The sequence below is a fragment of the Pseudocoprococcus catus genome (assembly GCF_019734885.1).
Classification (GTDB): Bacteria; Bacillota; Clostridia; order Lachnospirales; family Lachnospiraceae; genus Coprococcus_A; species Coprococcus_A catus.
Window position 1 is genome coordinate 115,344 of record NZ_JAAXCM010000034.1, and the last position, 45,009, is coordinate 160,352.

The 45,009-nt window shown below is 42.5% G+C and carries 49 protein-coding genes, 2 pseudogenes and 1 riboswitch (1 of these 52 cut by a window edge); of the genes and pseudogenes, 24 read left to right on the forward strand and 27 right to left on the reverse strand.

Annotation, left to right across the window (positions count from 1 at the left end; genetic code table 11):
* Together HED67_RS10245 and HED67_RS10250 are read left to right on the forward strand one after the other, a co-directional pair.
* Window positions 1-524: the 3' portion of an alpha/beta fold hydrolase gene (locus tag HED67_RS10245; protein WP_221718240.1), read on the forward strand. The gene continues 283 nt to the left of window position 1, outside the view; the window shows 524 of its 807 coding nt (coding positions 284-807); the start codon falls outside the window, past its left edge; it ends in the stop codon at window positions 522-524.
* A gap of 118 nt (window positions 525-642) precedes the next feature.
* Window positions 643-1,224 carry a TetR/AcrR family transcriptional regulator C-terminal domain-containing protein gene (locus HED67_RS10250; RefSeq protein WP_221718241.1) on the forward strand — a complete coding sequence of 194 codons (582 nt, stop codon included), beginning with the start codon at window positions 643-645 and terminating at the stop codon, window positions 1,222-1,224.
* Window positions 1,225-1,350: 126 nt separating this feature from the next.
* Here the strand turns inward: HED67_RS10250 and HED67_RS10255 are convergent, their stop codons facing one another.
* Entirely contained in the window at window positions 1,351-2,448 is a 1,098-nt protein-coding gene (locus HED67_RS10255) for a prephenate dehydrogenase (RefSeq protein WP_178437993.1), read from the reverse strand.
* A gap of 391 nt (window positions 2,449-2,839) precedes the next feature.
* Here HED67_RS10255 and fusA point away from each other — a divergent pair, with 391 nt between their 5' ends.
* Window positions 2,840-4,945: an elongation factor G gene (gene fusA / locus HED67_RS10260; RefSeq protein WP_178437991.1), complete on the forward strand. Its 2,106-nt coding sequence runs from the start codon at window positions 2,840-2,842 to the stop codon at window positions 4,943-4,945.
* 177 nt (window positions 4,946-5,122) lie between these two features.
* Here the strand turns inward: fusA and HED67_RS10265 are convergent, their stop codons facing one another.
* Entirely contained in the window at window positions 5,123-6,340 is a 1,218-nt protein-coding gene (locus HED67_RS10265) for a nucleotidyltransferase family protein (RefSeq protein WP_221718242.1), read from the reverse strand.
* A gap of 110 nt (window positions 6,341-6,450) precedes the next feature.
* Between HED67_RS10265 and HED67_RS10270 the strand changes: the two genes are divergently transcribed.
* Entirely contained in the window at window positions 6,451-6,723 is a 273-nt protein-coding gene (locus tag HED67_RS10270) for a PqqD family protein (protein WP_221718243.1), read from the forward strand.
* Here HED67_RS10270 and HED67_RS10275 read toward each other — a convergent pair.
* Window positions 6,707-7,147 (reverse strand): S24/S26 family peptidase, encoded by a 441-nt coding sequence (locus HED67_RS10275; RefSeq protein ID WP_221718244.1) that lies wholly within the window; start codon window positions 7,145-7,147, stop codon window positions 6,707-6,709. The genes HED67_RS10270 and HED67_RS10275 overlap by 17 nt on opposite strands.
* A gap of 203 nt (window positions 7,148-7,350) precedes the next feature.
* Here HED67_RS10275 and HED67_RS10280 point away from each other — a divergent pair, with 203 nt between their 5' ends.
* Both HED67_RS10280 and leuS read left to right on the forward strand, forming a co-directional pair.
* Window positions 7,351-7,872, forward strand: coding sequence for a hypothetical protein (locus HED67_RS10280; RefSeq protein WP_221718245.1), 522 nt, complete (start codon window positions 7,351-7,353; stop codon window positions 7,870-7,872).
* Window positions 7,873-7,965: 93 nt separating this feature from the next.
* Window positions 7,966-10,365, forward strand: a complete 2,400-nt coding sequence (gene leuS, locus HED67_RS10285; RefSeq protein WP_178437982.1) for a leucine--tRNA ligase — start codon at window positions 7,966-7,968, stop codon at window positions 10,363-10,365.
* A gap of 113 nt (window positions 10,366-10,478) precedes the next feature.
* Here leuS and HED67_RS10290 read toward each other — a convergent pair whose 3' ends face one another.
* Both HED67_RS10290 and HED67_RS10295 read right to left on the reverse strand, forming a co-directional pair.
* On the reverse strand, window positions 10,479-10,760 hold the full coding sequence (locus tag HED67_RS10290) for a hypothetical protein (protein ID WP_178437980.1): 282 nt from the start codon (window positions 10,758-10,760) through the stop codon (window positions 10,479-10,481).
* 16 nt (window positions 10,761-10,776) lie between these two features.
* On the reverse strand, window positions 10,777-11,289 hold the full coding sequence (locus HED67_RS10295; RefSeq protein ID WP_221718246.1) for a hypothetical protein: 513 nt from the start codon (window positions 11,287-11,289) through the stop codon (window positions 10,777-10,779).
* A gap of 165 nt (window positions 11,290-11,454) precedes the next feature.
* Here HED67_RS10295 and HED67_RS10300 point away from each other — a divergent pair, with 165 nt between their 5' ends.
* The gene (locus HED67_RS10300; RefSeq protein WP_178437976.1) at window positions 11,455-11,649 is read left to right on the forward strand and encodes a hypothetical protein; all 195 of its coding nucleotides are present in this window, start codon (window positions 11,455-11,457) and stop codon (window positions 11,647-11,649) included.
* Between the two features lie 119 nt (window positions 11,650-11,768).
* Here HED67_RS10300 and HED67_RS10305 read toward each other — a convergent pair whose 3' ends face one another.
* The gene (locus tag HED67_RS10305; protein WP_178437974.1) at window positions 11,769-12,005 is read right to left on the reverse strand and encodes a hypothetical protein; all 237 of its coding nucleotides are present in this window, start codon (window positions 12,003-12,005) and stop codon (window positions 11,769-11,771) included.
* A gap of 74 nt (window positions 12,006-12,079) precedes the next feature.
* On the opposite strand from HED67_RS10305, the gene HED67_RS10310 reads away from it, so the two are divergent.
* From HED67_RS10310 to HED67_RS10330, 5 genes are all read left to right on the forward strand, one after another.
* Window positions 12,080-12,661, forward strand: a complete 582-nt coding sequence (locus tag HED67_RS10310) for a class I SAM-dependent methyltransferase (RefSeq protein WP_221718247.1) — start codon at window positions 12,080-12,082, stop codon at window positions 12,659-12,661.
* Window positions 12,662-12,798: 137 nt separating this feature from the next.
* The gene (locus tag HED67_RS10315; protein WP_178437970.1) at window positions 12,799-13,032 is read left to right on the forward strand and encodes a helix-turn-helix transcriptional regulator; all 234 of its coding nucleotides are present in this window, start codon (window positions 12,799-12,801) and stop codon (window positions 13,030-13,032) included.
* 149 nt (window positions 13,033-13,181) lie between these two features.
* Window positions 13,182-14,090, forward strand: a complete 909-nt coding sequence (locus HED67_RS10320) for a sugar phosphate nucleotidyltransferase (RefSeq protein WP_215633140.1) — start codon at window positions 13,182-13,184, stop codon at window positions 14,088-14,090.
* Between the two features lie 70 nt (window positions 14,091-14,160).
* Window positions 14,161-15,906: a pyruvate kinase gene (gene pyk, locus HED67_RS10325; RefSeq protein ID WP_178437966.1), complete on the forward strand. Its 1,746-nt coding sequence runs from the start codon at window positions 14,161-14,163 to the stop codon at window positions 15,904-15,906.
* 96 nt (window positions 15,907-16,002) lie between these two features.
* On the forward strand, window positions 16,003-16,920 hold the full coding sequence (locus HED67_RS10330) for a S8 family peptidase (protein WP_221718248.1): 918 nt from the start codon (window positions 16,003-16,005) through the stop codon (window positions 16,918-16,920).
* Here HED67_RS10330 and HED67_RS10335 read toward each other — a convergent pair.
* Window positions 16,917-18,854: an ABC-F family ATP-binding cassette domain-containing protein gene (locus HED67_RS10335; RefSeq protein WP_221718249.1), complete on the reverse strand. Its 1,938-nt coding sequence runs from the start codon at window positions 18,852-18,854 to the stop codon at window positions 16,917-16,919. The two genes, HED67_RS10330 and HED67_RS10335, sit on opposite strands and share 4 nt — an antisense overlap.
* Window positions 18,855-19,142: 288 nt before the next feature.
* Here HED67_RS10335 and HED67_RS10340 point away from each other — a divergent pair, with 288 nt between their 5' ends.
* From HED67_RS10340 to xerD, 8 genes are all read left to right on the forward strand, one after another.
* Window positions 19,143-19,805, forward strand: coding sequence for a redox-sensing transcriptional repressor Rex (locus HED67_RS10340; RefSeq protein ID WP_178437960.1), 663 nt, complete (start codon window positions 19,143-19,145; stop codon window positions 19,803-19,805).
* 83 nt (window positions 19,806-19,888) lie between these two features.
* Complete coding sequence (locus HED67_RS10345) at window positions 19,889-21,412, forward strand: NAD(P)H-hydrate dehydratase (RefSeq protein WP_221718250.1); 1,524 nt, start codon at window positions 19,889-19,891, stop codon at window positions 21,410-21,412.
* Between the two features lie 27 nt (window positions 21,413-21,439).
* Complete coding sequence (gene alr / locus HED67_RS10350; RefSeq protein WP_221718251.1) at window positions 21,440-22,621, forward strand: alanine racemase; 1,182 nt, start codon at window positions 21,440-21,442, stop codon at window positions 22,619-22,621.
* 82 nt (window positions 22,622-22,703) lie between these two features.
* A complete protein-coding gene (locus HED67_RS10355) occupies window positions 22,704-23,051 on the forward strand; it encodes a type II toxin-antitoxin system PemK/MazF family toxin (protein WP_178440703.1) in 348 nt (115 codons plus the stop codon).
* A gap of 138 nt (window positions 23,052-23,189) precedes the next feature.
* Window positions 23,190-24,494, forward strand: a complete 1,305-nt coding sequence (locus HED67_RS10360) for a hemolysin family protein (protein ID WP_178440705.1) — start codon at window positions 23,190-23,192, stop codon at window positions 24,492-24,494.
* Between the two features lie 65 nt (window positions 24,495-24,559).
* Complete coding sequence (locus HED67_RS10365) at window positions 24,560-25,288, forward strand: YebC/PmpR family DNA-binding transcriptional regulator (protein ID WP_178440713.1); 729 nt, start codon at window positions 24,560-24,562, stop codon at window positions 25,286-25,288.
* A gap of 15 nt (window positions 25,289-25,303) precedes the next feature.
* Complete coding sequence (proC, locus tag HED67_RS10370; protein WP_178440715.1) at window positions 25,304-26,098, forward strand: pyrroline-5-carboxylate reductase; 795 nt, start codon at window positions 25,304-25,306, stop codon at window positions 26,096-26,098.
* Window positions 26,099-26,805: 707 nt separating this feature from the next.
* Window positions 26,806-27,690, forward strand: coding sequence for a site-specific tyrosine recombinase XerD (gene xerD, locus HED67_RS10375; protein ID WP_215633149.1), 885 nt, complete (start codon window positions 26,806-26,808; stop codon window positions 27,688-27,690).
* An 18-nt stretch (window positions 27,691-27,708) separates the two neighbouring features.
* Here the strand turns inward: xerD and HED67_RS17075 are convergent, their stop codons facing one another.
* The 4 genes and pseudogenes from HED67_RS17075 to HED67_RS10395 all read right to left on the reverse strand — a co-directional run bounded on the left by HED67_RS17075 (window position 27,709) and on the right by HED67_RS10395 (window position 31,159).
* Window positions 27,709-28,338, reverse strand: a complete 630-nt coding sequence (locus HED67_RS17075; RefSeq protein ID WP_408639819.1) for a carbohydrate-binding domain-containing protein — start codon at window positions 28,336-28,338, stop codon at window positions 27,709-27,711.
* Window positions 28,324-29,523, reverse strand: a pseudogene (locus HED67_RS17080) (carbohydrate-binding domain-containing protein); the annotation flags it as partial. The pseudogene HED67_RS17080 and the gene HED67_RS17075, both read right to left, overlap by 15 nt.
* A gap of 57 nt (window positions 29,524-29,580) precedes the next feature.
* Entirely contained in the window at window positions 29,581-29,922 is a 342-nt protein-coding gene (locus HED67_RS17655; protein ID WP_330656548.1) for a hypothetical protein, read from the reverse strand.
* A 184-nt stretch (window positions 29,923-30,106) separates the two neighbouring features.
* Window positions 30,107-31,159 (reverse strand): tyrosine-type recombinase/integrase, encoded by a 1,053-nt coding sequence (locus HED67_RS10395; RefSeq protein WP_221718254.1) that lies wholly within the window; start codon window positions 31,157-31,159, stop codon window positions 30,107-30,109.
* Between the two features lie 417 nt (window positions 31,160-31,576).
* Between HED67_RS10395 and HED67_RS10400 the strand changes: the two genes are divergently transcribed.
* On the forward strand, window positions 31,577-32,332 hold the full coding sequence (locus HED67_RS10400) for a tRNA lysidine(34) synthetase (protein WP_221718255.1): 756 nt from the start codon (window positions 31,577-31,579) through the stop codon (window positions 32,330-32,332).
* A gap of 157 nt (window positions 32,333-32,489) precedes the next feature.
* Here the strand turns inward: HED67_RS10400 and HED67_RS10405 are convergent, their stop codons facing one another.
* Window positions 32,490-32,843: a LysM peptidoglycan-binding domain-containing protein gene (locus HED67_RS10405; protein WP_221718256.1), complete on the reverse strand. Its 354-nt coding sequence runs from the start codon at window positions 32,841-32,843 to the stop codon at window positions 32,490-32,492.
* A gap of 223 nt (window positions 32,844-33,066) precedes the next feature.
* Between HED67_RS10405 and lexA the strand changes: the two genes are divergently transcribed.
* The gene (gene lexA / locus HED67_RS10410) at window positions 33,067-33,684 is read left to right on the forward strand and encodes a transcriptional repressor LexA (RefSeq protein WP_221718257.1); all 618 of its coding nucleotides are present in this window, start codon (window positions 33,067-33,069) and stop codon (window positions 33,682-33,684) included.
* 222 nt (window positions 33,685-33,906) lie between these two features.
* Here lexA and HED67_RS17400 read toward each other — a convergent pair whose 3' ends face one another.
* The 9 genes from HED67_RS17400 to HED67_RS10450 all read right to left on the reverse strand — a co-directional run bounded on the left by HED67_RS17400 (window position 33,907) and on the right by HED67_RS10450 (window position 39,057).
* Complete coding sequence (locus tag HED67_RS17400; protein WP_330656549.1) at window positions 33,907-34,332, reverse strand: AAA family ATPase; 426 nt, start codon at window positions 34,330-34,332, stop codon at window positions 33,907-33,909.
* Window positions 34,333-34,467: 135 nt separating this feature from the next.
* Window positions 34,468-34,695 (reverse strand): hypothetical protein, encoded by a 228-nt coding sequence (locus HED67_RS17405; protein WP_330656550.1) that lies wholly within the window; start codon window positions 34,693-34,695, stop codon window positions 34,468-34,470.
* Between the two features lie 30 nt (window positions 34,696-34,725).
* Window positions 34,726-35,313: a metallophosphoesterase gene (locus HED67_RS10420; RefSeq protein ID WP_221718258.1), complete on the reverse strand. Its 588-nt coding sequence runs from the start codon at window positions 35,311-35,313 to the stop codon at window positions 34,726-34,728.
* A gap of 278 nt (window positions 35,314-35,591) precedes the next feature.
* A complete protein-coding gene (locus HED67_RS10425; RefSeq protein WP_221718259.1) occupies window positions 35,592-35,882 on the reverse strand; it encodes an RtcB family protein in 291 nt (96 codons plus the stop codon).
* A 20-nt stretch (window positions 35,883-35,902) separates the two neighbouring features.
* Window positions 35,903-36,277 (reverse strand): hypothetical protein, encoded by a 375-nt coding sequence (locus tag HED67_RS10430; protein ID WP_221718260.1) that lies wholly within the window; start codon window positions 36,275-36,277, stop codon window positions 35,903-35,905.
* A 4-nt stretch (window positions 36,278-36,281) separates the two neighbouring features.
* Window positions 36,282-37,040, reverse strand: a complete 759-nt coding sequence (locus tag HED67_RS10435; protein WP_221718261.1) for a hypothetical protein — start codon at window positions 37,038-37,040, stop codon at window positions 36,282-36,284.
* A gap of 49 nt (window positions 37,041-37,089) precedes the next feature.
* Entirely contained in the window at window positions 37,090-38,274 is a 1,185-nt protein-coding gene (locus HED67_RS10440) for a metallophosphoesterase (protein WP_221718262.1), read from the reverse strand.
* Window positions 38,275-38,335: 61 nt separating this feature from the next.
* Window positions 38,336-38,599: a hypothetical protein gene (locus HED67_RS10445; protein ID WP_221718263.1), complete on the reverse strand. Its 264-nt coding sequence runs from the start codon at window positions 38,597-38,599 to the stop codon at window positions 38,336-38,338.
* Window positions 38,600-38,676: 77 nt separating this feature from the next.
* On the reverse strand, window positions 38,677-39,057 hold the full coding sequence (locus HED67_RS10450; protein ID WP_221718264.1) for a hypothetical protein: 381 nt from the start codon (window positions 39,055-39,057) through the stop codon (window positions 38,677-38,679).
* 189 nt (window positions 39,058-39,246) lie between these two features.
* On the opposite strand from HED67_RS10450, the gene HED67_RS10455 reads away from it, so the two are divergent.
* Window positions 39,247-40,089, forward strand: coding sequence for a helix-turn-helix domain-containing protein (locus tag HED67_RS10455; RefSeq protein ID WP_221718265.1), 843 nt, complete (start codon window positions 39,247-39,249; stop codon window positions 40,087-40,089).
* A 110-nt stretch (window positions 40,090-40,199) separates the two neighbouring features.
* On the opposite strand, the gene HED67_RS17240 is transcribed toward HED67_RS10455, so the two are convergent.
* On the reverse strand, window positions 40,200-40,418 hold the full coding sequence (locus HED67_RS17240) for a DUF4368 domain-containing protein (protein ID WP_221718275.1): 219 nt from the start codon (window positions 40,416-40,418) through the stop codon (window positions 40,200-40,202).
* A 208-nt stretch (window positions 40,419-40,626) separates the two neighbouring features.
* Between HED67_RS17240 and HED67_RS10465 the strand changes: the two are divergent.
* Window positions 40,627-41,073: pseudogene (locus HED67_RS10465) on the forward strand (IS1634 family transposase); the annotation flags it as partial.
* A gap of 215 nt (window positions 41,074-41,288) precedes the next feature.
* On the opposite strand, the gene HED67_RS10470 reads toward HED67_RS10465, so the two are convergent.
* From HED67_RS10470 to HED67_RS10490, 5 genes are all read right to left on the reverse strand, one after another.
* A complete protein-coding gene (locus tag HED67_RS10470) occupies window positions 41,289-41,471 on the reverse strand; it encodes a hypothetical protein (RefSeq protein ID WP_221718267.1) in 183 nt (60 codons plus the stop codon).
* A gap of 193 nt (window positions 41,472-41,664) precedes the next feature.
* Window positions 41,665-41,871, reverse strand: a complete 207-nt coding sequence (locus HED67_RS17555) for a hypothetical protein (protein WP_221718276.1) — start codon at window positions 41,869-41,871, stop codon at window positions 41,665-41,667.
* A gap of 46 nt (window positions 41,872-41,917) precedes the next feature.
* A complete protein-coding gene (thiC, locus tag HED67_RS10480) occupies window positions 41,918-43,222 on the reverse strand; it encodes a phosphomethylpyrimidine synthase ThiC (protein WP_221718268.1) in 1,305 nt (434 codons plus the stop codon).
* 14 nt (window positions 43,223-43,236) lie between these two features.
* Window positions 43,237-44,049: a bifunctional hydroxymethylpyrimidine kinase/phosphomethylpyrimidine kinase gene (gene thiD, locus HED67_RS10485; protein WP_221718277.1), complete on the reverse strand. Its 813-nt coding sequence runs from the start codon at window positions 44,047-44,049 to the stop codon at window positions 43,237-43,239.
* An 88-nt stretch (window positions 44,050-44,137) separates the two neighbouring features.
* Window positions 44,138-44,389 (reverse strand): HAD family hydrolase, encoded by a 252-nt coding sequence (locus HED67_RS10490; RefSeq protein WP_221718269.1) that lies wholly within the window; start codon window positions 44,387-44,389, stop codon window positions 44,138-44,140.
* Window positions 44,390-44,660: 271 nt separating this feature from the next.
* Window positions 44,661-44,766, reverse strand: a riboswitch (TPP riboswitch).
* Window positions 44,767-45,009 lie beyond the last annotated feature (243 nt).

Sequence of the window (45,009 nt, forward strand, 5' to 3'; positions counted from 1 at the left end):
CAGGATCCCTGATTGCCATGGAACTGGCTCTGACCCATCCCGAACTTATCAGAGGTATTTTTCTTTATGAACCTGTAAAGAATGATCTGTTAGATGGAGAACATTCCGATGCCATCGATGCCTACAAGCAAGCAATGGAAGAGGTGACGGCAAAAGCTGAAAACAGAAAATACGCAAAAGCCGTGACTCTGTTTCTGCCTCTGATGGGAGAAAAGGACAGCCGAGCACGTGCCGCCTCCGATAGTGAATTAGAACATATGTTTAAAAACTGCTTTTGTTTTGTCAAACATGAACTGTCTGAACTTCATGATTATCAACCGGATTACGACCGCCTCTCAAGACTAGGCATTCCCATCACCCTTGGCCTTGGAGAGAACAGCAGAGGAAGTGCCAGAGAACCAATGGTTCAGATCCTTGTTGAAAAACTGAAAGCAGATCTGCTTTATTTCCCTGGCGGACACAATTGTCCTTATGATCTCCCCCGGGAATTCACCTGCCTTCTGGAAGGGAATATCACATATTAAAGTAAGTATTACTTTTTTATATTCTCAGATATATGATAATTGTATTTGCATTTTCTTCTTTTTGTGATATACTTTCTAATATTGTTGCAATCGACATGCAACTTGGAGGAATTATTGGATGGAAAGAAAGAAGATGACCAAGGCGCTGATCGGTGAAAGCTTAAAAGTGCTTATGCACGATCATCCCTTTGAGAAAATTACAATCAAAATGATCACAGACGAGGCCGGCGTCATCAGGCCGACTTTTTATAATTACTTTTGTGACAAATATGAAGTTGTTGAATGGATCTTCAATGAGAATATTATAGAAAAAGTTCGTTCCATGTTCGAACAGAAGATGTATACCGAAGGCCTGAAGCTATTGTTTGTATGCATGAAGAATGATTGCACCTTCTACAAGAAAGCTTTTGAAATCACAGGGCAGAATGCATTTAAAGATATTGTCAAGAATTCACTGTATCAGCTTTTTATCACTGAGGTCAATTTCTCTTACATAGAAAGTCAATCCACTAACCCTTTGCTGACACCTGAGATGGTTGCCGCTTTTTATTCGATTTCACTGGCCAATCTTCTTCAGCTCTGGATCCGGAGCAATAACCAGGAGTATACCGCCGAGAATATGGTGGAGGCCTACGCTTTTCTTGTCAGTCACAGAATACAGGATTTTATTATTCCAACAGAAAAACCTGCCGGAAACTAAATGTTTCGACAGGTTTTCTTTTTATCTGCTTATCTACACGAATAATTCGGCAAAGTCCATTCCTGCATGTGGCCTTGCCGAATATTGAGACAACGAGTGAACTTCGCAAAGCGTATTTCATCTTGTTTAACGCGTATGAATGATGTATGAATACTTGGACAAAAGGGCAGTGGCTTTTTCTACTGCATCTCTCTCATAAAACTCAATTCTCAGCACGCCTTCCTGAAATTCACGATTATGCAGGATACCGATATTCTTGATACTGATGCGATTCGATGCCAGAATCGTCGCAATTGTTGCAATGGCACCGGATTCATCAATCAAATCCACATAAATCTCATATGCCGGCTCAATACTGCCTTTCATCTTCATCGGCATACTGTCACGGTAATCCTTGGCTTCCTCAAAAAAGTGATGCAGTTTCTCCCCTTGATCCCGGCAGATAGCTTCCGCAATATCATCCAATGAAGATTTATACGCATTGATCACTTTCAAAAGCTGGTCTTTATTCTCAAGACAAATAGATTCCCACATATCCGGTGAAGAAGAAGCAATACGCGTAATATCCTTAAAGCCGCCTGCTGCCAGCTGGCGCATCAATCCCTTCGGATTGTCGGATGTTCTCACAAGATTAACTAATGTGTAGGCGATCACATGGGGAAGATGGCTGATGGCTGCCGTAGCGTAATCATGCTCATCATAATCCAGCACAATTGAAACAGCCCCCGTATCTGTCACAAGCTGCCGCATCTCTTCAACCTTGTCAGGGTTGGAGAGGGGTGTCGGTGTTATAATATAGTAAGCATTCTCAAGCAGCCGGTCGCTGGCACTGGCATAACCTGTTTTCTCAGAACCCGCCATGGGATGCCCGCCGATAAAACGTGCTTCCATTCCAAGTTCTCTGACAGCCTCGTGGATCGTGGACTTCACACTGCCTACATCTGTAATCACACATGTATCCGGTACCAGATCCTTCAGTTTCTTCAGGCACTGGATATTCACAGAAACAGGCATACACAGAAAAATAAAATCACATTCTGCAAAAGAACTATCTATAACATCTGTCGCCTGATTGATCGTTCCGTCTGACATCGCCTCTACAAGGCTGCTTCTGGAACGGTTATATGCAATTAATCTATATTCCGGATGGACACGGCGAAGAGCCTTTGCAATAGAACCGCCGATCAGCCCAAGGCCAATAAATCCGATTGTTTTCTCAGACATAATATTTCCCCTTTTGTATCATAAATTCAAATAACTGTCAGACAGTTAAGCTTTTATCAGTCTAACACTTACCGTCTTAAAAGTCAACGGTTTACGGCTTTAAAGTATTAAATTCCCCTCTTTTTCTCAGATTGCAGGGTTCATTTTTATTCTGCTGCGTAAACACAGCCCCTAAAAACCAAAAATAGACACTCACAAATGCCTGATTTGATCTGTTAGTTAAAATATTTCGAATATTCGAAAATAATTTTCAGAATTTATTGTCAAATATCAATAAAATACTTGAAAAATCGTTATCTTTTTAGTAAAATATAGACATGGGTTTTCTTCAATAGATAATGTCAGCATTAGAAGTTTAACCTATGTATCAAATCGTATTGGAGGACTGGACATGAAGGTTTATAAGACACAGGATATTCGTAACGTAGCAGTTCTGGGGCACGGCGGCTGCGGTAAGACAACACTCGTTGAAGCAATGGCGAATGTAACAGGTGTTACGTCGCGTATGGGCAAAGTGGTTGATGGCAATACTATCAGCGATTATGATAAAGAAGAAATCAAGAGAAAGTTTTCAATCAGTACATCCATCGTTCCAATTGAATGGCGATTCTGGAAGATCAATCTTCTTGATACTCCGGGTTATCTCGATTTTGTCGGCGAAGTTGAAGAAGCATTATCTGTTGCTGACGGCGCGATCATTGTTATCTCCGGTAAAGCCGGTGTTGAAGCCGGTACAGAACGTGCATGGGAATTCTGTGAGAAGTACGATATTCCTAGAGTATTCTTTGTAACAGATATCGATGATGACAATGCTGATTATGCCAGGATCGTAGAAGATCTCCGTGCTTTATACGGCAAGAAGATCGCACCTTTCCATCTCCCTGTCAAAGAAGACAACAAGTTCACAGGTTACGTGAATGTTGTTAAGATGATGGGACGCAAGTGTACAGATGACGGCAACAAATTTGAAGATGTTGCCATTGAAGATATGCATCTGACAGATGAACTTCAGGCAGAATTAGAGCCTTGTCGTGAAGCACTCCTTGAAGCTGTTGCTGAAACAAGTGAAGAATTTATGGATCGTTATTTTGATGGCGGCGAATTTACAATCGATGAGATTATTGATGCCCTGAGACAGAATGTCAATGACGGCAATGTTGTTCCGGTTCAATGCGGATCCGGTCTTTACAATATCAGTATCGAAAACCTTGTTAAGACATGCGTCGAATTCCTTCCGTCACCAATCCGTGATACAGTTAAGATTTTTGGTAAAGATCCTAGAACTGACAAAGAATACAATGTGGACTATGACTCCAGACGTCCGTTCTCCGCATATGTATTTAAGACCATTGTGGATCCATTCATCGGTCGTTATTCATTAGTGAAAGTCTGCTCCGGTGAATTGAAAGCAGATTCTGTGATCTACAATTATGAACGAGAGACAGAAGAGAAACTGAGTCGTCTCTATGTCCTCCGCGGCAAAGAAGCGATTGAAGTACCTGAGCTTAAAGCCGGTGATATCGGTGCCATTGCCAAACTGACGAATACAGAAACCGGTGATACACTTTCGCTGAAGAGTGATCCGCTTGTATTTGAGAAGTTTGAACTCAGTGCACCTTATACATACAAACGCTATGCAGCAAAGAACAAAGCTGATGTTGACAAGATTTCCCAGGCTTTGCAGAAGATGATGGAAGAAGATTGTACATTGAAGACATTCAATGACAAGGAAAACCGTCAGCTCCTGATGTATGGTATGGGTGATCAGCATCTAGATGTTGTTGTCAGCAAGCTAGCTGCTAAGTATAAAGTAGAAATTACACTGTCCAAACCACGTGTACCATATCGTGAGACGATCCGCAAGAAAGTAGACGTCCGCGAGAAATACAAGAAACAGTCCGGCGGTCATGGCCAGTATGGTGATGTTGCCATGGAATTTGAACCATCCGGTGATCTTGAAACACCTTATGTATTCGCTGAACGTGTTGTAGGCGGTGCTGTACCTAGAAACTATTTCCCTGCAGTTGAAAAGGGTATACAGGAATCTGTTGTGAAAGGCCCTATGGCAGGTTATCCTGTTGTAGGTGTCAAAGCAACTTTGTTTGATGGTTCTTATCATCCGGTTGACTCCTCAGAAATGGCTTTCAAGACAGCTGCTAAACAGGCCTTTAAGTCTGCTTTCATGAAAGCAACTCCTGTTCTTCTTGAGCCAATCGCTTCCTTAAGTGTTGTTGTTCCTGATAATTACACAGGTGACATCATGGGCGATCTGAACAAACGCAGAGGTCGTGTTCTTGGCATGAACCCTGTTGGAGACGGCAAGACAGAAGTCGTAGCCGACATTCCATTATCCGAATTATATGGCTACTCCACAAATCTTCGTTCTATGACAGGCGGCAGAGGTACCTATTCCTACATGTTCGATCGTTATGAACAGGCACCATCCGATGTTCAGGAGCGTGTCATTGCAGATAATGCCCGTGAAGCAGAAGAGTAATCTCTAATCATCTTTATAACAAACGAGTGAAACACGCTCCGCGAGTTTCACTCGCCATCGCGATATTCCTCAAAGTCACATGCAAGCATGGGCTTTGACTCATTATTCGCGTAAATCAAAGGCAGTTCCATTCGGAGCTGCCTTTTTGTACACTTTATTCTGAGGATGTTCGCTGCTTTAATCCTTTTTTTCAAATAGATGCAGATTTTCTGCCCGTTGGTTGTCCGTCTTGAAATCTTTGATGGTCTGCCGAAGCGTCGTGTTTCTTACCCTGTATGTATTCTTTACAAAGTGATAAAAAGTAAATCCCCACAACACCGGCCATATGGGCACAATTCTGCCAAGTTTCGGAAAACGGACTTTCATCTGCGTATGTCCTTCTTTAAAACAGGCAAGCAGATTTGCCCTGCGGTAAGTCCCGCTGTACACAAGGGAAGACTGCTTTTCATTGCCCACTTCGTGCCCGCCGAGAATTTGAGTCATGAACTGATCACATTCATTTTCAGGAATTGAAAGCATTCCCGGTATCATTTTTGAAAGTCCCAGATATTTTTTGCAGCAGTCCATAATGGTTGCAAAAAAATATGCCATACCTGATTTGCTGCACCATTCATTCAATTGGGTAAAATCAATATCCTTACCGTTTTTCTCCACATATAATGAAAAATCACACAACAATCGGATGCCAAAACCATCATACAGATAGTGCTTCAACATATGATGCAACATATAAAATGTATATTCCGTAGGGGGAAGCACCGGATAATTCCGTCCTTCTATACGCTGTATCACCGGCTTCAGATGCTGCCCGGAAAATACCTGATCAATCACATGATTTGTCGGTGCATAATGATAAACACCGACAATACGATAATGGACTTCTATGATATGCCTGCGCCCATTGGAAAATTTATAAAAATAAGTCAGATGATGATCGCTTTCTTCTTCTTCCTCCTCATACTGATTGTCTTTCAACACCTTTTTTGTTAATTCAAGTTTTTCCTGATCCAAAATCAAAAGATCCAGATCTCCAAGCTTTCTATACTCCGGAACAGGATAGCAGGCCGCCAAGCTGATTCCCTTTAATAAAATATACGGAATATGCTCAGCTTCAAGCAGCTGTGTCGTTTTGATGGTCAATTCTTCAATCTGATAATAATTAAACATCATCATTTTTGCCTGCCGCTTAACGTATTCAAAGCAGGCGGTCCCTTTCAGATCCTGCAGAAGAAAAGGTGCCATGTACTGCTTTTTGGCCAACTCCACCAATTGATGTGCCGTCTGCTCCGATACTGTCTCCCTTTGAGGATTTTCTTTATCCCCATCGCTATTCTGTTCATTTAAATGACAGCTTCTGCAGATCATCTGCAAATAGTTCTTTTCTATCGATGTCATTTATAACTCCCTCTCAATATCCATTGAAATTATGATATGAAAATATTATACTAGTATTAAATCAGCACTGGCAAGTCAGTGCATTATTTATCAGGAAGGAAACTCCCCCTATGAAAAAGATCAAACAATTTGCTATGAAAAAAATCGCTGATGATTATATCCTGATTCCCCGCTATGAGACAGCAGAAGAGATGAGTGATGTCATCACCCTCAGCGAAACTGCCGCCTATATCTATCAGCTGGTGGATCAATGTGAGACAATTGCCGAACTGACCGAACAGGTCAGCAGATATTATCATATTGATGCCGCCGTTATTGCAGCGGACATTGAAGAGACCCTTCATCAGCTGGCTGCTGCCGGTCTGATCACACTTTCTTCTTGATAAACGCCGATATTTTCCAAAAAATCGGACGTACCGGCAGAAGTCTCAGCCAGATTCCCGACAAAATGCGGTATCGCATCTGACCCACGGAAACCGGTCTGCGGCCTTTTCTCTCAAATGCAACCATTTTTCCTCTGATCTGATCCGGTCTCAGCGGTCCTTCAATCACGGATTGATTGTCGCCCACCATATAAAAGCCTTTCTGGGTTATCCTGCAGATCCTATGCAGGACAAGAATGCTCCCATCACGACGATATAAAGCAACATCCCCCTTTTTCAATGTGTCGGTGGATACTTTTTCTATAATGGCTGCATCCCGACCGGGAACAAAAAATGGATACATGCTGTATCCTTCAGGCTTGATTCTGATGACATGTCCATCTTCAAGTAATTGTTCAATATCTACTGCATATGATGTATTCATTTATAATCTCCAATTATGTCTAAAGCGCTTCTTTTAAATGTGGAAAATAGCCCCAATCTATTTTATTATAATGTAATCTGCAGGAAATGACAATCACCGTCCCGTCATTGCCGGCCAAACCTTGTATTGTTTTCCAACATATGTTACAATTATTGAGATTGTTCTGTTTGAAACAATCATCAAAAAGGGAGGTAGTTTCTCATATGAAACCATTTGAAATACACAGCGAACACGATCCCGAGACATGGCTTCGCCTGTGGGACAGCAAAATTGTCGAATTTACTTCTAAGAACAAAGGTGCCTACAGCGGTGAGCGATGTTTTTTCGGCACACACGAGAAGAATCAGCTGATGGTCTTTTTTCACAGTGATTACGATACGGTCTATTTGTCCACTCGTTTTACCGGGACAATCAAACCGGAAGGTACCGGAAGTAAGATCAGCGGCGTCATCGGCAAGATGAAATCCGCCATTTTCTTTCTCTGGTTCATGGTTGCAGCTATGGGTATCGGCGGCGGCGTCATGTTATCACAGCAATTATGGCAGCAGGCAATTTTACTTTTTGCACTGGCCATTATCGCTTTCTTCTGTGTAAAGATTACACCTCAGGCCTCGGTTGAACGACTGGAGAAGCTTTTGAAGCTGATCTCCACACTTCCTGCCGAAACACTTCATCCGGAAGCATCCAATCCGGTGTCCGAAGATGCAGCTGATGATGCTGAATAGTTACCATTGACTTTCAATCTGTTTATGATAGAATTAAAAATAGTTTAACTATTATGGGATTTTTTCCCTTTAAGGAGGAACATATAAAGCGTTATGAAGTACGATTTCGCGAAAATTGAATCAAAATGGCAGAAGAAATGGGCTGATGCAGACCTCTTTGCTGCCAAAGACAACAGTGACAAGCCGAAGTTCTATGGTCTGGTAGAATTTCCTTACCCAAGCGGTGCCGGCATGCATGTCGGTCATATCAAGGCATACTCAGGTCTTGAAGTTGTATCCCGTAAGCGTCGTATGCAGGGATATAATGTTCTTTTCCCGATCGGTTTTGACGCTTTCGGCCTTCCGGCTGAGAACTACGCCATAAAGACCAACACACATCCAAGAATTGTTACCGATCAGAATATTGAACGTTTTTCCAATCAGATGAAGCGTATGGGCTTCTCCTTTGACTGGGATCGTGTCATTGATACAACACAGGAAGACTACTACAAATGGACACAGTGGATTTTCCTGAAGCTTTTCGAAAATGGTCTTGCTTACCGTGACAAGACTCTGGTTAACTACTGTCCATCCTGTAAGGTTGTCCTTTCCAACGAAGACAGCCAGGGCGGCAAATGTGATATCTGCCACAGTGATGTTATCCAGAAGTCCAAGGAAGTATGGTATCTTCGCATCACCAAGTATGCAGACAAACTGCTTGAAGGTCTGAACGAAGTGGATTACCCTGACAATATCAAACAGCAGCAGCAGCACTGGATCGGCAAATCCACAGGTGCATTTGTAAACTTCAAACTGGATAATGAACAGGAGAGTCTCCGCGTTTATACAACACGTCCGGATACACTTTTCGGTGTCACATTCATGGTTATCGCACCGGAACATCCTTTGATCGACAAATATGCCGACCAGATCAAGAACATGGATGAGATCGAAGCTTACCGTGAAGAATGTGCGAAGAAGAGTGAGTTTGAACGTATCGAGATCAATAAAGACAAAACCGGTGTCAAGATCGACGGACTGATGGCCATCAATCCTGTCAGCGGCAAGAAAGTACCATTATTCATTGCCGATTATGTTATGATGGGTTATGGTACAGGTGCCATCATGGCTGTACCTGCTCACGATCAGCGTGACTATGATTTTGCAAGAAAATTCGGTGAAGAGATCATCCCTGTTATCAAGGGCGGCGATATTGACAAAGAAGCTTATACAGGCGATGGCGAAATGATCAACTCCGATTTCTTAAACGGTTATACCAACAAGAAAGATTCCATTGAGAAGATGATTGAAGTTCTTGAAGAAAAGGGTATCGGCGAGAAGGGTGTTCAGTATAAGATGAAAGACTGGGCATTCAACCGCCAGAGATATTGGGGTGAACCGATTCCGATCGTTCACTGTCCAAAATGCGGTATGGTAGGTGTACCATACGAAGAATTACCGCTTCGTCTGCCTAAGGTAGAGCACTTCCAGCCAGGTGAAGACGGCGAATCTCCACTGGCCAAGATTGACAGCTTTGTCAACTGCAAGTGTCCAAAGTGCGGCGGAGACGCTAAACGTGAAACAGATACAATGCCTCAGTGGGCAGGTTCTTCATGGTATTTCCTCCGTTATATCGATCCTCACAACACAGAAGCACTGGCAGATCCGGAGAAACTGAAATACTGGATGCCTGTTGACTGGTACAACGGCGGTATGGAACATGTTACAAGACATATGATCTATTCCCGTTTCTGGCATCGTTTCCTGTATGATATCGGTGTTGTTAACACACCTGAACCATACGCAAAACGTTCCGCACAGGGTCTGATCCTCGGACCTGACGGTACAAAGATGAGCAAATCCAAGGGCAACGTTGTGGATCCTCTGGATGTTGCAGACAAATACGGTGCAGATACACTCCGCACTTACATCCTTTTCATGGGTGACTACGGTGCATCTACACCATGGAACGAGAACTCTGTCCGCGGCTGCAAACGTTTTCTTGACCGTGTTTATCGTATCTTTGAGAAGGTTACGGAGGAGAATGTCCACAGCCTTGACAATCCGCTTCACAAAGCTATCAAGAAAGTCAGTGATGATATCGAAGATATGAAGTACAACACAGCCATCGCAACACTGATGGCACTGTTAAATGACTTCGAGTCCACGCCGGCAGTTGGCAAAGAGCAGTACGTCACATTCCTGAAGCTGCTTTCACCATTTGCACCGCATATCACAGAGGAACTCTGGGAGATGCTTGGCGGCGAAGGTTTCCTGTCCGTTTCCGAATGGCCGGTTTATGATGAATCCAAGATGGTAGACGAAACAGTCGAAATCGGTGTTCAGATCAACGGTAAGCCAAAGGATGCAGTTGAACTCTCATTAGATGATGATGAAGAAACAGCCGTAGCCAAAGCCGTGGCACTGCCTAAAATCGCCAACATCACAGCAGGTAAGAACATTGTCAAAGTTATTTATAAACCAGGCAAGATCCTGAACCTGATCGTAAAATAAACAACCAATCGTGTGGTTTTAATTTATCATAATAGGACTTAAAACAAGCAATTCAACACAGAAGCTTGTTTTAAGTCCTATTTTCTTATCAATCGAACTACTTCCAAATCAAACTAAAGCCACGTCGGTAAGTTCATCAGGCTCCGCAGTTTGTTAAACTGCTGTACTTCCTCTTCAGACATATCTTTCTTCATCACATCAAAGATCAATTTAATCTCATCATTGGTAAACGCAAGTCCCATGGCTGTCAGATGCTTATTGGCATCAATAATCGACGGAATCATTTCCGAAAAGCTTTTTCCTTCTGACTGATTCATCAATGCCATAAGGACTGATAATTTCCGAATATCAATTTTTCTGACGGCCGGATGATTGGCCCAATCCACTCGTGTCATTTTTTCTTTGCCTCCTTTATGTATTCTGCTGGTTTCCGATATTACGGATCAGCTGGATCTGCTCGGGTGTGAGCATTGACTGCATTTTCCTGAAATATTCATTATCACCTGCACTGCCGGAAGTACCTGCTGCCTCTCCGCTGCCTGTTCCTGCTGCCGATGACATCATCGAAGCCATGGCCGACAGATCACCGGACCCGGAAAAATTTCTGTACATTTCATACATCTTTGCCATATTCATCAGATTCAGGCACCGATCCAGCTGTTCTTTTTCTTTCGACCCGCAATATTTCCTCAAATCCCGCAGGACTTCCTCCGGTGGAATAGAGCGGTTTGACACACCGCAGGCCCTGATACCTCCCTGGTTCAAATACTGCATCATATGCTGCAGCTCTATAGATTTTGCCATCACGGCCATCATTTTTCCAAGGGACGGATTGACATAGGCCATTGCGGCTTTCAGCATCTGGGCAGTTGAATCGTAAGAAGCTGTATCGGCTTCTGTCAAAGGAATCTTTTCTGCATCCATCACAGACTCCTCACAGGCAAATGAACTCTTTATATTCTATGAGCAACTGATCTGAAATATGACATTGCCATTCATAAAAATTCTGTTTATGAAAATAGATGCTCTGACAGAAAGCTGACCGGAATCATATATTGTATTAGAAAAGGAAAAGGAGTATCATATCAAATGGACGAACAAAAATCCGTATTATATCATTCCTTCTATAATAAAAATAATGAGAATAAAAACAACAATGCCTATATCACACCTCATTCAAAAATTATCAGACAGGATAATGATACAATTATTATCGAGGATGAAAATACGATCTATGAAATAGATAAGCAATGTGCCATTCAACGCGGCTACCTGCCAAAATAATTATGTCAGAAAATCTTTTTCTGAACTGGTACCGTGTTTTAATGCAGTCTCAGCTTTCCTAAACATACAAAAGAGGCCCTTTATGGGCCCCTTTCATACCAGTAACTCAACTGCATTTTTTAGTTATTGCATCCACAGCAGCACAGAAGGATCAGAATCCAGATCCAGTTATTGCCACAGCCACAGCTGTCATTCCCGCAGCCTCCGCTGCCGCAGCCATTGTTGCCATTGCAGCAGCACAGAAGGATCAAAATCCAGATCCAGTTATTGCCGCAGCCACATCCATTTCCATTATTATTTGTCAGTCCATTACATCCGCAGTCATTGCAGCAGCTTGTTGCAGCTAAATCGCTCATGATTTTAGCCTCCACATTCATGTTTGATATATCTTATGGGGCATAGATTGTCCCAGTGCAAAAGGAGTTTGAAAATGTTTGAAATAACCAGTTTAAAAATGATCGACATCATTCATCAGTGCATGGATGAACTGATTCGTCCGGGGGATACCGTTTGTGATTGTACAATGGGAATCGGACATGATACAGCGTATATGTGCCAATTGACAGGAGAGCATGGCACTGTCTACAGCTTTGATATTCAACAGGAGGCGATAACCCGAACAAAAGCCCTTCTGACAGAAAATGGCTTAATGGCCCCGGCTCATTTAATTCTCGATTCACACAGCCGCCTCAAACAATATATTGATCAGCCCCTCCGATTCTTTGTCTTTAATCTTGGCTATCTGCCGGATGGTGACCCCTCTGTCATCACAGAAAGTGCTTCAACCCTCCAGGCACTTGAAGCGGCCCTTTCCATAACAGAAGCCGGGGGCGGCGGTGCTGTTCTTTCTTATTACGGCCATCCGGGCGGTGTAAATGAAAAGGCCTCCGTGGAAGCCTACCTTCAGTCCCTTCCTCCGAAATATTTTTCTATCATGAAAATTGACGCTTTTAATCGCAAAAACACACCCCCTGTCTTATATTTGATCAAAAAGCTGAAAGAAAATAAATAATTTATTGAAATACCTATTCTGTTTCGACATGTTTTTTATTTCCTCTGTGATAAAATGATGCTATCCGAAAGCCAACAAAGTTCATACATTGTAAAAACTGCTGCATGCAGTTACATAATGAAGAGGAGGAAATATTCATGATTCTTGACAACCAAATGACAGAATTGGGTTATGCATTAAAATCATATCGTGTCAGAAATAATATTACACAACAGGAATTAGCCGAGCGTCTCGGCGTAAGTACCAATACAATCCATTTATGGGAAACAAAAATATGCAAACCGTCAATGGGATCACTGCTCATTTTATCCGATATGCTAAATGAACCACTGATAAACATCATTGAAAAGGCCAATCGTAGTTATTATTGAACAGAATTGAAAAATTTTTCACAAAGCAGATGAATTTTCAGACTTGTTATGATAAAATAGCTCTGAAGAAAACTGCACAAAGCAGACATCATTATCTAGTCTCATCGTGAGCAGTTGCGAACGGACTAATACAGGGAGGGAACTGACAAATGAAGAAACCGGTACTCGTAATTATGGCGGCCGGTATGGGCAGCCGCTACGGCGGATTAAAGCAGATCGACCCAATCGATTCCGACGGACATATCATTATTGATTTTTCAATTTATGACGCTGTCCGTGCAGGCTTTGAAAAGGTTATCTTTATTATTAAACGTGAGAACGAACAGATTTTCCGCGAAACCATCGGCAAGAGAGCTGAAGGACTTATGGAAGTCGCTTATGTTTTTCAGGAGCTTGAGAATATTCCGGAAGGATTCTCCCTGCCTGAAGGCAGAATAAAACCATGGGGAACAGGGCATGCTGTTCTTAGCTGTATGGACATCATTGATGGTCCTTTTGCTGTGATCAATGCAGATGATTATTATGGTCCTGAAGCATTCAAGATGATCTATGATTATCTGATCTCCCATGAAGATGACAGCAAATACAGATATACAATGGTGGGCTATCGCCTTGGCAATACACTAACTGAGAATGGACACGTATCCCGTGGTGTCTGCACCGTTGATGCAGATGGTTATCTGACAGGTATCTGTGAACGTACTTATATTGTCATGACACCGGAAGGTGCCGCCTATTCCGAGGATGACGGCAAGACTCTGATCCCTATTTCACCTGATGAACGTGTTTCCATGAACATGTGGGGTTTTACAGCAAGTTTTATGGAAGAGCTGAAAGAGCAGTTCAGTGATTTTCTGGCCAATGAGATGCCGAAGAATCCACTCAAATCAGAATATTTTCTGCCTTCCGTTGTCAGCAGTCTGTTAGCTGATGACAAGGCAACGGTTCAGGTTCTCCATTCCAATGACAAATGGTATGGTGTTACTTACAAAGAAGACAAAGCCACTGTTGTTGCTGCTATTGCAGCACTCAAGCAAAACGGCATCTACCAGATGTAATCCGACTTGGATCTTCAAGATAAATACAATTTTACGAATAATGATTGACAACAAAAGGAGAAAAATAATAATGAGAAAAACCAAAATCGTATGTACACTCGGTCCTGCAACAAATAGTGAAGAGAAGATTAAACAGCTGATGTTAAATGGTATGGATGTTGCACGTATGAATTTTTCCCATGGTGATCATGCATCCCATCTTGCAACCCTTAATATCATCAAGAAAGTCAGAACAGATTTAAACCTCCCTGTTGCTGCACTGCTGGATACAAAGGGGCCTGAAATCCGTGTCGGCAAGTTCAAAGACAATAAGATTGAACTTCATACAGGAGACATGTTTACACTGACAACAAGAGATGTGGAAGGTACACCGGACATCGTCAGCATCACATATAAGAATCTTGTTAACGACGTACAGGTCGGCGGCAGAATCCTGATTGATGACGGTCTGATTGAATTATCTGTTGTCAAAAAGACAGCTACAGATATTATTTGCCGTGCTTTAAATAACGGTGCCGTTTCCAACAACAAGGGTGTCAATGTACCCGACTGCCATCTGACAATGCCTTATATCAGCCAGAAAGATTATGATGATATTGTTTTTGCCGTTGAAAATGATTACGATTTCATCGCTGCATCTTTTGTAAGAAGCGCACAGGATGTTCTTGATATCCGCAAGATTCTTGAAGATCACAATGGCGAAACAATCAAAGTCATCTCCAAGATTGAGAATATGCAGGGTGTTCAGAATATTGACGAGATCATCCGCGTATCTGATGGTATCATGGTGGCACGTGGCGATATGGGTGTTGAAATCCCATTCGAAGATGTCCCTGTTCTCCAGAAGATGATCATCAAGAAGGTATATGAAGCAGGCAAAGTCGTTATCACAGCAACACAGATGCTTGATTCTATGATGAAGAATCCTCGCCCGACACGTGCAGAAGCAACAGACGTTGCCAACGCGATCTATGACGGCACAAGTGCTATTATGTTATCTGGTGAAACAGCGGCCGGAGCTTACCCGATTGAAGCTGTTCAGACAATGGTGAAGATTGCCGAAAGCACAGAAGCTTCCATCAACTACCGCAAACGTTTCAAAGAGAGAACAACTCTTGTTAATCCTGATATTACAAATGCGATCTCCCATGCATGTTGCACAACAGCTATGGATTTGAACGCATCCGCCATCATCAGTGTTACAAAATCCGGTTTCACTGCCCGTATGGTTTCCAAGTATCGTCCTGAATCTCCGGTTGTTGCCTGTGTCATGGATGAAAAAGCATATCGTCAGCTGAATCTTTCCTGGGGTGTTACACCGATCATGATGTGTCAGCTTGAGAAGAACACAGACCAGCTCTTTGATCTGGCTGTTGAGACTGCTGAAAAAGCAGGTATCGTTCAGCAGGGTGAAGTTGTGGTTATTACAGCCGGTGTACCTCTCGGTGTTTCCGGTACAACAAATCTCATCAAGGTACATGTTGTCGGCCATGTTCTCTTAAAAGGCAAGAGCGTTAATGACAAAATTGTTTCCGGTAATCTCTGCGTATGCAAAACAGCCAGTGAACTGCTTCGCAGCTATAAACCGGGAGATATCATCGTAATCAACGAAACAACCAACGAGATGATGCCTCAGCTTCGTACAGCATCCGCTCTGATCGTTGAGAAAGGCGGCCTTTCATCCCATGCTGCAGTTGTCGGTATGAGCCTTGATATTCCTGTACTCCTTGAAGCAAAGAGTGCTACAGAAATTCTGAAACAGGGTGCTTTTGTTACAATCGACAGCAAGAAGGGCATTGTTTACGCCAATAAATAATTTATCTGTTTCAAATTATATATACAAAAAAGCAGAGACACCATGTCTCTGCTTTTTCGTATATATAATAATAAATAAAATTATCCGGAGTCCACATTGAATAATGTCAGACATCGTACTGGTGCAGGTTTCGCCTACCAGCGCGGTCTCTATGGTTTTGGCATCGGTATTGCTGTTTTAGACAGCGGCATTTATCCCCATCCGGATTTTAACAGTCCCGACAACCGAATCCGTGTATTCCGCGATTTTGTGAATTACCGCGAAACGCCTTACGACGACAACGGACACGGAACGCATATTGCCGGTATTATCTCCGGAAATGGCTATTTATCCAAAGGCAGATATATGGGAATGGCCCCGAAATCCCATCTGATCATCCTGAAGATCCTGGATCATCACGGCAACGGTACAGCAGAGACCGTCTGCCGGGCCATTGAATGGACCGTCAGACATCAGGCCCGTTTCCATATACGCATTATGAATATTTCTATTGGTGCCAAAGCCAACCAACTCACCGTCGAAAACCGAATGCTGACAGATGCCGTAGAATATGCATGGGATCACGGATTAATCGTCGTCGCCGCTGCCGGCAATAATGGCCCGTCCCTGGGAAGCATCACCTCACCGGGAACAAGCCGGAAGGTGATCACTGTCGGTGCCGCACCGGAGATATTCTCACCCGCCGGGCAGAAGAGCAGCTGTATTTTCTCCGGAAGAGGGCCCACAAAAAACTGTATTTGCAAACCCGAGATACTTGCACCGGGATTTCAGATCTGTTCCTGCGGAAACCACAAGGAACACCCCTACACCATCCGCAGCGGCACTTCCATGGCATCCCCTGTTGTCAGCGGCGGTATTGCTTTAATTCTTGATCAATATCCTGATTTAACGAACAAAGAGGTCAAGCGCTGTCTTTTAAAAAGTGCGCGACCTCTCAATTACCCGAAATCCTATCAGGGATGGGGATTGTTCCATATTCCGGAATGCTTAGACGGCAGATGTGACAGCCCTTAACCCAGGCTGTCACCATCCGCCTCCAATTCTTCCCATAATTCCATCAGCGTCAGCTGTTCTTCATCCAATGCCTCTTTTTCTTTGTTAATTTCCATCAGTCTGCTGACATTGGTATAAACCTCTTCCTGTACAAGCAGTTCATCCAGCTCTTTTAACCGGGCATCAATGGCATCAATACGTTCCATTGTCTTCTTCAGCTGATTTTTACGTTTTCTTTCCTTCGCCTGCAATTCTTTCTGCTGCTTATAATCCATTTTACCCGCACTGACGGTTTCCGCAGCAGCAGTACCGGCCGCAACTGATTCCCCGGAAGATTCTGTTGCAGAAGGATTTAACTGTTTTTCTATATAATAATCATAATTGCCGTTATAATTGGCCAGTCCGTTCTCCGACAACTCAAGGATCCTGGTCGCCACCTGATTGATAAAATATCGGTCATGTGAAACAAAGAGGAGTGTACCGCTGTAAGAACGCAGCGCATTCTCAAGGATTTCCCTGGACATAATGTCCAAATGGTTTGTTGGTTCATCCAGAATCAGCAGATTGGCATCAGAGAGCATCAGCTTTGCCAGTGAAACACGTCCCCGCTCACCGCCGCTTAAATCACGAATATATTTGAAAACATCATCCCCTGTAAACAGGAACGCTGCCAGCACATTTCGGATACGCGTATGCGTCATGGATGGCCATGTATCTGAAATTTCATCAAAAATCGTCTTGTTCATATCCAAAACCTGATGTTCCTGATCATAATACCCGATATGTACATTGCTTCCCAAATGGATCAGTCCCTTATCCGCAGGAATGATCTGGTTGATGATCTTTAAGATTGTTGTCTTACCTGTTCCGTTATCGCCGATCAATGCCACCTTTTCAGAACGTTTGATATCTATATTAATATTTGAAAAAAGACGCTGATCGCCAAAAGCCTTGCTCAGGCCTTCTATATGAAGTACATCATTGCCGCTTTGTACATCCGGTGTCAGAGATAAATGCATATAAGCATTCACCTCCTGGGGCTTCTCAATACGCTCTGTCTTCTCAAGCATCTTTTCACGGCTCTCAGCACGCTTAATAGATTTCTCCCGATTGAAAGATTTCAGCTTCGCAATGACTTCTTCCTGATGCTTGATTTCCTGCTGCTGATTCATCCATGCTTTCAATTCCGCATCACGGATCTGGGCTTTTTTCTCCGCAAAAGCTGAGTAGTTGCCGCTGTACATCCGTGCCCTATGATTCTCAATCTCCACAACCTTTGTCACAATACGGTCAAGGAAATAACGATCATGGGCCACGATAATAACCGCACCTTTATAATTCTGCAAAAATGTCTCCAACCAGGCAATAGATTTCATATCCAGGTGGTTTGTCGGCTCATCCAGTAAAATAATATCCGGCTTGGTAAGCAGCAGACGCCCCAGGGAAATTCGGGTCTTCTGCCCACCTGAAAGAGAAGAGACCTTCTTATTAAAATCCTCCTCGGAAAATCCAAGTCCCTTTAAAACACCTGTCACTTCACTTTGAAGGGCATAACCATTTTCCTGCTCAAAAGCATGGTTCAAACGGTCATAGGCAGCATACATCTCCGGCAGTTTATCTTCATCCGCCTGCTTCATATCCAACTCCAACTGACGAAGCTTATCATAAATTCTGACAACATTCTCACGGACTTTCATCATTTCTTCATAGATCGTTGACTCTGAATGAATATCCTGATGCTGTGCCAGATAACCAATCGTCTTACCCCGGCTGATGATCACCTCACCTGAATCCGGCGTCAATTCTCCCATGATGATCTTAAGGAGCGTAGACTTTCCTGCACCATTAATACCGACAATCGCTGTTTTCTCGTGATCTTCTATATGGAATGAAATCTTGTCAAGGATAACCTCTGTTCCAAAGGCCAGACTGATCTGCTGGCAAGATAATATCATATGAAACTCCTCCTGTTTTTAAACTTTACTTTCCATTATACCGTTTCCTTGAACTTGTTGCAAGCTGTGAATTGGAGCGTACCTGACAAAAATACGTTTATTACATTTATTCATGTGTTTATAACGAAACATTGATTGACAATAAAATATCATTTAGTTATAATATTTATGTATAGCACTGACTATTGTGAATTAATTATCAGATTTTTGTACATATCTCTATCAGTTTACTTTGTGATTGTTCTATAAAGATACGTATACGAAATACATGAAACAGGAGTGATTAAAATGTCAGAAAGAGGTATATCATCAGCTGTAATCCGCAGATTACCAAGGTATTACAGGTATCTGGGAGAATTACTTGAGAACAATGTTGTTAGAATTTCATCCAAGGAATTAAGCATCCGTATGAAGGTAACTGCATCACAAATTCGACAGGACCTTAACAATTTCGGTGGATTTGGTCAGCAGGGATATGGTTATAATGTGGAATATCTCTTTGAAGAAATCGGTAAGATCCTCGGATTAAACACCATTCAGAATATGATCATCATCGGTGCCGGAAATCTTGGTCAGGCACTGGCGAACTATGATTTTGACCGTATTGGCTTCAGAGTGATCGGTATTTTTGATGCCAATCCTCGTCTTGAAGGACTTGCCGTACATGGCATTGAGATTAAGATGGTAGATGAACTGGAAGAATTCATCAAAACCCATGAAATCCATGTTGCCACACTGACCGTTCCGAAGAAGAATGCACGTACCATCGCCAGCCAGCTGGAAGAGTGGGGCATTTGTGCTATCTGGAATTTTGCACCGACAGATCTTCATGTATCCGATGATGTCTGTGTAAAGAATGTCCATCTTGACGAAAGTCTGATGACATTATCCTACAACTTCCGCAATCGCGGCAAAGAAAAATACAGCTACCATTCTTATATGGATGACTGATCAACCGGACATTGATTGATGACAGCTGAAGAGCAGCTTTCCTGCTCTTCAGCTAATTTTCTGTTTAAAAGGAGATAAGCATTATGGAGTATCTTGTCACCGGAAGGCAGGCAAAAGCCATTGATACCTATACTATCGAACAAACCGGCATCCCTTCTCTTGTTCTTATGGAACGGGCTTCTTTATGTGTTGCAGAGGAAGTCCAAAAAACAGCCGATCAGATGCATCTTCCTGTTGTCAGAATCGCTGTCGTCTGCGGCAGCGGCAACAATGGTGGGGACGGCATCGCTACTGCCAGAATTCTTCACGAAAGAGGCTTGGATGTCTGTATTTTCCTTGCGGGCAAAAGAGAGAAAATGTCCGCCGATTGTCAGAAACAATTAGCCATTGCCGAAAAATTATCAGTGCCTATCGGCAATGGAACGGATCTTAGCGCATATAATATAATCATCGATGCCATCTTCGGTATCGGCCTTGACCGACCGGTTGAAGGCAATTACAGAGACTGGATCACAGCCATCAACCATGCGGCATCATGCGGCAGCTGCATTATTGCTATTGATATTCCTTCTGGTATCCATACTGACAGCGGTCATGTCATGGGTCTTGCTGTCCGTGCCCGCAAGACTGTCACTTTCGGTTACGTCAAAACAGGTTTGGTCTTTTATCCCGGAGCCGATTACGCCGGACAGGTGATCTGCCGTGATATTGGTTTTGATCCGGCTGCCCGGAAGGCTGTTGGACTGCAGTATATAACTTATACGAAGGATGACTGCCAAAGGCTGCCTAAACGATGTGCTGATTCCAACAAAGGGACTTACGGTCATGTACTAATCATCGCCGGAAGTAAAAACATGGCCGGTGCCGCGTATTTTTCTGCACTGGCTGCCTATAGAATGGGCGTCGGACTTGTCACCGTCTATACACCCGAAAGCAATCGGTGTATTCTTCAGCAGCTATTGCCTGAAGCAGTTCTTAAAACCTATCCGGATACACAGGAAGATTTCTCTGCCCTCCCGGATCTGTTGAAAAATTATCAGGCCATTGTTCTCGGTCCGGGACTCGGCCAGGGACCTGCCGCCGAAAATATTGTCAGAACAGTAACAGCTTCCGATTGTCAGATTCCACTGATCATTGATGCCGATGCCTTAAATATTCTTTCAAAAAACCGGAATTGGCTGTCAGAATCCATGATTCCTACAGTCATTACGCCGCATATGAAAGAACTTTCACGACTAACTGGCCATAATATCCAATATCTTAAAGAAAATTTGGTACAAGTTTGTGAAGCATTTACGCGTGAATATGGTGTAATATGTATTGCGAAAGATACAAGAACCATGATTATTGATAATTTTGAAACAATATATATCAATTTATCAGGCAATAACGGCATGTCTACCGGCGGCAGCGGTGACATTCTGACAGGAATGATCGCAGGTCTCTGCGGACAGCACATGCCTTTAAACCAAGCAGCCCGCCTGGGAGTCTATCTACATGGACGTGCAGGAGATATAGCTGCATCCAGCAAAGGATTTCATTCAATGACAGCTTCTGATGTTTTAAATGCTATCCCTGAATTATTGAAAAAGATCACTATGAACTAAAAAGCAACGCTTAATTTGGAGGGAAATATGAAAAACACTTATCGTGCCTGCGCCGAGATAAATTTAGACGCACTGAAACATAATATACAGGAGATCCAGGCTGTTCTCGGTGATACAAAGCTTATGTGTGTTATCAAGACAAACGCCTACGGCCACGGCGCCGTAGTCCTTGCCCGTGAACTTGCAGCCATGGGGGCTTACGGTTTTGCCGTTGCCACCGTTGATGAAGGTATCGAGCTGCGCAACAACGGTATTATCCAGCCGATTCTTGTTCTCGGTTTTGTCGCAAAGGAGCAGTATGCGGATATGATCACCTATCATATCATGCCGGCTATTTTTACATACAGTATGGCCAAAGATTTCGATGCTGTTGCCAGCTCCATGCATACCGTTGCCGATGTTCATATCAAACTTGATACAGGTATGAGCAGAATCGGTTTTAAGTCCGATGAAGAAAGTGTTGACGCCACTGTCCAGGGTATTGTTATGATCAATTCTCTTCTCAAGAATATCCGTATCGACGGTATTTTTACTCATTTTGCATGTGCTGACTGTGAAAACGACCAGATGACATTTGAACAGCTGAAGCGTTTTGACAATGTGATTGAACAGCTTGAAGCCAACGGCGTACACATTCCGATCAGACATTGTGCCAACAGTGCCGCCATCATCAAATATCCGGGTATGCGTATGAATATGGCCCGGGCAGGTATTATTATCTACGGCCTTTATCCTTCCGATGAAGTTGATAAAGATATCATCAAGCTGGAACCTGTGATGCGTTTAAAGAGTCACGTCATCTATGTAAAAACCGTGGAACCGGGAACAACTGTCGGATATGGTGCAACCTTTACCTGTGAACGTCCGACACGCATTGCTACAGTTTCTATCGGATACGGAGATGGCTACCCAAGAGGTTTATCCAACAAAGGCCGTGTCCTCATCGGCAGTCAGTCCTGGCCGATCATCGGCCGCGTCTGTATGGATCAGCTGATGGTAGATGTCACAGATGCAGATTATGAGATCAAACAGGGCGATGAAGTTGTTCTCGTCGGCTCTCAGGGCAGTGAGAACATTTCCGTAGAAGAGGTCGCTGCCATCAACAATTCTTTTAATTACGAATTTGTATGTGATATCAACCGACGTGTACCGCGTGTATATTATCGTGATGGTGAAGTTGTTGATATTGTGAATTATCTTCGCTCATAATCAGAGATTTTCGCAGTCCTGATGAATACACTTTCGATAAACGGGAATAATGCTTTTAAAGTTTATCAGGAGTGTGATATGCGTGATCATTAAAAGAGGCGATATATATTATGCAGATCTCAGACCGGTTATCGGCTCGGAACAGGGCGGTGTCAGACCGGTACTGATCATTCAAAACGATACCGGCAACCGTCACAGTCCCACCGTTATCTGTGCGGCCATTACATCACGGATGAACAAGGCAAAACTGCCTACCCATGTGGAACTGGATGCCGAACGTTATAAACTTGTCAAGAATTCCGTTGTCCTTCTGGAACAGGTGCGGACTATTGACAAAAAGCGACTGAAAGAAAAGGTCTGTCATCTGGATGATGAAATTCTCAAAAAAGTAGACCGTGCGTTAAGCATCAGTCTTGAACTGGATACATAATTCCGGGGCTGTCTCGTTATGAGGCAGCTTTTTTCTTGCAGCGGAAAATTCTGCAGGCAGGATTCTTTTTTATTTGACGAACAACTGCAAATCTGGTATATTTTTAGATAAAACAAAGAAAAAGGAGCGATTATTTTCATGGACGACGGACACCCCATTATACGTATCGTCATATTTATTATTTTATTGCTGATCAATGCAGCCTTTACCGGCACAGAGGTGGCTGTTTCAGCAGTCAATGAATCTGTTCTGAACAAGAAGAAAGATGAAGGTGACAAGAAAGCCGCCAGAATCCTTCAGTTTATCGGACAGCCTGCGGCATTCATGAGCACCATTGACCTGATCAGCGCGGCAGTGACTATTATTGCCGGTGCCTTTGTTGCAAGACCTTTTTTTACAGATCTGACTTCACTATTGATGGCACAGGTCCATCTGATGTACTGGCCGGCAGCCATCCTCAGCCATCTGGCAGTATGCCTGATCATTATTTACTTTGTCACGGTTTTCGGTATTCTATTTCCAAAGCGTCTGGCATTTAAGCACGCTGAGAAATGGGCCTATTCAGCCATTCGTATCGTAACATTGATTGGCACTGTCTGTAAGCCTTTTGTTGCTCTCATCAATGCTTCTGTCAGCCTTCTCGTTCGTCTTGCGGGCATCAACCCCAAGGATATCGAAGAGAATGTCACAGAAGAAGAGATTATCATGATGGTCAGTGAAGGCCATGAACAGGGCGTCATTGAAGCCAGTGAAGCTGAGATGATCAGCAATATCTTCAAATTTGACGATAAAGAAGTTGCTGATATCATGACTCACCGGCGTCATATCTGCGCTGTTGACTGCGAACTCTCTCTCAGTGAGGCAGCTGAACTGATGGCCCGAGAGCGTTATTCCCGTTATCCTGTATTCGAGAATGACACAGATAATATCATTGGTATTCTTCATCTGAAGGATGTCATGCGTCTTATTGTCAGCGGAGAGACAGATGCTTCCATCAAAGAGGTCATGCGCAAACCGGTATTTGTACCGGATACCCAGAATATCAATTCCCTGTTCCGCGAAATGCAGGCCAAGAAGGTTCATATGGCTATCGTCGTTGATGAATACGGCCAGTCCTGCGGTCTTGTCGCCATGGAAGATATCCTTGAAGAAATCGTCGGCAATATTCTTGACGAATATGATCCCGATGAAGACAATATACAGATTATCGGCGGTGCCTATCTGATGAAAGGTCTGACACCGCTTGAAGATATTACCCGTACCCTTGGAATTACTTTTGATGATGATTTTGAAACACTGAATGGTTTACTGATCTCCAAACTGGAACATATTCCTCAGAACAATGAATTTGCCAGTGTTGATATTGACGGCTATACTTTCAAAGTCATGAGTGTCAAGGATAACGCCATCAGCCTTGTCAAGGTTACCAAAATTACGGGTTGATTCTTCACGAAACAAATGATAGAATATATAGGTTGATATTTTTAGTACGAGATAGGAGTGTAATTATGTCAGGACATTCTAAGTTTGCGAATATTAAGCATAAAAAAGAGAAGAATGATGCTGCTAAAGGTAAAATTTTTACAATCATCGGCCGTGAATTGGCTGTAGCTGTTAAAGAGGGCGGCTCTGACCCAAACAATAACAGCAGACTGCGTGATGTTATTGCCAAGGCGAAAGCCAACAACATGCCTAATGATACAATCGAACGTGGTATCAAGAAAGCTGCCGGCGACCTTGGCTCTGTTAACTATGAAAACAATACATACGAAGGCTACGGTCCAAGCGGTGTTGCCATTATCGTTGAGACACTGACTGACAACCGTAACCGTACAGCTGCCAATGTAAGAAGTGCTTTCACAAAGGGCGGCGGTTCCATTGGTACAAGTGGTTGTGTATCCTTCATGTTCGATAAGAAAGGTCAGATTATCATTGACAAAGAAGAATGTGAGATGGATGCAGATGATCTGATGATGATTGCCTTGGATGCAGGTGCAGAAGACTTCAGCGATGAAGAAGATTCTTACGAGATCATCACTGATCCGGATGACTTCAGTGCAGTTCGTGATGCCCTTGAAAAAGAAGGTATCCCAATGGCTGAAGCTGAGGTAACAATGGTTCCTCAGACATGGGCAACTCTGACTAACGAAGAAGATATTAAGAAAATGAACCGTATTCTGGACCTCCTTGATGAAGATGATGATGTTCAGAACGTTTATCACAACTGGGACGAATAAGAAAGGCGTAAGAAGATGTATCAGTTTGGTTTTATCGGCATGGGCAATATGGGATCAGCAATGCTTAAGGGCTGTCTGTCTGTTTTCCCTGCCAACACCCTTGCCTTCTCAAGAAAAGATGCCGCCAAAGGCGAAGCTTTGTCACTGGAAACAGGGGCTGTCTGGATTGACAGTAACCGCACATGTGCCGAACAATCCAGATACATTATTCTTGCTGTCAAACCTCAGTTTTACGACGGCGTTTTAAAGGAAATCCAGCCGGTACTTGATGATTCCAGAATCATCATTTCCCTGGCACCAAGCTATTCAATCGCAGATCTGAAGCAGTCCCTTGGTTCATCCGTGCGTATTGTCCGCGCCATGCCGAATACGCCGGCGATGGTGGGTGAGGGTATGACAGGTCTTTCCTGGTCTGATGATGACTTTTCAGAATCAGAACGCACGGAACTGATGCAGTTCTTTACATCATTCGGCAAGGCTGAGACGGTTCCTGAAAATCTGATGGATGCTGTTACCGCAGCCAGCGGAAGTTCACCTGCCTTTATTTACATGATGATCGAAGCTTTGGCAGACGGTGTTGTAAAATACGGTATGCCCCGTGATAAGGCCTATACCTTTGTTTCCCAGGCAGTCCTCGGTTCCGCAAAGATGGTTCTCGAAACAGGTGAACATCCGGGTCTGCTCAAAGACAACGTCTGTTCACCGGGCGGTACAACTATTGCGGCTGTTGCTGAACTTGAAGCATCCGGTTTCAGAAGCAGTCTGATCAAAGCGGCTTCCGCCGTCTGCGATCGCTGCAGGAATATGTAGTCCGCAGAATGGTTTTCACATAATAATGAATTGGCATATCCCCTCTGAATCCGGCATATATTATGCTGGAACAGGGGGGATTTTTATTCGTTCATATTTATCACGCTGCCAATGGCTGCTTGCATTATCTGCCGGTATTCTTTTTTCCATTATCATCTATCTGTTCAGTCAGCATTCATTATCTGCGATAAGCAGCAGGCAGGGAGATTATGACCGCCTGATCATGAGCTGGCATTGTACACCCGGTTTTTTAATCTATCTTTTTTTGTGCCGATGCCTGCCTTTTTTCCTTCTTCTGATTTTGACCCTTCGCACCGGCAAGCGTTTCTTTTTTTACTTGTACTTTCTATATATCGGATTTGTTTACGGGGCTCAAAGCATTTTATCCGCTGCCGAGTATCAATTTTTCGGACTGTTATTGTGCTTTTTCCGTCTGGCACCCCAGATCTTTTTTTATTTGCCGGCACTATTCCTGGCCTGGCATCTTGCAGGCAATCCGGGATATCCTTTTCTTTCCGGCAAAAGACGTTTATTTCTGATAAGCATGTTGTTATGGATCGTCGGAACGCTGTCAGAATGGGCACTTAATCCCTATTTTCTGAAATTCGGTATTCAACTTCTCTTATGAGAAAAAATAATTTGATTTTTCTTTTATCTTTGACTATAATAGTACTCATATTGTAAGAAACTAAAGAGGCGACATAGAAATGGAACAACAGCTTAACTACTTTATCCAATATCTTGAACAGGTCAGAAAATCTTCCCGCAATACAGTTTTATCCTACAGACGGGATCTTGAAAAATTTCTGGCTTTTCTTGATGCGCAGGAGATTTCCGACTTTGCATCTGTAAATGAGACAACACTGAATGCTTATATCCTTATGATGGAGCAGAAGCAGTTTGCAACATCTACTATTTCCAGAAATATTGCCGCTCTGAAATCTTTTTTTGATTATCTTGAACACTATGAAAGCTTCCGGAGCAATCCTGCCGCAAGGCTCAAAGCCCCGAAAATCGAAAAGAAAGCCCCGGAAGTATTAACTGTCGCTGAGGTGACAAAGCTTCTGGAGCAGCCCGCTGGGCGCAATAACAAGGAACTTCGTGACAAGGCCATGCTGGAACTGATGTATGCCACAGGTATCCGCGTCAGTGAACTGGTATCCCTTACAGTGAATGATATCAATGTCCAGGCAGGTTATATACGATGCTCTGAGCACGGAAGAGAACGCATTATTCCTATTGGAAGTGTTGCACGGGTTTCCCTGAGACAATATCTGAAGCAGGCCAGACCGTCCATGCTCGCTGATGACAACAGCAGTATTCTTTTTCCGAACTGCAGCGGACAGCCTATGAGCCGACAGGGCTTCTGGAAAATCCTGAAGCAATATGCCGCCAAAGCCGGTATTGCCTCAGATATCACACCGCATACCCTGCGTCATTCATTTGCCGCACACCTTCTTGAGAATGGGGCAGATCTTCGCTCTGTTCAGGAGATGCTCGGTCACTCCGATATTTCTACTACACAGATCTATCTTAAAATGAACACCGGAAGAATCCGGGATATATACAGCAATACGCACCCAAGGGCCTAAACTCTTAGGTGCGTATTTTTATCTTCCCATAGATTTGCCAGCACCGTAAATCAGGCTGTCCATTGTGACTGTTGTCTCAGATGTTCCGGCTTTTATCGTATAGCTTTCTCCCTGGACGATTTCAGGACAGCTGATCACAACAGATGCATAGCTTTTGGAGGACTGCCAGCTCAGCAATTCTGTGCCCGATGCATCTGTCAGAACAATATCTGTTCCTGCTTCCTGACTGCCTGTATTCAGCAGGATAGAGCCCTGGGTTGATTTTTCGCCAAAGTTGACAGTCATACCTGAAGAACCTGCTGCAATTAATATGCCTCCGGTAATGACTGCATCCGTCTCATAATCCAGCGCGCCGTCACCATCGCCGGCAGGACCGGACACATAGGTTTCGCCCCCTGATACAGTGAAGGTTCCGTTGGAATCAATCCCATCGCCTTCGGCATCAATCTCTGTATGACCACCGCTGATTTCAACGACAGCACTATTTAAACCATCATCATCAGAAGTAAGTGTGATCCGGCCGCCGGCAATCAAAACCTTTTCGCTGCCTTCAATGCCTTCATAGCTTTCTGAAATAACAATTGTACCGTCACTTACTGTCACCTGGCCATCAGCATGGATGCCATCATCCCCAGAGGCAATTGTCAGCGTACCGCCCGAGATGGCTATATCGCTGTTTGAATGAAAACCATCATCGGCTGCATAAATGGTATATGTGCCTCCGGATATAGCAAGACTGCCATTGGCTTTGATTCCTTTTGTACTGGCTGTTTCACTTGCTTCGCCTTCATCAGTTGTTTCTGATTCTTCCTGAAGTTTTTCACCGGGCTCTCCCTGAGGCCGTTCTCCGGAAGGCAGCATACCTCCCGGTTCCCCGGGACCGCCAGAACCACCTGGCCTTTCTTCCTGATGGTCTTCACCATTTTCACTGCCGCCTCCTGCCGTGATTGTGTAAGTGCCGTCCAACAGTGTCATATTACCGGATGCACTGATCCCATCCCCCGAAGAAGCCAAAGCAAATGTTCAGCCTGCAATATAGACAACCCCTTTCTCTTTATCATCTTCATTTTCCGTATGCAGTGCATCTTTTCCGGCAGTAACTGTAAAATCACCATCCAGAATACGTATACTGTCTTTACCTGAAAGTCCCTGACTTGCTGCCTCTATATTATATGTACCGCCGGTGATCACAAGATCATCTTTAGAAACAACGCCATGGCCTTCTTTGGCTGTCACCTTCAGGCTGCCGCTGCCATTGAGTGTCAGATCCGATTTTGAAAATATCGCACTGTCGATATTGTTGTCATCGACGGTTTCATAGGTACCACCATTACTAAGTACATTCTCTGTATCCGGTGCCAGCGTTATAAAAACCTTATCCGCTGACTTAACATAAATAGCTGCAGAACTGCTGCTGTTGATTGATACACCGTTTAAAATCAATCTCACCTTCACATTCTCATCTGTATAAATTACAACAGAGCCATCTGACAGAGAGCCAGAGAGAAGATAAGTCCCTTCTTCTGTGATTGTCACTGTCTGCCCCTCTATGGAAACAGATTGACTGTCACAGCTGCTGCCATCATCCGACAGCTGTATCGCCGTACACTCATTCTCATCATAACCGACTTCTTTGTCCCGGTCGGTGAACATACTGTCTGTATCCTCTGCAGTATCCTCATCTGTATCTGACAGATTTTCCTCTTGTTCTGTCAAATCAGAGACCGTATCTTTTGTATCCGCCGACTCTGTTCCGGCTGATTTTGTACAACCGGAGAGCAGCATAAGTGCAACACAGCAGGCTGCCACGGTTTTCTTTATTCCTCGTTTCATTCATTTTCCTTTCCGAAGGGCGTAATTATTATTATGGAGCCTTCATCATCATTTTTATTATAATTCGGAAATCATTGTATCCTGTTTGGACACATTGATCTCCAGATTGCCATTACGGCATCGGATCTCGTCAATCATCTCTTTTTCTCTGTCCGTGTTTTTCATCGTCAGCTGATATGTCAGTTTATACAAACTTCCCATATTGGTTGTTTTTACATTGGTTTCCGCAACGTTCTGTTCATCAGCTGCAGTGTATCGGGTCTTGGTCTGATCATGGTGTTGATCCTGATGATCTCTCCGATCACGATCATCAATGCTGACACAGAAGTTCTTGAAATGGATACCGGCCCTAATGAGTGGATCGATGATATCCGTGTACAGACCGAGAGGCTCAGCCATCTGACCAAAGCCCTCATCTATCTGGCCAGAATAGAAGAGGGCGAAAACCGAACACAGATGATTGAATTTCCTCTGTCAGAATTGATCAGTGAAACAGCCGTCTCTTTTCAGGCACCTGCCCGAAAGGATTCCAAAACATTTACTATCCAAATAGAACCTTTGAAATGTTAATCAGCTAATTCCATTAGCTCTCTCTAAGTTTTACGACATTGGCAACCATCCGGCGTCTATGTTCATCGATGGCCGCATAATGTTTCTTGGTTGTATTCACATCCTTATGGCCAAGGGTATCCGCCACAAGATAAATATCCCCCGTTTCCTGATAAAGTGCCGTACCAAAGGTACTTCGAAGTTTATGGGGGGTTATTTTTTTGACTGTGGTGACAAGTCTTGAATATTTCTTCACCAAGCGCTCAACAGACCGGGTTGTAATACGGGTTTTATTTAAGGAGATAAAGAGGGCTTCTTCATGTCCGGCAGCAGGTTCATCTTTCTTTCTTGGTCCATTCATATAAGCTTCCAGTGCCTGACTGACTTCATCACCAAAGTAAATGAGGGCCTCATTACCGCCTTTGCGGATAATCCTGATAGCACCGTTATTAAAATCCACATCCTCCAGATTCAATCCTACACACTCCGAAACTCGAATACCCGTTCCCAAAAGCAGCGTCAGAATTGCCACATCCCGAACCTTTGTTTTCTCATGAGATGCCAGTTGACGCCCGGATAATTTCTCACCGGATTCAGCCTCATCCAGAAGCTGTGCAATTTCATTCGGATCCAGCCGGATAATATTCTTGTTCTTAATCTTTGGTACATCCACCTGACGGGGCGGATTTGTCCGGATCAGGTTTTTCTTGAAATAATAGTCATAAAAAGATTTCAGGGAAGATAATTTTCTTGCCTTGCCTTCCTCACGGTTTGTATACAATTTGCCGTCCTTTGTATAGGATTCGAGATAGGAAAGATATTCCTCAACATCCATGGCTGTGATCATGTCCAGAACCTCAATGGGAAGCGTATGAATGTCTTTGTCCTTAAAATAGGGATTATTCGTTTTAAGGAAGTAAAAAAATACACCCAGATCATAAGCGTAGTTTTTACGAGTATTGGTGCTTTTGCGGATTTCCAGAGATCTGAAATATTCACCGCAGAATCTTGGCAAAATCTGTAAATGTTCACGAATCTTTTCAATGTTTTTTAAATCCTGTTGATCCTTATAGGATAATTCAGCCATCAGTTAAACCTCCGAAAAATTTTTATAAAAATCCATTCTGCCTATGCAGACACAAAAGAGTACACCCATATTAATCTATATGAAATGTACAGACAGTGGCAATTCGCATATAGGTTTACCATAATAATGTTATGTAAATTATAATCAGGTATTTAATATGTGAATAAAGTCATTATATCTTAAATTTAGATAAATGGCAATATCATGTCGTAAAATATTGATTTTGCGACATGATATTTGTCACTTCTATTTGCCTTTGACAAGGCTCTTTTTGCTGTGTATAATCAAAGAATCCGTAAAATGCAATCTACAGAATAATGCTGTCATTATAAATACATTAAGTACGTATTGTCACATGCTGTTATGATTCACCATACGGCATCATGTACTCTCAATTGAAAGGAACAATCTAAAGCTATGAAACTGCAGCAATTATACAGCTACGCACGCCGGGCCATTGATACCTGGCAAATGATCGATGAAGGTGACAAAATCGCCATCGGCGTATCCGGCGGCAAAGACAGTTTAACCATGTTATATGCCTTAAAAGGCCTTCAACGCTTTTATCCAAAGCATTTTGAGCTTGAAGCTATAACTGTTGACCTCGGTCTCGGAAACTTCAATATGGACCCTGTTAAGTGCTTATGCGATGAATTAGATATTCATTATACTATAGTACCCACAGAAATCGGTCCGATTATCTTCGATCACCGGCACGAAAAGAACCCATGTTCGTTGTGTGCTAAAATGCGTAAAGGTGCGCTGAATAATAAAGCACTGGAACTTAACTGCAATAAAATCGCTTACGGCCATCATCGTGACGATCTGGTTGAAACCATGCTGATGTCTCTGATTTATGAAGGTCACTTCTATGCATTCCCACCAGTTACCAGGCTTGAAAGAACCGGTCTTACTGTCATCCGGCCGCTGCTTTATATGACCGAGCCGGATATCATCGGTTTCGCCAGAAAACAAAATCTGCCTGTGGCCAAAAGTCCTTGTCCTGCCAACGGACACACCCGACGGGAATATGCCAAACAGCTGATGCACCAGATCAACCGTGAAAATCCTGGAGCCATTGATAAAATGTTCACAGCCATCCTGAAAGGCAATATCCCCGACTGGTCTCCGGCTATTCCAAGTGATCGTTATGGGCATCCCGAAAATTCATAGTGGTCCAGAGAATGCAGAAAGCGGATAAACAAACTGATCCTCTATCCATGGTCTGATTCCTGTTTATCCGCTTTCGTATATCTATATTCATCTGCTCATCAACTGCCCGGTAACGTTCTATCTTTCGATATCTGCCTGAACCTCCTTATCTGTCCGGCTATTCATTTGCTGCAGCAATCTGTGTGCTGTTCACCATATCCGCTTCATACGGGATGATCAAAAGCTGCCCTGCATAGATAAAGGCACGATCCATTCCATTCGCCCGCATCACCTCTTCGATGTAATCCTGATGATTATCAAAATTCTCTCCCATATAACTGTCTGCCAGCCCCCACAAAGTATCACCACACTGAACAACATATGTTCTGTATTCAATCTGAGAATGGTTCTTCTCACCGGCTGCAACTCTAAAATGGCTGATTGGAACAATAAGAATACCAACCACAACTAATATCAATACTACTATCAGCATACGGATCCTTCTTCTCAGAGCCATCTTTCTTCTACGCATCTCTTCATCCCTCCATAGATTATAATATCAAACAGTTGTTCCGAACACATTTTCCAAACATTCGTTTGCTATATCTGTATTATATAGAACAATCGTTCGTTTGTCAATAGAATTTCTTTACATTTCTATTAATTTTCAAACATTTGTTTGCAAATATACGTTTGCCGTGTTATGATAGTATCAGTGGTAAAATAGTTTGTTATCCATACAGGAGGTATTGAATATGTCAAATGGTAAAATCTCTGCCAAGCAGCAGGAAATTCTTGAATACATAAAATCCCAGTTATTAACGAAGGGCTATCCGCCTTCAGTCCGCGAGATCTGTGAAGCAGTTCATCTGAAGTCCACATCTTCCGTTCACTCTCATCTCGAGACACTTGAGAAGAATGGTTATATCCGAAGAGACCCTACCAAGCCAAGAGCCATCGAGATCCTTGACGATGAATTCAATCTTGCCAGACGCGAGATGGTGAATGTGCCGATCGTAGGAACCGTTACCGCTGGTGAACCGATTCTCGCTGTAGAGAATATCACCGGTTATTTTCCTGTACCTACCGAGATGGTTCCGAATGCTGAATTATTCATGCTGGCTGTCCGTGGCGAAAGCATGATCAATGCCGGTATCCTTGACGGTGACCATGTCATCGTCCAACAGCAGTCCTCTGCAGACAACGGCGATATGGTCGTTGCTCTGGTTGATGATTCTGCAACTGTGAAGACTTTCTACAAGGAAGAAGATCATTACCGCCTGCAGCCGCAGAATGATGCCTTCTCTCCTATCATCACCAGACAGTGTGAGATCCTCGGCAAGGTTATCGGCCTGGTTCGCATGAATATGTAATTTTTTTGTAACCATTCAGTAGGTCTATGCAGCAAGTACGCAAATCGTAAGAAAACACAGGACAGAAACAATAATCCAATCGGCACAACTCATTGCTTCCGAAAAAGAAATTCGTTATGAAGAAGGACTTCAACAATCTGAACAAACAATAGCCGAAGAAAGGGAACGTGCTGACTCATTTAGATCAGAAGCTTTAATTCTTTCCACAAAGAAACGGGGATATCATTTCACGACATCCCCGTTGAAATACTTTTTATTCTTTTCAAAAAACTCATAAAAACAACGAACATTCTTCAGCTCATACCATTTCTTTTCTTCTATTTCATCAGAATTCAAATAATAAATCTTCGCCTGCAATGTTCCCAACATAAATGGCGAATGTGTCGCTATAATAAATTGGCATCCTAAAAAATGTGCACAATGATTCATTTCTTCAGCTAATCTGACTTGATTCTGTGGAGATAATGACACTTCCGGTTCATCCAGAAGATACAAATTATCCGGTTCCAGTATGTCTATAATCATTTTCATTGCAGTTTCACCATTCGAATATTTTTCTTGTGCAAACTGTATATTTTCCAGTGTCGCCTGTAATGTAGACTTTAATTTTAATCCTTTTCCCTGCTTATAGAGTAAATCTCTTTCCAAAATATCTCTTTGCTGAATTTTCTTAATTTCATACAAAACATCTTCACTTTTCAGACATAAACTTCTCGCAGGAATTCCTATACGATGCCCAAAATCATCTGTACCTGTGTCAAATCGACACTCATCAACAAATTTCTAAATATATCTCTGTCCATAGGCATACGTCTCAAACCCTTTTGCACCTATTTTCTGTGCAATAATATTCAATAATGAAGATTTTCCACAGCCATTATCACCATACAAAATTGTAATTGGCGTGAACACAAGCGGATCATATCCTTTATTTTCAAAGACACAATAAGGATAAATATTAGGATTTTTCATTTCTTCTGTACTCAGTGCAAAACTGCTCAAATAAACCAATGACGCCATCCTCCATTTTTTTCATATGCTCTATGCTTCCATTTCCCTCGACTTCATAATCTCTTCTAATGTTCGCGGCGTATAATTCATGTACGGCTTCATACAGCCCACATTATAGGCACGTAATTTCCCATCATAGACGTGGCGACAATCATGTGCTTGCATTTCTGTCAGGCATTGTTGATAAAAACGGTCTTCTTCACTTTCGTGAGTATGACCATAGAGAAGGATCCTGCCACTTCCCATGCCTCGCCAGCTAAAAATAGGATAATGACTTAATACCAGACTGTAATGCTCTTTGCCAACCATATCGTGCATTTCTTTATAATCATAGATTTCATGAAACAACTGCTGATAGCGGTAGTCAGACACATCATCATGATTGCCTTTAATCAGTATTTTTCGTCCTTTTAACTGAGCCACAAAGGCAATCAGATCTTCCTTTTTACCACGCATGCTCACATCGCCTAAAATATAGACCATATCGCCATTGGTCACACGCTCATTCCAATTCTTCAAAATTGTATCATGCATTTCCTGCAATGATGTAAATGGCCGATGATCAAATTCAATGGCATTTTCATGGAATAAATGCAGATCACTGATGTAATACTTCATCCGCTATCATCTCCTTCAATATTTTATCTCTGTGTTATTCATTTCCTGCTTTATAATTATAAATCGGATGAATCACCTGGTCAACATCTACCGTATCACCAATGACCTGTAAGATATAAAATGATTGCCACCACCAAGTGTCCCAATCGAACAATACGCCCGATCTGCTTTTATGCTCTTATAGCAATGAAGCGCTGTCAAATCAATCTCATCTGCCATCCGATGCGCCTGATTTCTGATATTAAATCCAGATGGTACCTTTTCACGAATAACCGTGTCTAGCTTCTGGAAATCTTTTTAATACGTCCTTTCACTTTCGCCAATGTCATGCCACAGCCGATATCAATGCCCACCACATTCGGCATGATTGCCTGATTGACTGTCTGTGTATAGCCAATCGTCCCTACCACACCTGGATGAACGTCCGGCATCACCACAACCTTGCATCCTTCATGAATCGGATTATCTACCAGTGCCTGAATCTGCGCAACCGCATAATCATCAATCGCTGTTGCTGCATCTTTTGTCGTATAAACCTGCGCTATTGTATACTTTCCTTCAATTTTCATTTGATTTCTCCCTGCTCGTATCAATTTGTATTTTCATCATTTAAATTGACATAATTGTCGTTCCATATATCTACAAAGAATACAGGCAATCTGTCATGATATTTCTCATACAAATCATCATCTGAAATGAATTGATAAACTGTTCCATGTAATGTAACTACTTTTATTTTGTAATCTTTTACAATCGAGTTTTTCATTCTATCATGGATTTTTCCGCAAATCACACAATAACTTCTTAAGCATGTGCTTATTTCGTCTTTTTCATGCCATTTACATTTGTATCGAATCAGACATTCTGCATATTGATGCTTGTGCTTTGATTTCTTATGGGCTTTAGATACATTGCTTTCTTTTTGCTTAAGGTATTTTGGTATCTCATCATATGCATTATTCATTGAATCACTTTCCCTCTATTGTCTGAAGTCTTAACGCCACAAACACCGTCGGATCAAACAGATCATATATAAATCCGACCTCATCTCTGGTAATTCCAAGTATATCAGCTACTTCACCTGCAGCATTTCCCGGATAATCATATTTTTTGATTGTCTCTATAACATCTGCATATCTTGTGATAAATATCTTATACAATTCGTTTTCACGAACTTCCTTTTTTTTCATTTCCTCTACATCATTACGAATAGCCCCATACGGGATTACATTTTTCCTATCAATTCCTCCACGAACCTTAAGCCAATACATCGCTCCTTTTTTAGCTTTTTCTAGTGATCTATATGATCTAATAAATTCGTCTCTCGTATTAACACAATAACAGGATAGCTTCCCAGAAGATAAATCTTTCATCTCTTTAATCATATTTATACCATCATCTTGATTCATCGGAATTTCCAACGGTCCCCGAACATCCTCAAATCTATGATAAAAAAGATTATACGCTTCTATTTTCGCATTCGGTATATATTCAGCTTCATTGCACTGCTCTTTCTGAAAAACAATGGTCATCATTGAACCATCAATTCTACACCTATTGATTCTTTTAAACAACAACAGATAATATCCTTTATGAAGATGTTTTTCCATATCTTCATGAAAGGGAACAACATTATTAGGATAAAGCTTATGCCACTCAAATGAATCCGGCTTTAATAAAATATTTTCAAACTCCTCACGCCTATAGTTCAAATCCAATACCTCCATGTATTTACTTCCACCTCTTGTCAGATTTAATCCTCCAGTTCTTCCCGCTTCACTTCTCTGAATCTATCGTCTTCGAGAATAAATTAAATTCTGTCATTACAACTCTCTGTGCCTTCGAATAACGCCCTCTGCTTCGCTCTTCTTCATAATAAGCAACTGCTCTGTCATAAGCTTCTCTTGCTGATTTTTTGTCTATGTAAATACCAAGCCATTCGTCTGCATCATGATTCCATTCATCCGCTGTAAACACCAGAAAATACAGACCATCCACATGCTTAAAAAAGGATTTTGTTTTCTGAACATCTTTTCTTGGCTCATCATCATTGTCATATTTTGATGGAATGTCTTTTCTCCACTCATAGGCTTCCTCTGACCAGTCTTTTCTGTTCACAACCGAGAAATTTCTGCCGATCTGCAAATAATTCTTTAAATCTTTAAACAACAGGCATCTTTCTTCACAGCGCGCAATATCCCTTGGATCCTTATGAAGCACAATCTCTATCGCAGGCGCCATCATGTCATGCTTAGGCGATATCACCATTTTCTCTAATTGTGACGGTGCAGCATACATATCTTTTGAAAATTCCACATCGACCGTCCTTATTCCGTAAACATAGAGATTATCATATTTACCTTCCGGAATATCTGAGATCATCAAATAATTATCATAAGAACCGTCTTCTAAACAAATCGAAATGCGTTCATTGCGTGCAATATACTTTTTAATTTCACAAAATTGGATTGCCATTTCCGCTTCATAATATAATGGCAGATGCTGCATCCACCAGATCATCTCATCGTGATCAGACAAAATCATTTGAACAGCTTCCCTGCTGATTGACTCCCAGGAACACGTCCGTGCAATCTGTTTCAGAAAATTGATCTGCTCTTCTGAGATAAAGGTTCTTAGGGTGTTGGCTCCATGCTCAAAATCTGTTTCCAACCACTCATAAAATAGTATCGACTCCGCTGAACCATCTGCATAAGGATTCCTGAAATCATTGATCCAGTCCAAAAACATCTGCTCATGATTGCCTTTCAAGACAATCACCTTTTCATCGCCATAATTTTTCTGCAGTTCCCAGATATATTGCAAAACCTTAAAAGAGTTTATGCCATAATCCATATAATCCCCAAGGAAAATCAGACGATTATCCCCTTGCAGATCGACCTGATCCATTTTATCCTTTAATTCTCTAAGGCAGCCGTGAATATCACTCATTGCGTAAATCATCTGTTATCCCATCCTTCATCCAGCATTCCATATCTACCACATAATCGTTTGAATTAATAAATCAAAAATCTGTTTTCTCCGAAGCCACCTCAAAATCATCAATCACATAGGTCATGTCGCCCTGAACGGAAATGTTCTGAAAATCCTTTGTTGTAATGTCATTAAATATGTAAGACGTATCAAATGCCGTTGCCGGAATGACTTTAATACTTGTCGTTGCATCATTGTAGAAAAAGCCAAGACCGTAGCCCTTTTTTCTCACCTGACCATTGCCTCCGGTGACAATCACATACTCTACTGCCTGAAAATTAGCATGCTTAATCATTTTTCTTCCTCACTTTCTCTTTATTGTAGTGTGCTTTGCATCTCATGCAAATCAACTTGTAGTTTAAAATGCGTCTTTTAAAAATTGGCGGCCCTGCCCTGTCTGGCTAATTCATCAATATAACAATGTCTCTGGGGATTGAACATTGGATCATCCTGAAGTGTAAATAACATGTCAATCAGTTCATTTTGTGTATGTCTTGTTCTGATGCTCTGTCCAAAAAGCAGATACCCGTTCGCTCTTTTGATTTTTTTACTGTGATCATTTTCGTCATAATTCGGGAATAAAATCCATGCCATCTTTTCAGATGTCAGATTGTAGGACCGATCATAGAATGCAATAAAGTCTTCAAAATACTGCTTTTGATCAAAACCATACATCTTGACACCATCAAATAATGTTGTCAATCCTGGAGAAAAATTACGTCTAATCTCATCTACTGTCATTCTAGCTGCCATTATGCTGCTCCTTTCTGTGCTCTGTTGATGTGTCTATTGTAGCAATTGAGTTGTTGTAAGAACTTACCCAGACCATCTATATTATTTTTTTCTTGCCAAATTCATCTTTGTAATGATATAATAACGCAAACAAATTGTCTTTTTTATACCGCTTTTAAAGACATTTTTACTTATTTTCAGAGGTGTATTATGTTTAATTTTTATGACCCACATGGTTTATGTGCATTTAAAGAAAGACTTCAAAAAGCTCGCCAACAACGACATTTTTCCCAGACAAAATTTGCAGAAATATTGCTGGATAATGATCGTAGCCGTGTTGCCAATTGGGAAAGCAAAAAAAGTAAGACGGTTCCTAAAACTCAGGATATTCCTGAAATCTGCAAGCTTTTAGACATTGATCCTAATTATCTTTTCGGACTTTCAAACATCAACAGTGCAAATGATAAGGCCATCTCTGATGAAATTCATCTCTCCGTTGATAATGTGAAAAACCTTCGTACGGATGCTCGTATGAATAAGTTTATAGACTTTCTGATGGCATCCCCCAAATTTTCTCAACTTTTGGATTATATCTACCAAATAGATATTCACATGTTGCTTTCCATAAGTCTGGAAGATACTTTCTCTCCACAGGCCATTTCAAAATTAGAAACTGCCTTTAGCTGCTTTTCACAAAAGGTTCTTCCTTCTGACAAAAATGTCGATACCTTCAAACCTTATGTAAAAGAAGCTTTTCCATGGAACAAGCAAAAGGAATCCATTTATGATTTTATTCATTCCAACATCGTCAATCCAAAGTATTATGCTATGCTTGCATCTAATCCAACGTTCTTAAACCAGACTTCTGAAGAACGATATGATGGTCTCATCTTTGATTTTGCAAAAGCAAGTTACAATTATCTTTTAGGCAACCAACTGTCAGAACTGGCAAAATACGAAGTTTCAAACATCTTTTTTAACATTATCCAGGACTATGGCAACCACATTTTAAATGATATAAAGCCTATATTGAACGCAACACCATCAGAATAATGGTTCCTGGCCAACATAAAAAGAAGATCCTGCATGAGAGTCGTACTCTAAAGGACAGTCGCTATGTAAGATGCGGTGTAGCCCGTGAGGGCTCACCGTTTTCCTTTGTTTCAAGCGGATTTCAGTGGATTTTCTCTCATTTCTTCCATTGCCGCAATCAGTTCCTTTTCGGTCGGAATATTGATAATCCCCACAGCAGTAAAAGAAATATCAATAGGAACGTGTTTCAAACCGTCTTCACCCTTTTCGCTGTTGTGGACTTCTATTCGCTTGATCAAAGTATTTACAATGGTGGGTGTTAATTCTTTTAAGTCAGTACACTCACGAATCGCCTCAAGTAAAAACCTTCAAATCAATCTTTTCCTGTTCGGCTTTTCTGACTGCCTGCTCGTCGTGTTTAAACTGCGGCGAGCAGTTGGGATTTCGGATAGTTCTATATATCCGCAGATAGCAGAAATGACCGCCTTGCTGTATGACATTTCTGTACTTTGCAGATAGTCATAAGCCTTGCGGTCATTTTCTTTACTCAGGTTAAATCTGAAATACTTTCCAGATGCAGTTTTATCAGGTATGGAAGACCGAACAGAGCGCAGTAGCTGTCTTCGGGTTGGTACATATGCTGTAATGCATAAGATCGTATCGGATTATTCGTTAGACAAGCTGCTTGGACAGTTCTTCTATGAGCGGGATATGGCATTACTGCTCGACCTTGCCTCTTACTCTATTGTAGAAGAAAGCAATGTAGCACAGCATTATCCGGATTATGCATACAATCATCCACTGTATAGTTCTGGTATGAAGATCTATAGTGATGCGTCAGTAAGTGATTTCTTTAAGAGCATCACTAAGGGTAAAAGTACAGGCTTTCTGAATGAATGGAATGCAAAGAGAAATCGAAGGGAACGTATTTATGTTTCCTATGATTCTACGAATAAGAACTGCCAGGCCGGAGAGGTTGAACTGGCTGAATTTGGTCATGCCAAAGGAAAAGACATTGAAAAGATTTTTAGAATACTGCTATATGATAGATGTAAAAGTGGCATTCGAAGGTTTGAAAGGAGAAAAAACCAAAGGGTTAAAGGCTGCACTTAAATTTGCAAAAGGACATGATATGTGTATGACTGAAGCGCAGATACAAGGTGCCAATAACATGTAAATTTCCAGCTTAAGATGCTTTTAGGGCTATTTCAGACTGGAAATTAAGGGATAAACTCGCACGCTTCTCGACTTGCAAAAACCATACGGGGATTGCGGGGAATCGAGTTTAGCTCTGCACCGCATTTTTGTAAAATGCTTCTTGGGATAAAATAGTAAAACGGAAGATACTCCGAGTCGTGAAACGGCGTGACCGAACCGTCCAGACTTTTCAATTTAAATGGCATAATCGATGCCTCCTTTCCAGAGGATAGTGTCCTCTATTTATTATTCGACACAAGCGATAGCGAATTGTTCTTGATTTTCAAAAATAATTATATCATATTTTTTAGTGTCCCATAAAACTCCTTTTTCGCCGAAAAAAAACCCCCGTTAGAGATGCAGAGATCACTGCGTTCCCGACGGGGCTTTAACAAAACACTATTTAATTTTCACAAGAAGCAAGCTACCTTTTTTGATTGACACTTTTGCTGTTTTTCCAGAGAGAACCTCATTACTCACACCGTACTGATACTCGCAGGTAATCTCTGCATTATCAAAGGGATACTTTGCGTTTTCAATGACAATGCCTTTGGCTGTTCCGGTTATGTTCAGAAGTGAAAAGTAAGCATAAGAATCATCAATTATTCATAATTGCACCGCTGACGATCACGCACCGTTTCATCTTTTCACCTTACAGAATATCAATATACTCTCCGTTGAGTGCCTTGTTCATGCTTCTGACTGCACAGAACTTACCGCACATGGAGCAGGTATCTTCATGCTCTGGCTTGCGTTCGTCACGGATACGCTTTGCTGTTTCGGGGTCAAGAGCACATTCCCATTGAGCATCCCAATCAAGATTCCTTCTTGCATCACCCATACGGTCATCAATATCTCTTGCGTGAGGAATCTTTTTCGCAATATCTGCAGCGTGTGCTGCAATCTTGGAAGCAATTATACCTTGCTTTACATCATCCACATTTGGAAGCGCCAGATGCTCCGCAGGGGTTACATAGCATAGGAACGCTGCACCGCTTGCGGCTGCAATCGCACCGCCGATTGCAGAGGTGATGTGGTCATAGCCGGGAGCAATATCGGTAACGATGGGACCGAGCACGTAGAAAGGCGCACCCATACAAATGGTCTGCTGCATCTTCATATTGGCTTCGATCTGATCCATCGGCATATGTCCGGGACCTTCTACCATGACCTGTACGTCCTTCTCCCAAGCACGCTTGGTAAGCTCACCGAGGCGTACAAGCTCCTCAATCTGGCAAACATCGCTTCCATCAGCAAGACAGCCGGGACGGCAGGCATCACCGAGGGAGATAGTCACATCATACTCACGGCAAATGTCGAGAATCTCATCATAATACTCGTAGAAAGGATTTTCCTCACCGGTCATACACATCCATGCGAACACGAGTGAACCGCCACGGGATACGATATTCATTTTTCTCTTGTGCTTACGAATCTGCTCAATGGTTTTGCGTGTGATACCGCAATGGAGGGTTACGAAATCCACGCCATCCTCTGCGTGAAGTCTTACCACATCAATAAAATCCTTTGCGGTCAGCGTTGCAAGGTCTCTCTGATAATGAATCACGCTGTCATATACGGGAACTGTACCGATCATGGCAGGACATTCACTCGTGAGTTTTCTGCGGAAGGGCTGTGTATTGCCATGAGAGGACAAGTCCATAATAGCTTCTGCTCCCATATTAACGGCTGCCATAACCTTTTCCATCTCAATATTATAATCCTTGCAGTCACGGGAAACGCCGAGATTGACGTTGATTTTGGTGCGAAGCATCGAGCCGACACCGTTGGGGTCAATGCAGGTATGTAATTTGTTGGCGCAGATAGCAACCTGACCTTTGGCAACAAGGTCACGAATTTCTTCTTCGGTTCTGTATTCCTTAGCAGCAACCGTCTTCATTTCGGGAGTAATGATGCCCTTTCTTGCGGCATCCATTTGAGTTGTATAGTTTCTCATTTTCTTTCTTCCTTTCAAACAGATTCTTTTTCTTCGGCAAACGATGAAGTTAAGTCAAAATTGTGCATCATAGGTCCTGATCCTTGTCCCAAGTCAAGCATGGCAGCTAATGCACCGGAGATATACTCCTTTGCTCTCTGCACAGACTCGGCGAGCGTAAATCCCTTGGCAAGATTGGATGCAATAGCGGAAGATAGCGTACAGCCTGTGCCGTGGGTGTTTGGATTGTCAATGCGCTTTCCCTTAAACCAAACCGTTTCGCCGTTTGAATACAGCAGGTCGTTGGCATCGTTTACACTGTGACCGCCCTTGAGCAGAACGGCGCAATGGTAGTTATCTCCAATCTGTTTTGCCGCCGTAATCATATCCTCTTCAGTCTTAATCGCAAGCCCGGACAGAATCTCTGCTTCGGGGATATTCGGCGTGACGAGGGTTGCAATAGGAAACAGTACTCCGATAAGTGTCTGTACTGCATCGTTCTTCATCAATGAAGAACCGCTGGTTGCCACCATAACGGGGTCAACTACCACGTTTTTTGCATCGTAGTATCTCAGTCTGTCTGCAATTACACGAATCAGTTCGCTGGATGCTACCATGCCGATCTTGACAGCATCGGGGATAAAATCCTCAAATACTGCATCTAACTGTTGTTTTAGGAAATCCGGAGTAGATTCCTGAATTGCACGGACGCCGGTTGTGTTTTGTGCCGTCAGTGCCGTAATCACACTCATGGCAAAAACACCATTCATCGTCATTGTTTTCAAATCTGCTTGAATGCCGGCACCTCCACTGCAGTCGCTTCCTGCAATGGTCAATGCTATTTTCATTTTCATAGAAATCTCCTTTCATCATTCAGCATCGTTTTATACAGCGGTATAAGGTGGTGCCCCCAATGTACCGCTTGAAGCTTGCGGCTTATATTCCGTAAGCAAACTTCCGAAATGTATCTGTTTGTGTAAAATCTTCAAAAAACAAGTCCGAAACGGAACGAAGTTCCGTCTGATTTTCTTCGTGAGGATCATATACAGCAACGGTTATAAACCCGTCTGCCCTTGCTGTTTTGGCAGCGTAATAAGCATCCTCAAAAACAACCGTATTTGCCTTTGTTGTCCCAAGATACTCCTTCGCCTTTTGAGAGATATCAGGCTCGTCCTTGCCGTGTCCCACTTCGGTACAGGTAAAGATTTCAGAAAAGAACTTGTTGTGCAGCCTTATCCTTAACTACAGCCTGATGTGATTTCTGTTCGTCAGACCAGAGATTTGCCCCGACTTCCTTCAGATTCCACCTTACGATGGACACCCTTGTCTTTGGCTGTATCCTTCCCACTACTAGGACGGATTAGGGACTTTCACCCATTAGAAACGTGCGTCGCAAGGCGCACACAAAAAAGGAAGCTACCGATTTGGTAACTTCCTTAATAAACTTTGTTCTTCCTAATATCCTTGTATCAGGCATCCCTACGTTGGCATTATCCAAATCAGGTTCTCGGTCGAAGGTCACACCTTCCTCTCAGCCCGTAATGCGAGCTCCCGTTGATTAAATTGTCATACGTATGATACACCCATTTACGAAAAAATGCAATAGCTTTTGATAAAAGACTCAAAAAAGACTCAAAAGGTAGGAAGATGTATTTACAACGGACCTATTGAGGGCTATTGGGGAATTCGTGACATGCTCCCACCACTTAAATCACAGATTTTGAAGTGGGGGCTTCTTGCTCAATGGCTCTACTGAGCCAAGTATCTACAAGCTATCCTCGCGTGCCCCGCGATTCATTTTTCCCCAG

Excerpts from the sequence above, each read along its gene's own strand:
- HED67_RS10395 (WP_221718254.1), bottom strand. The coding sequence starts at position 31,159 with ATGGCTGAATTATCCTATAAGGATCAACAGGATTTAAAAAACATTGAA.
- HED67_RS10305 (WP_178437974.1), bottom strand. The coding sequence starts at position 12,005 with ATGAGCGATTTAGCTGCAACAAGCTGCTGCAATGACTGCGGATGTAAT.
- HED67_RS10450 (WP_221718264.1), bottom strand. The coding sequence starts at position 39,057 with ATGGCAGCTAGAATGACAGTAGATGAGATTAGACGTAATTTTTCTCCA.
- HED67_RS10275 (WP_221718244.1), bottom strand. The coding sequence starts at position 7,147 with ATGAATACATCATATGCAGTAGATATTGAACAATTACTTGAAGATGGA.
- HED67_RS10265 (WP_221718242.1), bottom strand. The coding sequence starts at position 6,340 with ATGACATCGATAGAAAAGAACTATTTGCAGATGATCTGCAGAAGCTGT.
- thiD (WP_221718277.1), bottom strand. The coding sequence starts at position 44,049 with ATGAAAATAGCATTGACCATTGCAGGAAGCGACTGCAGTGGAGGTGCC.
- HED67_RS10280 (WP_221718245.1), top strand. The coding sequence starts at position 7,351 with ATGAAACCATTTGAAATACACAGCGAACACGATCCCGAGACATGGCTT.
- HED67_RS10300 (WP_178437976.1), top strand. The coding sequence starts at position 11,455 with ATGGACGAACAAAAATCCGTATTATATCATTCCTTCTATAATAAAAAT.
- lexA (WP_221718257.1), top strand. The coding sequence starts at position 33,067 with ATGTCAAATGGTAAAATCTCTGCCAAGCAGCAGGAAATTCTTGAATAC.
- HED67_RS10335 (WP_221718249.1), bottom strand. The coding sequence starts at position 18,854 with ATGATATTATCTTGCCAGCAGATCAGTCTGGCCTTTGGAACAGAGGTT.
- HED67_RS10440 (WP_221718262.1), bottom strand. The coding sequence starts at position 38,274 with ATGATTTACGCAATGAGTGATATTCACGGCTGCCTTAGAGAATTAAAG.
- fusA (WP_178437991.1), top strand. The coding sequence starts at position 2,840 with ATGAAGGTTTATAAGACACAGGATATTCGTAACGTAGCAGTTCTGGGG.
- HED67_RS10365 (WP_178440713.1), top strand. The coding sequence starts at position 24,560 with ATGTCAGGACATTCTAAGTTTGCGAATATTAAGCATAAAAAAGAGAAG.
- HED67_RS10250 (WP_221718241.1), top strand. The coding sequence starts at position 643 with ATGGAAAGAAAGAAGATGACCAAGGCGCTGATCGGTGAAAGCTTAAAA.
- HED67_RS10455 (WP_221718265.1), top strand. The coding sequence starts at position 39,247 with ATGTTTAATTTTTATGACCCACATGGTTTATGTGCATTTAAAGAAAGA.
- HED67_RS17655 (WP_330656548.1), bottom strand. The coding sequence starts at position 29,922 with ATGGCTGAGCCTCTCGGTCTGTACACGGATATCATCGATCCACTCATT.
- HED67_RS10445 (WP_221718263.1), bottom strand. The coding sequence starts at position 38,599 with ATGATTAAGCATGCTAATTTTCAGGCAGTAGAGTATGTGATTGTCACC.
- HED67_RS10295 (WP_221718246.1), bottom strand. The coding sequence starts at position 11,289 with ATGGATGCAGAAAAGATTCCTTTGACAGAAGCCGATACAGCTTCTTAC.
- HED67_RS10345 (WP_221718250.1), top strand. The coding sequence starts at position 19,889 with ATGGAGTATCTTGTCACCGGAAGGCAGGCAAAAGCCATTGATACCTAT.
- alr (WP_221718251.1), top strand. The coding sequence starts at position 21,440 with ATGAAAAACACTTATCGTGCCTGCGCCGAGATAAATTTAGACGCACTG.
- pyk (WP_178437966.1), top strand. The coding sequence starts at position 14,161 with ATGAGAAAAACCAAAATCGTATGTACACTCGGTCCTGCAACAAATAGT.
- xerD (WP_215633149.1), top strand. The coding sequence starts at position 26,806 with ATGGAACAACAGCTTAACTACTTTATCCAATATCTTGAACAGGTCAGA.
- HED67_RS10340 (WP_178437960.1), top strand. The coding sequence starts at position 19,143 with ATGTCAGAAAGAGGTATATCATCAGCTGTAATCCGCAGATTACCAAGG.
- HED67_RS10420 (WP_221718258.1), bottom strand. The coding sequence starts at position 35,313 with ATGAAGTATTACATCAGTGATCTGCATTTATTCCATGAAAATGCCATT.
- HED67_RS10315 (WP_178437970.1), top strand. The coding sequence starts at position 12,799 with ATGATTCTTGACAACCAAATGACAGAATTGGGTTATGCATTAAAATCA.
- proC (WP_178440715.1), top strand. The coding sequence starts at position 25,304 with ATGTATCAGTTTGGTTTTATCGGCATGGGCAATATGGGATCAGCAATG.
- HED67_RS10290 (WP_178437980.1), bottom strand. The coding sequence starts at position 10,760 with ATGACACGAGTGGATTGGGCCAATCATCCGGCCGTCAGAAAAATTGAT.
- HED67_RS10310 (WP_221718247.1), top strand. The coding sequence starts at position 12,080 with ATGTTTGAAATAACCAGTTTAAAAATGATCGACATCATTCATCAGTGC.
- HED67_RS10435 (WP_221718261.1), bottom strand. The coding sequence starts at position 37,040 with ATGGAGGTATTGGATTTGAACTATAGGCGTGAGGAGTTTGAAAATATT.
- HED67_RS10425 (WP_221718259.1), bottom strand. The coding sequence starts at position 35,882 with ATGAAAATTGAAGGAAAGTATACAATAGCGCAGGTTTATACGACAAAA.
- HED67_RS10255 (WP_178437993.1), bottom strand. The coding sequence starts at position 2,448 with ATGTCTGAGAAAACAATCGGATTTATTGGCCTTGGGCTGATCGGCGGT.
- leuS (WP_178437982.1), top strand. The coding sequence starts at position 7,966 with ATGAAGTACGATTTCGCGAAAATTGAATCAAAATGGCAGAAGAAATGG.
- HED67_RS10320 (WP_215633140.1), top strand. The coding sequence starts at position 13,182 with ATGAAGAAACCGGTACTCGTAATTATGGCGGCCGGTATGGGCAGCCGC.
- HED67_RS10400 (WP_221718255.1), top strand. The coding sequence starts at position 31,577 with ATGAAACTGCAGCAATTATACAGCTACGCACGCCGGGCCATTGATACC.
- HED67_RS10430 (WP_221718260.1), bottom strand. The coding sequence starts at position 36,277 with ATGAATAATGCATATGATGAGATACCAAAATACCTTAAGCAAAAAGAA.
- HED67_RS10360 (WP_178440705.1), top strand. The coding sequence starts at position 23,190 with ATGGACGACGGACACCCCATTATACGTATCGTCATATTTATTATTTTA.
- HED67_RS10470 (WP_221718267.1), bottom strand. The coding sequence starts at position 41,471 with ATGCCATTTAAATTGAAAAGTCTGGACGGTTCGGTCACGCCGTTTCAC.
- thiC (WP_221718268.1), bottom strand. The coding sequence starts at position 43,222 with ATGAGAAACTATACAACTCAAATGGATGCCGCAAGAAAGGGCATCATT.
- HED67_RS10405 (WP_221718256.1), bottom strand. The coding sequence starts at position 32,843 with ATGCGTAGAAGAAAGATGGCTCTGAGAAGAAGGATCCGTATGCTGATA.
- HED67_RS10270 (WP_221718243.1), top strand. The coding sequence starts at position 6,451 with ATGAAAAAGATCAAACAATTTGCTATGAAAAAAATCGCTGATGATTAT.